At 38.1% G+C, this 55,332-nt stretch carries 53 protein-coding genes, 2 pseudogenes and 2 other annotated features; of the genes and pseudogenes, 41 read left to right on the top strand and 14 right to left on the bottom strand.

Features of this window, described 5'->3' with window-relative positions; all coding sequences use genetic code 11:
* The 10 genes from BUB56_RS11525 to BUB56_RS19410 all read left to right on the top strand — a co-directional run.
* Positions 1–599: Glu/Leu/Phe/Val family dehydrogenase (locus BUB56_RS11525; RefSeq protein ID WP_242946303.1), on the top strand; the 599-nt coding region annotated here is incomplete at its 5' end.
* 208 nt (positions 600–807) lie between these two features.
* The gene (locus BUB56_RS11520) at positions 808–1,422 is read left to right on the top strand and encodes a histidine phosphatase family protein (protein WP_110941469.1); all 615 of its coding nucleotides are present in this window, start codon (positions 808–810) and stop codon (positions 1,420–1,422) included.
* 16 nt (positions 1,423–1,438) lie between these two features.
* Positions 1,439–2,665, top strand: a complete 1,227-nt coding sequence (locus BUB56_RS11515; protein ID WP_110941468.1) for a BaiN/RdsA family NAD(P)/FAD-dependent oxidoreductase — start codon at positions 1,439–1,441, stop codon at positions 2,663–2,665.
* Between the two features lie 39 nt (positions 2,666–2,704).
* Positions 2,705–2,893: a hypothetical protein gene (locus tag BUB56_RS11510; RefSeq protein WP_110941467.1), complete on the top strand. Its 189-nt coding sequence runs from the start codon at positions 2,705–2,707 to the stop codon at positions 2,891–2,893.
* A gap of 92 nt (positions 2,894–2,985) precedes the next feature.
* Positions 2,986–3,633, top strand: a complete 648-nt coding sequence (gene cmk, locus BUB56_RS11505) for a (d)CMP kinase (RefSeq protein WP_190014436.1) — start codon at positions 2,986–2,988, stop codon at positions 3,631–3,633.
* Positions 3,634–3,645: 12 nt separating this feature from the next.
* Positions 3,646–4,239: a lysophospholipid acyltransferase family protein gene (locus BUB56_RS11500; RefSeq protein WP_110941466.1), complete on the top strand. Its 594-nt coding sequence runs from the start codon at positions 3,646–3,648 to the stop codon at positions 4,237–4,239.
* Positions 4,240–4,319: 80 nt separating this feature from the next.
* The gene (locus BUB56_RS11495) at positions 4,320–6,296 is read left to right on the top strand and encodes a bifunctional 4-hydroxy-3-methylbut-2-enyl diphosphate reductase/30S ribosomal protein S1 (RefSeq protein WP_110941465.1); all 1,977 of its coding nucleotides are present in this window, start codon (positions 4,320–4,322) and stop codon (positions 6,294–6,296) included.
* Positions 6,297–6,517: 221 nt separating this feature from the next.
* The gene (locus BUB56_RS11490; protein WP_190014434.1) at positions 6,518–7,291 is read left to right on the top strand and encodes a CheR family methyltransferase; all 774 of its coding nucleotides are present in this window, start codon (positions 6,518–6,520) and stop codon (positions 7,289–7,291) included.
* A 213-nt stretch (positions 7,292–7,504) separates the two neighbouring features.
* On the top strand, positions 7,505–8,131 hold the full coding sequence (locus BUB56_RS11485; RefSeq protein WP_110941463.1) for a MerR family transcriptional regulator: 627 nt from the start codon (positions 7,505–7,507) through the stop codon (positions 8,129–8,131).
* 259 nt (positions 8,132–8,390) lie between these two features.
* Positions 8,391–8,531, top strand: a complete 141-nt coding sequence (locus BUB56_RS19410; RefSeq protein WP_190014432.1) for a hypothetical protein — start codon at positions 8,391–8,393, stop codon at positions 8,529–8,531.
* Between the two features lie 35 nt (positions 8,532–8,566).
* Here BUB56_RS19410 and BUB56_RS11480 read toward each other — a convergent pair whose 3' ends face one another.
* Positions 8,567–9,760 (bottom strand): pyridoxal phosphate-dependent aminotransferase, encoded by a 1,194-nt coding sequence (locus tag BUB56_RS11480; protein WP_110941462.1) that lies wholly within the window; start codon positions 9,758–9,760, stop codon positions 8,567–8,569.
* Positions 9,761–9,996: 236 nt separating this feature from the next.
* On the opposite strand from BUB56_RS11480, the gene BUB56_RS11475 reads away from it, so the two are divergent.
* The 11 genes from BUB56_RS11475 (at position 9,997) to BUB56_RS11430 (ending at position 21,395) form a co-directional block, all read left to right on the top strand.
* A complete protein-coding gene (locus tag BUB56_RS11475; RefSeq protein WP_110941461.1) occupies positions 9,997–10,176 on the top strand; it encodes a hypothetical protein in 180 nt (59 codons plus the stop codon).
* Between the two features lie 183 nt (positions 10,177–10,359).
* On the top strand, positions 10,360–11,802 hold the full coding sequence (gene miaB / locus BUB56_RS11470) for a tRNA (N6-isopentenyl adenosine(37)-C2)-methylthiotransferase MiaB (RefSeq protein WP_242946301.1): 1,443 nt from the start codon (positions 10,360–10,362) through the stop codon (positions 11,800–11,802).
* Between the two features lie 96 nt (positions 11,803–11,898).
* The gene (gene mutS, locus BUB56_RS11465) at positions 11,899–14,532 is read left to right on the top strand and encodes a DNA mismatch repair protein MutS (RefSeq protein ID WP_110941460.1); all 2,634 of its coding nucleotides are present in this window, start codon (positions 11,899–11,901) and stop codon (positions 14,530–14,532) included.
* 4 nt (positions 14,533–14,536) lie between these two features.
* A complete protein-coding gene (mutL, locus tag BUB56_RS11460; protein WP_110941459.1) occupies positions 14,537–16,375 on the top strand; it encodes a DNA mismatch repair endonuclease MutL in 1,839 nt (612 codons plus the stop codon).
* A gap of 11 nt (positions 16,376–16,386) precedes the next feature.
* Positions 16,387–17,328, top strand: coding sequence for a tRNA (adenosine(37)-N6)-dimethylallyltransferase MiaA (gene miaA, locus BUB56_RS11455; protein WP_110941458.1), 942 nt, complete (start codon positions 16,387–16,389; stop codon positions 17,326–17,328).
* 42 nt (positions 17,329–17,370) lie between these two features.
* On the top strand, positions 17,371–17,616 hold the full coding sequence (gene hfq, locus BUB56_RS11450; protein WP_110941457.1) for an RNA chaperone Hfq: 246 nt from the start codon (positions 17,371–17,373) through the stop codon (positions 17,614–17,616).
* 104 nt (positions 17,617–17,720) lie between these two features.
* Positions 17,721–18,686 carry an AAA family ATPase gene (locus BUB56_RS11445; protein ID WP_330392627.1) on the top strand — a complete coding sequence of 322 codons (966 nt, stop codon included), beginning with the start codon at positions 17,721–17,723 and terminating at the stop codon, positions 18,684–18,686.
* On the top strand, positions 18,683–19,291 hold the full coding sequence (locus BUB56_RS11440; protein WP_110941456.1) for a GTPase: 609 nt from the start codon (positions 18,683–18,685) through the stop codon (positions 19,289–19,291). The genes BUB56_RS11445 and BUB56_RS11440 overlap by 4 nt, the downstream gene beginning before the upstream one ends.
* Entirely contained in the window at positions 19,272–19,841 is a 570-nt protein-coding gene (locus BUB56_RS11435; RefSeq protein ID WP_110941455.1) for a hypothetical protein, read from the top strand. Before BUB56_RS11440 ends, BUB56_RS11435 begins: the two co-directional genes overlap by 20 nt.
* A 23-nt stretch (positions 19,842–19,864) precedes the next feature.
* Positions 19,865–20,041 (top strand): hypothetical protein, encoded by a 177-nt coding sequence (locus tag BUB56_RS19405; RefSeq protein ID WP_190014430.1) that lies wholly within the window; start codon positions 19,865–19,867, stop codon positions 20,039–20,041.
* A gap of 61 nt (positions 20,042–20,102) precedes the next feature.
* Positions 20,103–21,395: a methionine gamma-lyase family protein gene (locus tag BUB56_RS11430; protein ID WP_110941454.1), complete on the top strand. Its 1,293-nt coding sequence runs from the start codon at positions 20,103–20,105 to the stop codon at positions 21,393–21,395.
* A 44-nt stretch (positions 21,396–21,439) separates the two neighbouring features.
* Here BUB56_RS11430 and lexA read toward each other — a convergent pair whose 3' ends face one another.
* Complete coding sequence (lexA, locus tag BUB56_RS11425; RefSeq protein WP_110941453.1) at positions 21,440–22,057, bottom strand: transcriptional repressor LexA; 618 nt, start codon at positions 22,055–22,057, stop codon at positions 21,440–21,442.
* Positions 22,058–22,280: 223 nt separating this feature from the next.
* Here lexA and BUB56_RS11420 point away from each other — a divergent pair, with 223 nt between their 5' ends.
* From BUB56_RS11420 to gatB, 3 genes are all read left to right on the top strand, one after another.
* Positions 22,281–22,586 (top strand): LysM peptidoglycan-binding domain-containing protein, encoded by a 306-nt coding sequence (locus BUB56_RS11420; RefSeq protein WP_110941452.1) that lies wholly within the window; start codon positions 22,281–22,283, stop codon positions 22,584–22,586.
* 92 nt (positions 22,587–22,678) lie between these two features.
* Positions 22,679–22,918: a binding site (T-box leader), on the top strand.
* Positions 22,919–22,982: 64 nt separating this feature from the next.
* Positions 22,983–24,272, top strand: a complete 1,290-nt coding sequence (aspS, locus tag BUB56_RS11415) for an aspartate--tRNA(Asn) ligase (protein WP_110941451.1) — start codon at positions 22,983–22,985, stop codon at positions 24,270–24,272.
* A 24-nt stretch (positions 24,273–24,296) separates the two neighbouring features.
* Positions 24,297–25,721 carry an Asp-tRNA(Asn)/Glu-tRNA(Gln) amidotransferase subunit GatB gene (gatB, locus tag BUB56_RS11410; protein ID WP_110941450.1) on the top strand — a complete coding sequence of 475 codons (1,425 nt, stop codon included), beginning with the start codon at positions 24,297–24,299 and terminating at the stop codon, positions 25,719–25,721.
* A 13-nt stretch (positions 25,722–25,734) separates the two neighbouring features.
* Here gatB and BUB56_RS11405 read toward each other — a convergent pair whose 3' ends face one another.
* On the bottom strand, positions 25,735–26,868 hold the full coding sequence (locus tag BUB56_RS11405) for a tyrosine-type recombinase/integrase (protein WP_242946299.1): 1,134 nt from the start codon (positions 26,866–26,868) through the stop codon (positions 25,735–25,737).
* Positions 26,869–27,021: 153 nt separating this feature from the next.
* Here BUB56_RS11405 and BUB56_RS11400 point away from each other — a divergent pair, with 153 nt between their 5' ends.
* The 17 genes and pseudogenes from BUB56_RS11400 to uvsE all read left to right on the top strand — a co-directional run bounded on the left by BUB56_RS11400 (position 27,022) and on the right by uvsE (position 45,844).
* The gene (locus BUB56_RS11400) at positions 27,022–27,450 is read left to right on the top strand and encodes a DUF421 domain-containing protein (RefSeq protein ID WP_110941449.1); all 429 of its coding nucleotides are present in this window, start codon (positions 27,022–27,024) and stop codon (positions 27,448–27,450) included.
* A gap of 148 nt (positions 27,451–27,598) precedes the next feature.
* Positions 27,599–28,900 carry a DUF362 domain-containing protein gene (locus tag BUB56_RS11395; RefSeq protein ID WP_110941448.1) on the top strand — a complete coding sequence of 434 codons (1,302 nt, stop codon included), beginning with the start codon at positions 27,599–27,601 and terminating at the stop codon, positions 28,898–28,900.
* Between the two features lie 127 nt (positions 28,901–29,027).
* The gene (gene lipB / locus BUB56_RS11390; protein WP_110941447.1) at positions 29,028–29,705 is read left to right on the top strand and encodes a lipoyl(octanoyl) transferase LipB; all 678 of its coding nucleotides are present in this window, start codon (positions 29,028–29,030) and stop codon (positions 29,703–29,705) included.
* The gene (locus BUB56_RS11385) at positions 29,706–29,966 is read left to right on the top strand and encodes a lipoyl domain-containing protein (protein ID WP_110941446.1); all 261 of its coding nucleotides are present in this window, start codon (positions 29,706–29,708) and stop codon (positions 29,964–29,966) included.
* Positions 29,963–30,715, top strand: coding sequence for an SDR family NAD(P)-dependent oxidoreductase (locus tag BUB56_RS11380; protein ID WP_110941445.1), 753 nt, complete (start codon positions 29,963–29,965; stop codon positions 30,713–30,715). Before BUB56_RS11385 ends, BUB56_RS11380 begins: the two co-directional genes overlap by 4 nt.
* Position 30,716: 1 nt before the next feature.
* Complete coding sequence (gene fabF, locus BUB56_RS11375) at positions 30,717–31,955, top strand: beta-ketoacyl-ACP synthase II (protein WP_110941444.1); 1,239 nt, start codon at positions 30,717–30,719, stop codon at positions 31,953–31,955.
* An 89-nt stretch (positions 31,956–32,044) separates the two neighbouring features.
* Complete coding sequence (locus BUB56_RS11370) at positions 32,045–32,980, top strand: bifunctional helix-turn-helix transcriptional regulator/GNAT family N-acetyltransferase (protein WP_110941443.1); 936 nt, start codon at positions 32,045–32,047, stop codon at positions 32,978–32,980.
* 123 nt (positions 32,981–33,103) lie between these two features.
* Positions 33,104–33,742 (top strand): annotated as a pseudogene (locus tag BUB56_RS11365) (DMT family transporter); the annotation flags it as partial.
* Between the two features lie 254 nt (positions 33,743–33,996).
* Positions 33,997–36,048, top strand: coding sequence for a sigma-54 interaction domain-containing protein (locus tag BUB56_RS11360; protein ID WP_110941441.1), 2,052 nt, complete (start codon positions 33,997–33,999; stop codon positions 36,046–36,048).
* 401 nt (positions 36,049–36,449) lie between these two features.
* Complete coding sequence (locus BUB56_RS11355; RefSeq protein WP_110941440.1) at positions 36,450–37,364, top strand: bifunctional enoyl-CoA hydratase/phosphate acetyltransferase; 915 nt, start codon at positions 36,450–36,452, stop codon at positions 37,362–37,364.
* A 135-nt stretch (positions 37,365–37,499) separates the two neighbouring features.
* A complete protein-coding gene (gene iorA / locus BUB56_RS11350; protein ID WP_110941439.1) occupies positions 37,500–39,281 on the top strand; it encodes an indolepyruvate ferredoxin oxidoreductase subunit alpha in 1,782 nt (593 codons plus the stop codon).
* 1 nt (position 39,282) lies between these two features.
* On the top strand, positions 39,283–39,852 hold the full coding sequence (locus tag BUB56_RS11345) for an indolepyruvate oxidoreductase subunit beta (RefSeq protein WP_110941438.1): 570 nt from the start codon (positions 39,283–39,285) through the stop codon (positions 39,850–39,852).
* A gap of 182 nt (positions 39,853–40,034) precedes the next feature.
* Complete coding sequence (locus tag BUB56_RS11340) at positions 40,035–40,703, top strand: hypothetical protein (protein WP_110941437.1); 669 nt, start codon at positions 40,035–40,037, stop codon at positions 40,701–40,703.
* 30 nt (positions 40,704–40,733) lie between these two features.
* Entirely contained in the window at positions 40,734–41,804 is a 1,071-nt protein-coding gene (buk, locus tag BUB56_RS11335) for a butyrate kinase (protein WP_110941436.1), read from the top strand.
* Positions 41,805–41,899: 95 nt separating this feature from the next.
* Positions 41,900–43,084 carry a pyridoxal phosphate-dependent aminotransferase gene (locus tag BUB56_RS11330; protein ID WP_110941435.1) on the top strand — a complete coding sequence of 395 codons (1,185 nt, stop codon included), beginning with the start codon at positions 41,900–41,902 and terminating at the stop codon, positions 43,082–43,084.
* Between the two features lie 106 nt (positions 43,085–43,190).
* Entirely contained in the window at positions 43,191–43,892 is a 702-nt protein-coding gene (locus BUB56_RS11325) for a B3/B4 domain-containing protein (protein WP_110941434.1), read from the top strand.
* Positions 43,893–44,878: 986 nt separating this feature from the next.
* Positions 44,879–45,844, top strand: a complete 966-nt coding sequence (gene uvsE, locus BUB56_RS11320) for a UV DNA damage repair endonuclease UvsE (protein WP_110941433.1) — start codon at positions 44,879–44,881, stop codon at positions 45,842–45,844.
* 46 nt (positions 45,845–45,890) lie between these two features.
* Here the strand turns inward: uvsE and proB are convergent, their stop codons facing one another.
* From proB to BUB56_RS11265, 11 genes and pseudogenes are all read right to left on the bottom strand, one after another.
* Positions 45,891–46,724, bottom strand: coding sequence for a glutamate 5-kinase (proB, locus tag BUB56_RS11315; RefSeq protein ID WP_110941432.1), 834 nt, complete (start codon positions 46,722–46,724; stop codon positions 45,891–45,893).
* A 9-nt stretch (positions 46,725–46,733) separates the two neighbouring features.
* Entirely contained in the window at positions 46,734–47,975 is a 1,242-nt protein-coding gene (locus tag BUB56_RS11310) for a glutamate-5-semialdehyde dehydrogenase (RefSeq protein ID WP_110941431.1), read from the bottom strand.
* Positions 47,976–48,053: 78 nt separating this feature from the next.
* Positions 48,054–48,238 (bottom strand) — a binding site (T-box leader).
* Between the two features lie 111 nt (positions 48,239–48,349).
* Positions 48,350–48,538, bottom strand: a complete 189-nt coding sequence (gene thiS, locus BUB56_RS11305) for a sulfur carrier protein ThiS (protein WP_242946304.1) — start codon at positions 48,536–48,538, stop codon at positions 48,350–48,352.
* Between the two features lie 38 nt (positions 48,539–48,576).
* Positions 48,577–50,733: an aldehyde ferredoxin oxidoreductase family protein gene (locus BUB56_RS11300; RefSeq protein ID WP_110941429.1), complete on the bottom strand. Its 2,157-nt coding sequence runs from the start codon at positions 50,731–50,733 to the stop codon at positions 48,577–48,579.
* A 35-nt stretch (positions 50,734–50,768) separates the two neighbouring features.
* The gene (locus BUB56_RS11295; RefSeq protein WP_110941428.1) at positions 50,769–51,203 is read right to left on the bottom strand and encodes a 4Fe-4S binding protein; all 435 of its coding nucleotides are present in this window, start codon (positions 51,201–51,203) and stop codon (positions 50,769–50,771) included.
* A gap of 161 nt (positions 51,204–51,364) precedes the next feature.
* Positions 51,365–52,513 carry an NAD(P)/FAD-dependent oxidoreductase gene (locus BUB56_RS11290; protein ID WP_110941427.1) on the bottom strand — a complete coding sequence of 383 codons (1,149 nt, stop codon included), beginning with the start codon at positions 52,511–52,513 and terminating at the stop codon, positions 51,365–51,367.
* On the bottom strand, positions 52,506–52,793 hold the full coding sequence (locus tag BUB56_RS11285; protein ID WP_110941426.1) for a (2Fe-2S)-binding protein: 288 nt from the start codon (positions 52,791–52,793) through the stop codon (positions 52,506–52,508). Before BUB56_RS11285 ends, BUB56_RS11290 begins: the two co-directional genes overlap by 8 nt.
* A complete protein-coding gene (locus BUB56_RS11280; protein WP_110941425.1) occupies positions 52,783–53,283 on the bottom strand; it encodes a 4Fe-4S binding protein in 501 nt (166 codons plus the stop codon). The genes BUB56_RS11285 and BUB56_RS11280 overlap by 11 nt, the downstream gene beginning before the upstream one ends.
* A 23-nt stretch (positions 53,284–53,306) precedes the next feature.
* Positions 53,307–54,413 (bottom strand): NAD(P)/FAD-dependent oxidoreductase, encoded by a 1,107-nt coding sequence (locus BUB56_RS11275; protein WP_110941424.1) that lies wholly within the window; start codon positions 54,411–54,413, stop codon positions 53,307–53,309.
* The gene (locus BUB56_RS11270) at positions 54,410–54,715 is read right to left on the bottom strand and encodes a (2Fe-2S)-binding protein (protein WP_110941423.1); all 306 of its coding nucleotides are present in this window, start codon (positions 54,713–54,715) and stop codon (positions 54,410–54,412) included. Before BUB56_RS11270 ends, BUB56_RS11275 begins: the two co-directional genes overlap by 4 nt.
* Before the next feature lie 168 nt (positions 54,716–54,883).
* Positions 54,884–55,332: pseudogene (locus tag BUB56_RS11265) on the bottom strand (sodium-dependent transporter); the annotation flags it as partial.

Raw genomic sequence — 55,332 nt, 5'->3', positions numbered from 1 at the left:
GTTTTGGTAATGTAGGAAGCTATGCAGCATTATACATCACAGAGATGGGTGCAAAGGTTATCGCAGTATCTGACTCCAGTGCATGTATCGTAAACGAAAATGGATTAGATGTAAAAGCATTAATGGAATATACAGCGAAAAACAGACATGTGAAGGGCTTCCCGGGAGCAACAAAAGAAATCGACAGAAACGAAGTATTGACAATGGATGTAGATATGTTATTCCCATGTGCCTTAGAAAACCAAATTACATCTAAGAATGTAGGAGACATCAAAGCAAAGATCATCTCAGAGGGTGCTAACGGACCTACTACACCGGAAGCAGATGAAGTATTATTCAACAAGGGTATCGTAGTGATTCCGGATATCCTAGCCAATGCCGGCGGAGTAACCGTATCCTACTTTGAGTGGGTGCAAAATCTGATGAACTACTACTGGAGCTTTGATGAAGTACAGACAAAGCAGGAAGCATTAATGGTAAAAGCCTTCGAAGAAATCTGGGCATTGAAAGAAGAGCATAAAGTAGATATGAGAACAGCAGCTTACATGATGTCTATCAAGAGAGTTGCTACTGCAATGAAGCTAAGAGGCTGGTACTAAAAACCACAGGTCTTAATGGATAAACTGCGAGAAATCGCAGTTTATCCATTTATTTTTGACGAGAGTCCCTTTTGTTCTGAAGTAATGCACGAATTGTTATAGACCCAGTTTTATCTTCTTGCTTAATGGTAAAAATATATTGTAATAGTGATAAAGAATATTTAATGTTATAATAGATTTGAACTTTTAAGGGGGGGCGATTGATAGAATGACCAGACTTTATATAATCAGACACGGCGAAACGGTTTGGAATGCTGAAACAAGAGCTCAAGGAGCTAAGAATATCCATTTAAATGAAAAAGGGTTGCTCCAGGCACAGGCTTTAGCTAAAAGAATGAAAAATTATCCTGTTGATGGAGTCTATAGCAGTGACTTAGATCGAGCACTATCCACAGCGCAGGCAGTGGCCAGAGAATTTAGCCATGAAGTTAATATTATCCCAGAGCTGCGTGAAATGTCCTTTGGCCACTGGGAGGGTTTAACCAATCATGAAATACAGGAAAAGCATTATGAACACTATACGATTTGGAGAAATAAACCACAAGAAGCCCAGATTCCCGGTGCTGAAAAGCTCATTGATGTCCAGAGCAGAGGCTTGAAGGCTCTTCACCGTATTGTAGAAGCAAATCCTGATAAAAATATCGCTGTGGTTTCTCACGGAACAGCTATTAAAGCGATCTTGCTGGGTCTAATGAATATTGATCTATCTTATTTCTATCGAATTCGTCAAGATAATGCATGTATTAATATAGTAGAATTCAGAGAGTATGGGCCTGTTATTGTAAGGATGAATGATACTGCACACTTAGAAAATATGCTATAAAGAGGAAGGATTATTTATGGAGTCTGTTATTGTTGTAGGCGGAGGCGCTTCTGGAATGCTGGCAGCAGGCACAGCTGCAGCCCAAGGTAAATCCGTTATATTATTAGAAAAAAATGAAAAGCTGGGTAAGAAAATCTATATCACGGGAAAAGGCAGATGCAACATCACGAATACTGGAGATGTAGAGGAACTGCTTCAAAATATAACAAGAAATAGAAATTTCTTATATAGTGCCTTTTACAGTTTCACCAATGATGATATTCTCCAGCTGCTGCATCGTTATGGCGTGGCCACGAAGGTAGAACGGGGCAATCGTGTATTTCCTTGTTCAGATAAATCAAGTGACGTAATCAAGGCATTAAGTACCTATATGGATTCTCATCATGTAGACGTTAGACTCCGGTCAGAGGTGAAGGATATCCTCTATGCTGATGGAATCGTAAAAGGTGTTCGTTTAGTAAATAATCAGGTGTTATCCTGCAGCAAGCTTATCATTGCTACCGGCGGTTTGTCCTATCCTGTCACAGGATCTACCGGAGATGGTTATGCTTTCGCAAAAAAGGCAGGACATCATGTAGTTCCGCTTAAGCCTGCTCTGGTGCCATTAGAGACGGAGGAACAATGGATAAGGGATTTACAGGGATTATCCTTAAAAAATGTTACACTGCAGTGCTATTATCAGGATAAAGAAGTACATAAAGAATTTGGTGAAATGATCTTTACCCACTTTGGCATATCAGGCCCCATTGTATTGTCTACGAGCAATTACCTGACAAAATACTTGGATAAAGGTAGGATTAAGGCTTCTATCGATCTCAAGCCTGCCTTAGATGAAGATATACTGGATAAGAGAATACAGCGGGATTTTGATAAGTATAGCAGAAAACAATTGAAAAATGCTTTGGATGATTTGCTTCCCGGAAAGCTTATCCCTGTTGTTATCCGCCTTTCCGGGATACCAGAAGATAAATTTGTGAACCAAATCAGTAAAGAAGAACGAAAAATCTTGCTAAAGCTTATTTCCGGACTGCCTCTTACGATTACCGGAACAAGACCTATTAAAGAAGCGATCATTACCTCTGGTGGGATTGATGTAAAAGAAATCAATCCATCTACTATGGAATCGAAGAAAATATCTGGTCTGTACTTTGTTGGGGAAGTTCTGGATGTAGAAGGTTTAACCGGTGGCTACAATCTTCAAATTGCGTTTTCAACGGGATATCTGGCCGGAATTAGCGTATAATACTACTAAAGAAACTGGTTTACTATCAGGAGGGATTTCATGACTAAGTTGATTATAAAAACAGTTAATATTATTGAAAGAATCTTCTTTTCACTGGCCATCGCTTGCTTAATTACCCTATTTTTATTACAGGCGATGCATTTGAAAGGTGACGTGGATTTCTCTATAAATAGTGTCAGCCAGTTTTTAAAAAGGGACATCATTAACTTGAGATTTATTAAGAAATAGTTTTTTATATTGTAAAGGATGATGTTTAATATTATGATAGTTTTGTAGGTCTTTTATCTTTTGAAAATGCATATGATTTGGAGGAGCTATACATGAGCAACATAAGCATCGCAATAGACGGTCCTGCAGGGGCCGGTAAGAGTACCATCGCAAAGATTATCGCAAAGGTTAAAAAGCTTACATATATTGATACAGGGGCCATGTATCGTGCTGTTACATTAAAGTGTATTCAAGAGCAGGTAGATCTGCAAGACCATAGGCAGGTTGAAGCAGTACTGATGGACACGAAAATTGAGCTGATAGGTGATAGCATCTTTTTAAATGGCACCAATGTTAGTGAAGAAATACGTCGTTCTGAGGTAAACAAATGGGTCTCTGAGGTAGCCAAGCTTTCAGCAGTACGAAAAAAGATGGTTGAGATGCAAAGAGCAATCGCTGATTCCCAAAGTGTAGTCATGGATGGAAGAGATATTGGAACCTTTGTGCTTCCCCATGCCGCCTACAAGTTTTTTCTTACTGCATCTATTGAAGAACGTGCAAAGAGACGCTTTGAGGAACAGCAACAAAAGGGCTTTTCAACATCTCTTGCAGAAGTAAAATCTGAAATAGAAAACCGTGACCGTATCGATACTGAGAGAGACCTTGCCCCATTGACGCAAGCGAGGGACGCCATCCTGATTGATACGACCGGTTTAAGTATAGAAGAAGTGGTGGATAAAATATTATCCTATATTCAATAGGGAGGATGTAAAATGGATTTTTATACTTTTGCCCGAAATATTATGAAAGTTTATGTGGATCTTTTTTATCGCGTTGAAGTTGAAAATTTGCATTATATTCCTAAGGAGGGTGCCTGTATTGTATGCTCCAACCACATTCATAACCTAGACCCTGTGATTATAGGTACTACGATCCCTCGTAAAATGAGTTATATGGCAAAAGAAGAGCTTTTTAGAATTAAAATATTAGGCAGCATCATTAGAAAGCTCGGCATGATACCGGTCAACCGGGATACTGCTGATCTATCTGCTATTAAGAATTCTTTAAGAATTCTAAACAGCGGAAAAGTGTTGGGGATCTTTCCTGAAGGTACTAGAAAGAAAAAGGGTGTACCTTCAAAGGTAAAACCCGGCCTAGCTATGATTGCTATAAAAGGGAAGGTACCTGTTATACCGGTTGCAATTATTTCAGATTATCGATTGTTCGGCAAGATTAAGGTTAAAATTGGTTCACCATTAAGTTTTGAGGAATATTACGGCCAAAAGTTAAGTGTAGATACCTATCAGGAGCTTAGTCAAAAAATTATGGAGCAAATAGAAACTGAAATTGCCTGCTCTATATCTTAAATTAATCTCTTTACATAGGAGGAATTTTGTAATATGATGTAGAAATTAAATTATAAATTGATTTAGGAGGTATAATAATATTGAAGATCATCCTTGCAAGGAATGCCGGTTATTGTTTTGGTGTTAAAGAAGCCATGCAAAAAACCTTCAATGCAGTTGATTTGCATAAAGATAAACAAATATACACCTACGGACCTCTTATTCATAATCCTCAGGTTGTTCAAAAACTGGAGTCCATGGGTGTACAATCTATAGATGATATTCAGGATGGTAAAAACAGTATCGTTATTATACGCTCCCATGGCATACCTTTGGAGGTATACGAAAAAGCAAAAGCAAATCACGTTGAAATCATCGACGCCACTTGTCCCTTTGTCAGGAAGGTACAAAGGATCGTTCATGAGTATCATCAAAAAGGTTATTCCATTGTTATTATCGGTGATCCCAATCATCCGGAGGTTATCGGAATCAATGGTTGGTGTGAAAATAAAGCACATATTTTGAACCATGTCTCCCAGGTAGAGTCCTTACCTTTTATGGATAAATTATGTATTGTTGCACAGACAACAATAACCTCTGAGTTATGGAATGCAATTGTAGAGGAGCTTGAACATAAAGCTGCTGTGGTAGAGCCCTTTAATACCATATGCATTGCAACCAGAGAACGTCAATCCTCCTGTGCAAGCGTTGCACAGCAGGTAGATGCAATGATTGTAATTGGTGGATACCATAGTTCAAATACACAAAAGCTTCTACAGATTAGTGAAAAGTATTGTAAATATACCTATCACGTAGAAACTGCCGAGGATTTACCAATGGACATATTAAAAAAAATGAATAAAATTGGAGTAACAGCCGGAGCATCAACCCCGGACTGGATTATTAAGGAGGTTATTGAAAAAATGAGCAGTATGGATCAAAACAACAATGAGATGATGAATATGATGGAGGAAATCGAAAATTCTTTGAGAGTACCGAGACGGGGACAAACAATCAAGGGGAAAGTTATCCATGTCACAGATAGTGAGATCATGGTAAATATAGGATATAAATCAGATGGAATTATTCCAAAGCAAGAAATCTCTAATGACCTTTCAGTAAATCCTCGTGAATTAGTGAAAGAAGGAGATGAAATCGAAGTTTATGTTTTAAAGACCGATGATGGAGAAGGTAATGTTTTATTATCTAAAAAGCGAATCGATGCGGAAAAAGGCTGGGAAACATTAGGAGAAGCAGTATCAAAGGGTACAACCCTTCAAGCTAAGGTTGTAGAAGTAGTAAAGGGCGGTGTAATCGCTGTTATCAATGAATTAAGAGGCTTTATTCCAGCTTCTCAACTATCAACAAGCTATGTAAATAATTTAAATGACTTCCTTGGAAAACAGCTTGCTGTAAATGTAATTGATTTTAATAGAGATAAGAGAAAAATTGTATTTTCTCACAGATCCGTATTAGAGAAGGAAAATGTAGAAAAAAGAAGAACCTTATGGCAAAATATCCAAAAGGGCAATGTAATAGAAGGGGAAGTAAAAAGACTGACAAACTTCGGTGCCTTTGTAGATATTGGTGGTATCGATGGATTAATCCATATTTCAGATTTGTCCTGGGGAAGAATAAGTCAGCCTAGTGAAGTGGTGAAAGTTGGCGATCATATTAAGGTAGTTGTTCTTGACTTTGATCAAGATAAGAATAAAATCTCACTGGGACTAAAACAAATTACACAAGAACCGTGGGAAAATATCCATAAAAAATATAACGCGGGGGATATCGTTGAAGGAAAAGTGGTCCGATTGGCAGATTTTGGTGCTTTTGTAGAATTAGAGCCTGGTTTGGATGGTCTTGTTCATATTTCACAAATTTCTAATAAGCATATTGCTAAACCATCTCAAGAAGTTCATATTGGACAAAAAGTAAACGTGAAGATTCTAGAGATTAATGAAGAAGCAAAAAGAATCAGTCTTAGCATCAAGGAAGCGAATGAACCGGAAACAGTAGAAATCGTAAATCAAGAAGAACCGACAACGATCGGTGATATAGTAGAATCAAAGGATAAATAGGAGAGTTTGACTCTCCTTTTTTCCTGCTCATTATTGAATAATTTATGGGTTTCAGCACAAAATAATAGTGACCTCACAAAATATATTGAGACCCCCTTTACATTCTAAATTTGTGGTAATCCACGACTTTTTTTTTATATATGGATATGATACAATATACTATAAAATACAATTTTCGACTATTTCTAATTCTACATAATAAGCATTAAAGGGGCGTAATTATGAACAATTATGAGCAGTTTAAAGAGTCCATTTTAAAGAAGACTGGTATCAATTTATCCTGTTATAAAGAAAAGCAAATGAAACGGCGAATTGACTCTCTCATCAAAAGAAATAACTACGATACTTATGAAAGCTATTTTCAGGCGATCTGTAAAAATTTAGATCTCTATAATGAGTTTATTAATTATTTAACCATTAATGTCTCAGAATTCTATCGCAACTATAATCAATGGGAAGTGCTGCAAAAAGAAATCATTCCAAGCTTAATCAAAAAAGGAAGTTCATTGAAAATTTGGAGTGCAGCTTGTTCTACCGGTGAAGAGCCCTATTCTTTGGTAATGATGCTTAGTGAATTAATGCCTTTGCAGTCCATTAAAATACTAGCCACAGATATTGACAAGGGGGCAATAAACAAAGCGCTGATCGGAATTTATTCTCCAAAAAGTATCGAGAATGTTCCTAAACATCTGGTGTCAAAATACTTCACAAAAATAGGAGAATCATACAAAATTAATGAAGAAATCAAAAAGTGCGTAGAATTTAAGCATCATAATCTACTCAGTGATAAATATCCTGAACGCTGCGATCTCATTGTATGTCGAAATGTAATGATCTATTTTACAGAAGAGACTAAGGAAGAAATGTATAAAAAATTTTATTCCTCCCTTACCGAGCAGGGAGTACTATTCGTTGGCAGTACGGAACAAATCATTTTACCAGTACGATATAATCTGGTCCCTCTAAAGACCTTTTTTTATAAAAAGAATAGTTAACATAAAAAAATCCTTTGAAGATTTCAAAGGATTTTTTTTATGGAAAGTTAATGTATGTTACTTTAAGTATTCCTCATCCTATAACTTGTCAAATCCCATAAATAATAAGAAAAACGTTGAAATATAGCTGAATTTGCTATCGAAAGATTTAATATTAAAAAGGAATTAAAAGCTAATGTACAGAATATAACAAGTAGTTAAGGGGGGAAACAAATGATCGATAAGGAAAAGAAATACTCCATTTCTGAGGTTAGCAAAATTACTAACTATGATACACATGTATTGCGATATTATGAGGATGAGTTTAAGTTGGAAATACCCAGAACCAATTCTAACCGCCGCTACTATACCTATAAGGAAATTGAGCAATTTATTTATATAAAGGAACTACAGGAAAAAGGGCTTACCAACAAACAAATAAAGTTAATTCTCGATACTCCTGAAATTTTAGTTCAGGGAAATCATGAAGTTGCTGTTGCAGCAAGCACCTCAGATTTAAGCATTATAAACCAACCACAGAGTATAGAGTTATCCAGCATATTAGATGAATTATGCAATCGCATCAATGTTAATATTAATGAACAACTTCAATATAAAATGGATGAGACAAAAAACGAGATCATTCACCATTTTGATGAAATTGTCCAGGATCGGGAAGAAAACGAAATTTACTTCAAAAAAGAAAAGGATATACTGATCTGTGAAAATGCCCGTTTGAAAATGCGATTGAAACAAAAATCCTATGAACTAGCAGAATTAAAGGAACAAGTAAAGAGAATTAATGCCAAACAGCCCCTTTGGAAAAAGCTATTTGGCGTAAAGAAAGATGTAGTTTTATAGGAGGCCATTGAAAAAGTCCTTGTTTTTGTCATTCTGAGTGAAACGAAGAATCTTTAATAGCGCTTAATTACTCAGATCCTTCGCTGCGCTTAGGATGACAAACTCGAATTTTTGCCGTATTTTTGACTTTTTCAATGGCCTTTTTTATAGCTATATCTTTTTTAAAATAATATAATGTATACAATTGACAGAATTGTATTCTTGTATTATAATATAATTGTATAACAAACTTGAGTAAATATAATGGAGGTGCCAAATTATGTACGAAAAAGAGTATGATGTAAAAGGATACGGAGAACTTAGGGAATGTGGGTTTATAACATGTATTCATTGTGTAGCCGGTTATTGCAATAATGGTACCTGTGAAATGGATGAAAAATTGTTGAGACAGGAAGATTAAAAAAAAAAGCTTTCGCCAGCTGGCGAAAGCTTTTATTATTTTTTGTGTGGATATTTTTCTAAGGCCTGTTTTAAGATATTCATAGATTTTTTTAAATCTCCTTCATTAAGTATATATGCAATTCTTGCCTCATCCTTGCCTAGTCCGGGGGTTGCATAGAAGCCTTCAGCAGGAGCCAGCATCACAGTTTCGTTGTCTATGCTAAAATCTTTCAACATCCAGATTACAAATTCTTCCGCATCAACAACAGGCAGTTTCGCAATAACATAGAATGCACCGGTTGGTTTTTCACAGATAACACCTGGAATACTTTGTAATCCTTCGAATACAATATCTCTTCGCTTTTGATATTCTACTAAAACCCCATTGAAATAGTCGTCGGAAACATTATATAATTCAACTGCACCAATCTGCTCCAACATTGGACAGCATAGTCTGCTTTGACAAAGCTTTAATATTTGCTTCATTAAGTCCTTGTTCTTACTCAAAACTGCACCAATACGGGCACCACAAGCACTAAATCTCTTGGACACACTGTCTACAATGATCACCCGGTCTTGAATTTCAGCGATATTGCCAAAGCTCGTGTAATCTAAATGGTCATAAACAAACTCTCTATATACTTCATCAGCGATCACATAAAGATTATATTCTCTTGCAATATCTGCTAACATTTGTACCTCTTCTTTCGTATAGACAACACCTGTTGGATTACCTGGATTTGATAATAGGATAGCTCTTGACTTGCTGGTTATTGCTTTTACGATCTGATCCTTAGGCGGTAAATGGAAACCTTTTGATGCCTCTGTTGTAATAGGCACAACGCTAACGCCAACAGCACTTCCAAAACCATTATAGTTCGTATAAAAAGGTTCCGGCACGATTACTTGATCCCCATCATCAGCAATGGCAATTAGGGAAAATAACAATGCTTCACTTCCACCATTCATAATCAGGATCTCATCTTTTTCGAAGGTCATGTTGTATTTTTTATAATACTTAATCATTGCCTCGATTAATTCTGGAATCCCTTGTGAAAAAGTATACTTTAATACTTTGTCATCATATTTTCTAATGGCATCCATAAAATTTTCCGGTGTTTCAATATCTGGCTGTCCAATATTTAGATGATATACCTTTTTACCTTCTTTTTTTGCATTTTCTGCGAAAGGAACCAATTTCCTGATCGGTGATTCCTGCATGTTCACTATTCTAGTAGAGAATTTCATTAATTTACCCCCTAAACTTTTTTAGCATGAAAATTTACACATCTATCATTCCACAAAATTCATAAATTATGTAGCGGAATTGTATTTCACGCTATTTTTTCTATTTATTACTTAACATTGAATACACCCTTTTGGTAGATGCTAATATTATAAAGAAAATTATTATCATTCATGATCCATATTTTTATGAAGTAGATTTATCGGTTCTAAAAATATAAAGAAAATGAGTGATGTATATGAAGTATTACTTTCTTTATCATTATGTAAAGGATCAGAGGTATTTATACCTGGTTGCTATAAGTTCACATGTAGATATTGAAAAAGAGTTTAATAAGTATTTAGGAAAACCTCATTCAGGAAGTATACTCATTACCGATGTAAATACCATTAAAGAGTTTCGCGGAAGCCAGTATTAGCATGTACTGGCTTTTTGCTTCTATTTCCAAGGCAATAGTGTTTCTTCAACTTTTTTCGATAAATTTTGTTTGAATTTCTTGATTATGCGTATCTACCTTCTTTTTTTTTCTTACTTCTGATATAATATGGTTTAGATTGCGGAAAAATAGAGATAGGAATATGTCTCATAGGAGGAATAGGATTTGGGTAAACGAGAAATTGTAAAGGTTTCCAGTGAAGTACAGCTGCGGCAGCAAGCTTATATAAATGAAGTACGCCAGCTAAACGATGAATTCTATCACGATAAGGGAAGCAAAAAGAAGGCTATGATTGTTACCTATGGCTGCCAAATGAATGAGCATGATTCAGAAAAACTGGCCGGCATGCTGAATCATATGGGCTATGTAGAAACAAATGAACAGGCTGAAGCTGACCTGATTATTTATAATACCTGCTGTGTACGGGAAAACGCAGAATTAAAGGTATATGGGAATCTGGGCCAGCTAAAGCATCTGAAAAAAGTAAGACCGGATATGATTATCGCAGTTTGCGGTTGCATGATGCAGCAGGCCCATGTAGTTGACCAAATCAAAAAAAAGTACAGCCATGTAGATTTAGTTTTTGGAACCCATAATCTGCACAATTTTCCAGAGTTACTGGCTAATTGTAAGAAATCAGACCATATGCTCGTGGAAGTGTGGGATGAGGAGGGCACTGTAGTAGAAGGAGTTCCAGTTATTCGAAAATACGGTCTAAAAGCATTCGTCAATATCATGTACGGCTGTAATAATTTCTGTACCTATTGTATCGTTCCCTATACAAGAGGAAGAGAAAGAAGTAGAGATCCTAAAGATATTATTAACGAAATCAAAGAACTGGTAAGTCAAGGTACAAAAGAAGTAACCTTATTAGGACAAAATGTAAATTCATATGGAAAAACCTTTGAAAACAAGATGGATTTTGCTGATTTGCTGATTCGTATCAATGAAATTGAAGGACTGGAGCGAATACGCTTTATGACTTCTCATCCTAAGGATCTCTCACCCCGTCTGATTGAAGCGATGAGGGATTGTCAAAAGCTTTGTGAACACATTCATCTTCCGGTACAATCGGGCAGTACAAAAATTCTTAAGGAAATGAATCGTCATTATACAAAGGAGCAATATTTAGAACTGGTAACCCAGCTAAAGGCAAATATCCCAGCTATAGCGATTACAACGGATATTATCGTAGGTTTTCCAGGTGAAACAGAAGAAGATTTCCTAGAAACCCTGGATATCGTTCAAAAAGTAGAATACGATTCCGCATTTACTTTTCTCTATTCTGTTCGGGAAGGAACGCCAGCTGCTAAAATGACAGAGCACCAGGTTCCTGAAAATGTTAAACATGAGCGGTTTAACCGACTGCTAAGCACCCTAAATGAAATTAGTGCACGTAAAAATGCAGACTATGAAGGTAAGACTGTGGAGGTTTTAGTAGAAGGGGAAAGTAAAAACGATGCTTCTAAATTAATGGGACGCACCAGAAGCAGCAAATTAGTAAATTTCCCCGGCAGTAAAGATTTGATTGGTCAATTGGTTCAGATTAAGATCACTGAAGCTAAAACTTTTAGTTTAAATGGTATAGTAGTTGAACATAATCTTTAAGGATAGAACCAGGGATATCCCTGGTTCTATCCTTAAAGATTTTATATCCTTATGTTATAATAGTTATATGAAAACTGTGGTAGTGGGGGAAATAAAATGGAGCATTTAACACCAATGATGAAACAATATATTGAGCAAAAGAATCAGCATCCCGATTGTATTCTTTTTTTTCGATTAGGTGACTTTTATGAGATGTTTTTTGAGGATGCAGTCTTAGCAGCTAGGGAACTAGAGATTGCATTGACAGGCAGGGATTGCGGCTTGGAAGACAGGGCGCCTATGTGCGGCGTTCCCTATCATGCAGCGGATAATTACATCTCAAAGCTCATTGATAAAGGCTATAAGGTTGCTATATGTGAGCAGGTGGAAGATCCTGCTGCAGCAAAGGGAATCGTCAAAAGAGAAGTAATAAAAATTATTACTCCCGGTACGGTGATTGATCCGGCAATGCTTAAAGAAAAGGAGAATAATTATATACTGGCAGCTTTATTTCATGAGGATTGCATCGGAATATCCTATGCTGATATCTCTACAGGTGACTCCCGTACAACAGAGTTTATGGGCGTCAGTGTCTTTTCCAATTTTCTAAATGAAGTCGTTAAGATTAATCCAAGGGAAGTAATCATCAATCAAGATACCTATAGTGATAAAAGTATTGCAGCAGAAATCAGCAATCTCTGTGGGCGGGCATACATTACAAAGTTTGACCCATGGGCTTTTAAAACCGATTATGGTGCTCAAACCTTGAAAAACCATTATCAGCTCCTGAGTCTGGAAGGCTTGGGTCTGCAGGATCACCCCTTTAGCATCGGTGCTTCTGGAGCTTTGCTGACATATCTTGAACAGACTCATAAAAAATCTATTCATCATCTTCATAAAATCCAGTATTATCATACAGAAGATTTCATGGTGTTGGATAAAACAACGAGAAAGAATCTAGAGTTAACGGAAACCATGAGAGATCGGGATCGCAAGGGCTCATTACTATGGGTTTTGGATAAAACCAATACAGCAATGGGAGCCAGATTATTAAAGCAATGGATTGAAGAGCCGCTGACCAAATCTATAGATATACAACACAGACTGGAAGCTGTTGACGGATTAAAAGCTGATTTATTGGTTCGTGAGGAACTCAAGGAGCAGCTTCGGGAAACCTATGACTTGGAGCGGCTTGTAGGAAGAATATCTTACGGCAACGCCAATGGAAGAGATCTCATATGGTTAAAGTCCTCCTTATCCAGGATGCCTTGCATTAAAAATCTGCTGGGTGCTTTTTCCTCTAAGGCTTTGATGGAAATTAACGACCATCTGGATAACCATAGGGAGGTTATCCAGATCATCGAAGATGCTATCGTTGAAGACCCCCCTATTTCTTTAAAAGACGGGGGAATCATAAAAGAAACCTATCATCCCGAAATCTTTAGCTTAAGAGAAGCTATTACAAAAGGGAAGTCTTGGATCGTAAACCTTGAAAACGAAGAGAGGCAAAAGACAGGAATTAAGTCCTTAAAAATAGGTTACAATAAAGTTTTTGGATACTATATTGAAATAACAAAATCAAATCTTAATCTAGTACCCTCCCATTATATCCGAAAGCAAACCCTAGCCAATGCAGAAAGATATATTACTCCGGAATTAAAGGAAATAGAATCTAAGATTTTAGGCGCCGAAGAGCGGATTACTGAGTTGGAATATCAGATATTTACTGAGGTTCGGGAAAAAGTAAGTATGTTTACTGAATCTGTTCAAAAAACAGCAAAGGCTATCGCTGCCCTAGATGTTTATATTTCTTTTGCCGATGTCAGTGACCGGCAAAACTACACGAAACCGGTCGTTAACGAGGGGCATTTAATCCATATTCAGAGCGGCAGACACCCGGTTGTGGAAAAAATGATGTCTGAAAGCTATTTCATCCCTAACGATACCTTATTGGACTGTAAAGATAACCGATTTACGATTCTTACTGGACCCAATATGGCGGGAAAATCCACCTATATGCGTCAAGTAGCATTAATTGTACTTATGGCTCAGATCGGTTGTTTTGTTCCTGCTGAAAGGGCTGTAATCGGTATCACCGATAGAATCTTTACAAGAGTCGGAGCTTCTGACGATTTAGCTCAAGGTCAAAGTACCTTCATGGTAGAAATGAGTGAATTAGCAAATATCATTCATACAGCCACCTCCAAGAGCTTGATTCTGCTGGATGAAATAGGCAGAGGGACCAGTACCTATGACGGCTTAAGCATCGCCTGGGCAGTCGTTGAATATATCAGCAGTGTGAAGCATTTGGGTGCGAGAACTTTATTTGCCACCCATTACCATGAATTAACAGAACTAGAAGGTCTTCTAGAGGGTGTTAAAAACTATTGTATTGCTGTTAAAGAAAAGGGTGACGATATTATTTTCCTTAGAAAGATTATCCGTGGTGGTGCGGATCAAAGCTATGGTATACAAGTAGCAAAATTGGCAGGGGTATCAGAAAAGATCGTCAACCGGGCGAAAGAAATTCTACATCAGCTGGAAGCTAATGATATCAATAAACGGCAGAAAGTTTCCTCAGTAGGGGAGGCTGAAATTGCAATGGCTAAAGACGAACAGCTGGATCTTTTTCATTATCACTCAGACAAAATCATATCAGAGCTTTTGAAGATAGATGTTTTAAATACTACGCCCCTTGAAGCCATGAATCACTTGTACAGGCTTTTCAATATGGCGAAAGATTGTAGGTGATTTTTTGAATAACCGAATTCATTTGCTGGATGCCCTTACAGCCAATAAGATTGCTGCCGGTGAGGTGGTTGACCGGCCAGCCTCTGTCATCAAAGAACTTGTAGAAAATGCTATTGATGCACAGGCCACTATGATCGTAATCGAAATCCGAGAAGCAGGTAAAGAATATATCCGTATATCCGATAATGGCATGGGAATTCATCCTTCTGATGTAGAAATTGCCTTTGAAAGGCATGCTACCAGTAAAATTACCCAAATAGAAGACTTAGATAAAACAGTGTCCTTAGGCTTTCGCGGCGAGGCCTTAGCCAGTATTGCCTCCGTGTCCCAGGTTGAACTCATCACAAAAACTGCCACATCCATATCTGGTATTCATTTAGAGCTTCATGGGGGAAAAGCTGTACTTAAAAAAGAAGTTGGCTGTCCTACCGGCACAACGGTAATTGTAAAAAACCTATTTTATAATACTCCGGCAAGATTTAAATTTTTAAAAAATAATACGTCGGAATCCAGCTATATCATTGACTTAGTAAGCAAAATTGCATTGGCTCATCCGGATAAGAGCTTTAAGCTCATTAACAATAATATTATTGTCTTTTCAACTGCAGGTACAGGCCATATTCTTCATACAATTACCAGCATTTATGGAAAAGAGTTGGCTAAAAATATGCTGACTGCCCGTAGGGAGGAGAACAATTATCATGTTGAGGCTTATTTTTCTAAGATAGACATGTACCGGGGAAATCGCCAACAACAGGCTGCCTTTGTAAATGGCAGGCTTATTAAGAGTAAAGTTATCACGGGAGCTATTGATGAGGCATATCGAACCCTGTTGCCTATCAACAAATTTCCCATATGCTTTCTCTATATGAAAATTCCTCCCTCAGAAATTGATGTCAATATTCATCCGGCTAAAACGGAAATAAAATTCAGCAACGAGAAATTGATAAAATCACTTCTGATTAGTGTACTTAAAGATAGATTATTGCAGGAAAAACTCATACCAGAAATAAAGCTGACACCAAAGAATCAGGAGGAACTAATACAGGAAACCATTATTGATCTGCCCACACATATCCCCCAAAAAAACTTTGAGATTAACATAAAGGAAGATGGGGTAAAAGAGGATAAAAATACCTTTATTACAAATAATAAGGTAGCGATAGTTCAGTCGGCCCCAGCTTATGAAAAAAATAACAGCAGCACTAAAGAATTACAAGAGCCTTTAAAAGAGTCCATCCCAGAAAAGAAGATTCACCATCCTCACTTACTAAATATCCGAATTGTAGGACAAGTTTTTTCAAGCTATCTCGTTGGAGATGACGGACTTCAGATGTATTTGATCGATCAGCATGCAGCCCATGAAAAAATAATATACGAGCAGCTTCTGGAGCAGTATAGGGAGAAGCGGATTTATATACAACAACTCCTTGCGCCAATTATTGTAGAGCTATCTCCCGCAGAATTTGAAAAGCTGCAAGGGGATGTGGATATTTTTGAAAAAATGGGTTTTGAGGTTGAAGTCTTCGGCAGAAATGCTTTTCTTATTCGTTCTGTCCCGCTTCAATTTGGAGAACCGGAAACTAAAAGCTTCTTTATGGAAATTATTGAAAATTATAACGAAGCCCATGGACCTTCCGACCACAACCTAAAAGTAGAAAGAATTATTACTATGGCATGTAAGGCCGCTGTAAAAGCAAAAGATAGACTAGACAGGCTTGAGATGCATGGATTAATGCGACAGTTGTCATACCTAGAGAATCCTTACACTTGTCCCCATGGAAGACCTGTGATCGTTTCCATGTCTAAGCTAGAAATTGAAAAGAAATTTAAACGAAGCTAGGGGGACGTAGTATGAAGAAACCGTTAGTAGTTATTATAGGTCCTACAGCAGTGGGAAAAACAGAGATTTCTATTGAGATTGCAAAAAAAATAGATGGCGAAATTATATCGGCAGATTCTATGCAGATCTATAAGCACATGGATATCGGCAGTGCCAAGCCCAGTATGGAAGAGCAGGATAACATACCGCATTATCTAATGGACGAAATTGATCCTAGGGAAGAATTTTCAGTGGCGCAGTATCAAAAAATGGCGAAGGAGTATATTGATAAAATTCTCTCCAAAGGCAAATTGCCAGTTATTGTGGGAGGAACAGGACTATATATTAATTCGATTATCTATAACATAGATTTTACTGCTACAGTTTCAAATTGGGACCTTAGAAAACGATTGGAAGAGGAAGCTCGAAAATACGGTAACGAATATATCCATGATCAGCTTCGCAGAATAGACCCGGACGCTGCTCAACGCATTCACCCTAATAATGTAAAGCGGGTGATTCGTGCCTTAGAAGTATACTATGAAGGAGGCGAAAAAATTAAAGATTTCCAAGAATCCCTCGTTGAAAATCCTGACTATCAATATGTCATGATCGGTTTAATCCGTGATCGTAAGGAGCTTTATGAGCGAATTAATCTGCGGGTTGATCTCATGATGCAGCAAGGTTTAATCGAAGAAGTGAAAAAGTTGATGACCTTAGGACTTGATATTGATGCTATATCTATGAAGGGATTAGGCTATAAAGAAGTTATTCGGTACTTAAAAGGTGATTATTCTTTGAAAACAGCTGTTGATATCCTTAAAAGGGATACAAGACGATACGCTAAGCGTCAGATTACTTGGTTTAAACGATATGACAAAATCCAATGGTTTGATGTTGGCGCCTATGGGGAAAAAGAAGCATTAGTTAACGACATAACGAATTTTATTGAAGGAAAACTAAACTTATTATAGAATGTTTTATAGAGGTGCTATTTTTAATTGGGAGGGGTATTTATGAAAACAGTGATCAATCTGCAGGATGTTTTTTTAAATCAAGTGCGAAAGGAACATATTCCTATCACAATATATTTAGTTAATGGTTTTCAACTCAAGGGTTCTGTAAAAGGCTTTGATAGTTATACCATAGTATTGGATAGCGACGGAAAGCAGCATCTTATTTATAAGCATGCTGTATCTACTATTACACCAGTGAGAGCCATAAATTTTTCAACACCCAGCAAAAAACAAGAGGAAGAATAAAATCCCTACCGAGTTGACTGTAAGTCAACTCTTTTATTTTTTTTGAAACAATTTTGCCAGCAGCTGCATATGATGTTATAGCAACCATTTTTGAGGTGATGAATTTGAAGAAGAATCTACTTGGCAAATCCTATGGGGATATTTTAAATATGTTTGAGTATGGAAAGCTGACGACAGAGGAAACCATAAAAAAATTATCGGTAATGAGGAGCGGAAAAGTCGCACAAATTCAGCAGACAGAACCTCCTGAAGAATGTTTAGATGAAATATTAGCTGAGCTGGAAAGCTTGATTGGGCTGGATAATGTAAAGGGTCTGGTCAAAGAAATACAAGCCTATATTCAAATTCAAAAGAAACGCAGAGTGGAGCAGTTGGCTGCTGACGCTCTGGTGCTCCATATGATCTTTAGGGGTAATCCGGGCACAGGAAAGACAACTGTAGCCAGACTGTTGGGCAAAATATTTCAAAAAATGGGGGTACTGGAAAAAGGTCATTTGATCGAGGTTGAGAGAGCAGATCTCGTAGGCGAATACATAGGACATACGGCAGTTAAAGTTAGGGATCAAATAAAACGTTCAATTGGTGGTATTATGTTCATTGATGAAGCATATTCTCTAGCAAGGGGAGGAGAGAAGGATTTTGGTAAAGAAGCCATCGATGCACTGGTTAAAGGTATGGAGGATTACAAGGATAATCTGGTCTTAATCTTAGCTGGCTATAAGGATGAAATGGATATCTTTCTTCGTTCTAATCCCGGTCTAAAATCCAGATTTCCCATACATATCGATTTTCCCGACTACAACTTGGAAGAACTGCTTTTGATAGCAGAGAGGATGGTTGAAAAACGGGATTATAAGCTTTCCCTTTCATCAAAAGCCAAGCTGGCCAAGATAATATCTAAGAAAAGAATAGAAGACGGAATTAACAGCGGAAATGCTCGATTGGTCCGGAATATTATTGAAAGAGCAATTCGTAAACAGGCTGTGAGACTGCAAAATGGGGGGAATTTTTCCAGAGAAAACCTATTGCTGTTAAGCAACGATGATATCACCGAGGAGGATTTTCTATGAAAAAGTGTCTGATTGTTGGGAAACCTAACGTAGGAAAGACACTGTTTATGCTTAATTTTGCCCAATATCTACATTTAGAAACAGTGAATATACAATTGATCTATTACAATGGTGTGATAGAGAATAAAAGTTATAAAATCACTCAGGCTAAAGAGTTATTGTCCTCTGTCAGCCCTTTTAAAACCATGTGCCTCCAGGTTCTTGAAGCTGACATCCCTATGGGTAAAGGTAAGCAGCGGATTCAGGTTATTGACAGCAGTGGGTTAACCGATGGCATACATATGAATGTAGAAATGAGAAGAGCAATGGCGCAGACCCTATCAGCCATTCGAGAGAGTGATATTATACTTCATCTATTTGATATATCCAGTCTATTTTATGACAGCCCCGATCATGGAATCAGTAAAGTAGATTATCAACTGGCTGAATTTGGCCAGAGCAAAAACGGCTATGTCATTTTAGCAAATAAGATTGATTTAATCCCCAATAAACGGCCTATCGTAGAGCTTCAAAAGCTATTTCCTGATCATTATGTAATTCCTATTTCAGCAAAAACTGGCTTAGGTTTTAGCGAGGTGAGTACCTTTGTTCGTCGCAGATTATAATATGATATATCAGCTGGTTGCTACATTTTTAACCGGCATTATCATTAAGCTCCTGGATGATTACATGGATGAAGAACTGCCTTCAAAGCTGCTTTCACCTGAAACAAGGAATGGAATTCTGCCTTACAGTCTGATCATTTTCTCTCTGGCAGCAGCCCTAAACCTAACCTATACAGTAACACTTTTTAGCGGTGCTTACGTGTTGGGTATGTTTTTTCATATGCAGCAGAAGCTACCTACAGGACTTACAGGGCTCCAAGAAAGTTTGATTATCCTCTTTATTAACCTTTTGATTTTCCCTTTTGCCGCTGTACTTACTTCACTTCTTGTTATTCTCTTTATACAGTCCATAGATGATTTACTGGACCGTCAGTGGGATAAAAGAATGGGGCATCATAATCTAGCCAATCAATTCGGAATGGGAGAAATGATTATTTTATCTGCAATTTTAGCCGTTTTGCTCATGATGCTGGATTTAAAGAAATTTGTTTTTGTAAACCTTTGTTTCTTTGTAATCAATAAAATGTATAAAAGATTTTTGTTATCATAAGCTTTGGGAATAGGGGGAGATCCATGCAATTTGGATATGTATTGATTGCTATATTGATAAATCTATTAGTCGGCTATGCGATCGGCAGGCAGATCGGTCTTCAGGAAGGCTATCAGAGGGGGTTGTCCTTTGGCCCATTAAAAATGCGGGAACATACCTACTTGTCCGGTAAGTGCCCCATATGCAGCAAAGAAAATTGATCTATATCCCCATTTATGTTACAATACTAAGGAATTTAATATCGGAGGGTGATGTAACCACATGCACTTACATACAAAAGCGTTTTTAAAGGATCATTTAGGTATCAGTGAATCGATCATTGATATAGGCAGAGAAATAGAAACAGAGGTCCAGAACCAATTTCAGGTCATTGATCAGCGTAAAGAATATAATCAATATAAAGTCTTAAAGGTTTTACAAGATTGTAGAATAAGTGATATACATTTTAACTGGAATACAGGCTATGGCTATAATGATATAGGCAGAGAAGCCGTTGAGAAGGTTTACGCCTCTTTGTTTCATACAGAGGATGCCATCGTTCGTTCAACCATCGTATCCGGAACCCATGCTTTAACCCTTTGCCTAACAGGCATATTAAGACCCGGCGACGAATTGATTTCAGCTACGGGTAAACCTTATGATACCCTGGAAGAGGTTATTGGCATTAGGGGTGAGGGAACAGGCTCTCTAAAAGAATTTGGTATTGCCTATAAGCAAATCGAATTGAAATCAAGTGGAGAAATTGATATTGATCGGCTTATAGATAATATGTCTACCCACACAAAAATGATTTTTATTCAGCGTTCTACAGGATATGGATGGCGTAAGGCATTAACCATCGAAGATATTAGACAAACAGTGGAAAAGGTCAAGGCGCTATACCCCCATGTGGTCGTCATGGTAGATAACTGCTACGGGGAGTTTCTGGATATTCTCGAGCCAACGGAAGTGGGTGCAGATGTGATGGCAGGATCTCTCATTAAAAATCCCGGAGGGGGATTGGCCCTCACGGGAGGTTATATTGTAGGCAGTGAAGAGCTAATCAGATTGATTTCTTGCCGACTGACTTCACCAGGCATTGGTAAGGAGTGCGGTCTAACCTTTGGTATGACCAGGAGCATACTGCAAGGCTTGTTCATGGCCCCCCATGTGGTTTCCGAGGCCATTAAGGGTGCTATATATTGTGCAAGGGTTTTTCAAAAACTGGGTTACGAGGTATCTCCCGGCTATAAGGATTCCCGCAGTGATATTATACAATCGATCAAGCTTGGCAGCAAGGAAGCCGTCATTGCATTCTGCGAGGGCATACAAGCTGCCGCTCCCGTAGACTCCTTTGTTAATCCCGTTCCTTGGGATATGCCCGGCTATGACTGTCCTGTAATCATGGCAGCCGGTGCCTTTGTACAGGGTTCTTCCATTGAGCTTAGTGCAGATGCACCTATTAAAGAACCTTACATCGTTTATTATCAAGGAGGGCTTACCTTTGAGCATGCTAAGTATGGTGTATTAAAGGCACTGCAGCAAATGGTAAAAAAAGGCTGTCTGTGTCTGTAAACCGTTAACCTAATTAAAAAAAGCGCTTGTGATTCACAAGCGCTTTACATTTTTCTAAAAACCCCTTTTACCAAACCCAGTATTGTCACATCTGTAACCCGGATCGGCTCCATGAAAGGATTTTCCGGCTGTAATCGGATATGGTCCTTTTCCAGAAAAAATCTTTTGACTGTAGCTTCCTCACCAATCAGTGCCACTACAATATCATTGTTCTTTGCCACTGGCTGCTGCTTAACCAGTACATAATCACCATCCAGAATTCCTGAGTTGATCATGCTGTCACCCTTAACCTTAAGCATAAAATGAACACTATTGTCTAAAAAATCCAAAGGGACAGGAAAGGAGTCTTCAATGTTTTCTACAGCCAAGATCGGCTGGCCGGCAGTAACCTTTCCTACAATAGGGATTTGTACTACTTCACTTTGATGGATCAATGACTGATCTGTTTCTCCTAATATTTCAATTGCCCTGGGCTTTGTAGGGTCTCGACGAATATAGCCCAGTTTTTCCAACTTCGCCAAATGGCCATGAACAGTAGAGGTGGATTTTAATCCAACTGCTTCACAAATCTCACGGACAGAAGGTGGATACCCTTTCTTGTTCACTTCATTTCTTATGTAATCAAATATCTTTTGTTGTTGTTCACTCATATCATAGATCACGGTTCGCACCTCACAATGGTTTTCTTTTATTATAGCATAATTCCTTCTTCGTAGCAAACGCCAGTTCGATACGAGAAAAAACTAATAGGATTAAATTTAGTCTTGCAAACTGGAATTTACTTTTTCTCTTTACAAAAAACTAAAAAATTCCAATAAAACAATTTACATCGAACATTCGTTCTGTTATAATAATTTTAAGAACATATGTTTGGAGGTTGTGAATATGAAAAAATCCAAAGCCCTGGTAGTTAATAAATTTCGATTTATACGATGTCTCATTTTAATTATATTCCTACTTGCGGTCAGTACAGGATTGGTTATGAAAGTAAGCTCTGCTGAAGGAATTCAAAAAGAGAAACCTTATTTTGAAATGTACATAAAATCTGGAGATACCCTTTGGAATCTAGCAAAGAAGTATACCCCTAAGGGCAAGGACTTGAGAAAAACCATATATGAGATCAGCATATTAAATGGCTTAGACAGCGCAGATATCTATCCTGGGCAGATCATTAAGATCCCCACGCAATAATTTTGAATAAAAATTCAAATTAGTACTTGCAGAATTTTGTATGAATATGTATAATGATAAATAACATCTGGAGATAATATTCACATTAAATTCTATCTGCTATGAAGAGGAGAGTAAATATGCTGTGAAGTTTTAGCGAGCCGGTGATGGTGAAAGTCCGGTACGGAGCACATATTGAAGAACACCTCTGAGCTTCTAACCGAAATCCTATGGAAAGTAGGCTTAGACGGATTTCCACCGTTATTGGGATAGTGCATCGGTTATAGCCTGTGCATGAAAGAGTGAACGTTTTACGTTAATTAGGGTGGCACCACGGCAGCCCCGTCCCTTGTATTATAGGGATGGGGCTTTTTTGCGTGGTTAAAATTATAAAATTTGAGTAATGAGGAGGAAATTATGTTGAGAACATATGTTAAAGATTTACGAGGAAAAATAGGAAACCATGTCCTGGTTCGAGGCTGGGTTCACAAAATTAGAGATTTCGGGAAATTGAAATTTATAATGCTGCGAGATAAAACAGGGATTGTCCAAATGGTAGTTTCTGACCAAGCCTATGAAGGGCTAAGAATTGAAACCCCATTGGAAGTACAGGGTATTCTGCAGGAGAATGAAAAAGCATTAAAGGGAGTGGAAATACACGTAGAGATTTTAAACATTCTTGCTGAGCCGGAATACGAAATGCTGCCTATTGAAATCAACCGCGAATACCTAAATAGCGCTCTGGAAACAAACTTAAACTATCGTTCATTAAGTTTGAGGAATTTAAAGAAACGAGCGATTTTTAGAGTACAGGAAGAAATTACTGAGTGCTTCCGTACCTTCTTAAAGGGTGAAATGTTTTCGGAGATCCATACCCCTAAGCTGGTTTCATCCGGTACTGAGGGTGGATCAGAGGTATTTACGGTCAAATACTTTGATCGGAGAGCCTTTCTAGCTCAGAGTCCACAGTTTTACAAACAGATGATGGTAGGAGCAGGCTTTGAGAGAGTTTTTGAAGTAGGTCATGCATACCGTGCTGAGCTGCATAATACCTGGAGACATCTCAACGAATATGTGAGCTTGGATGTTGAAATGGGATTTATAAAAGATGAATTTGATCTAATGAACCTAGAAAACAGATTTATGAAGTACCTATTTGATCAACTCAAAAAGAACTGTTCTGAAGAGCTGGCGATGTATAATATTACACTGGAAGACGTCGGAGAAATTCCTAAAATGACCTTGGAGGAAGTTCATGAGATTCTGCTGGAGCAGTATGATAAGAAGTCTCCTGTTGGAAATATTGATGCAGAAGGAGAGATTCTGATCTCAAAATATGTTAAGAAAAAATATGGTTCTGACTTTGTTTTCTTAACCAAATATCCGGTTAAGAAAAGACCAGTTTATGCCATGCCTGATGATGAGAATCCTGAGTTAACCAAGAGCTTTGACTTGATTTATAAAGGATTGGAGATTACAACCGGCGGCCAGCGAATTCACAGCTACGCCCATCTGAAGAGTAATATGCACAAATTTGGATTAAATCCTGATGATTTTGATTTCTATGTAGATACCTTCAAATATGGCATGCCTCCTCATGGCGGTTTTGCCATCGGGTTAGAACGATTGACCATGAAGATATTAGAACTGGATAATATTCGTGAAGCTACTTTATTCCCAAGAGATATGAAGCGGCTAACACCTTAATATAAATTTAGGATGGTGATATAAATGGCTTATGAAACAATAATCGGATTAGAAGTTCATGTAGAATTAGAAACAAATTCTAAGATTTTTTGCGGCTGTTCTACCAGTTTCGGAGCTGAACCCAATACACAATGCTGTCCAGTCTGCCTGGGACTGCCCGGCTCACTGCCGAAGCTGAATGAGAAAGTTATAGAATTTGCAGCTAAAGCAGGAGCTGCATTAAACTGTGAGATCTCACCCTACAGCAAGATGGATCGAAAGCATTATTTCTATCCAGATATGACGAAGGCTTTTCAAACCTCCCAATATGACCTCCCTCTGTGCAAAGCAGGACATATCTACTTAGAAAAATTCGATAAAAAAATACGAATCAACCGAATTCATATCGAAGAGGATGCAGGGAAGCTGCTTCATATGGAAGAGGAGAACAGCTCGCTCATAGATTACAATAGGGTAGGCGTGCCTTTGATAGAAATTGTTTCAGAACCGGATATGCGAAGTCCCGAGGAGGCGATAGAATATCTAAGACAACTAAAGTCTATTCTCGAGTATCTAGAGATATCCGATTGTAAAATGGAGCAGGGCTCTCTCCGCTGCGATGCCAATATTTCCTTGCGGGAGGTCGGCAAAAAAGAACTCAATGCTAAGGTAGAGCTGAAAAATATCAACTCTTTTAAGGAGCTGCTCAAAGCATTACAAAAAGAAGAAAAAAGACAGCTGGAATTGTATGAATTCAATGAAAGCTATAAGGTAATTCAAGAGACGAGAAGATGGGATAGTGCAAAGGGAAGAACGATCTCTATGAGAAGCAAGGAAAATGCCCACGACTATCGTTATTTCCCTGAACCGGATTTACCGGGTGTCGTCATGGCAAAAGAAAAAATTCAAAGACTTTATGATCATCTGCCTGAACTGCCGCAGCAAAAGAAAATCCGCTTTATCTCTGAATACCAGCTTAGCGAAATTGAGACAGATATTCTAATCAGCAACAGAAAACTATCTTTATTCTTTGAAGAGGCTGCAAAGTACTATCCGCAGCCTAAGATTATCGCTAATTGGCTGCTGGTAGAGCTGATGAAATATCTAAAGGAAGATACTATTTGCATTGACAGCCTGAAGTTGAAGCCAATTCACCTGGCAGACATGTTAAAGATGATTGATGACCATACAATCAGCGGCAAGATTGCTAAGCAGGTTTTCGAAGAAATGATACAGACAGGGAAAACACCACAAGAGATCGTAAAAGAAAGCGGCATGGTTCAGATTACAGATACGGCAGCTTTAGAGAATATCATAGAAGCTATCCTTGCTGAAAACCCTAAGTCAGTGGAGGATTATCGGCAGGGTAAGGAACAAGCTCTAGGATTCTTAATGGGTCAGGTTATGAAGCAGACAAAGGGTAAGGCCAATCCTCAAATCGCAAAAGAAACTCTTCTCAAAAAATTATAGCCCTCATCAAGGGCTATTTTTTTTCGTCATATTCTTCTAACCATTCAAAGTTATTGACAATGTCACGTTTTACGTTCTTTTTGTGGGCTGCATAGAGCTGGGTAGTAGTAACATTGTCATGATCCAACAGGTTCTGTACATCATAGATGGAAAAACCATACTGAATCAAGGAGGTAGCCGCCGTAGCTCTTAGTTTATGAGGGCTGTAGCCATTCTGTTTGCTTGTCCCCAATGCCAACGAGGTATACTTTTTTACCATTTCCCGTATAGCCTTTTCTGTAAGCCTGGTTTTTTGCAAGGATAAAAACAGTGCATCCCTATGTTCTGGAGCAATAGCCTGTTCCGCCGGTCTCTCTAAAGCGATATATTCCTTTATTACCTTTTCTACCGATTGATTCAAAGGCATGCTGACTTCCTTACCTCTTTTCCGATAGATTTTAAAATCTCCCCGACCAAAGTTAAAGGAAGAAATGTTGAGCTGCTGTAATTCCTTTAACCGCAATCCATATGTAACAAAAACTGTTAGTATAGCCTTGTCTCTTCGCTTTGTCTTTTCCCAATACTCCATTTCTTTTTCAGTAAGCCCGGTGCCGTTTTCCACCACGTCAAGCATTTTGGCAACCTCATCAATTTCTAATCTCTTGATCGCATCCGGCTGAGGCTTAGGTAAATGAATAGGATTTAAGCCTTCGGCAATATTATCCTTGATCATTTCATCCCGGTACAAGAACTTAAACAGCACCGCCAAGGAAGACTTTTTACGAGCCAAGGCTCTATTATGATTTTCCATAACCATCACGGACTCAGGTCTTTCAATGGTATACCGGGTGCAATATTCCCCTAAATACCGGTTTATATCTCTGGCTTTAATGTTACTGAATTCCTCCAGCTTTATTTCTTTGGGGTCAGCTGCTGTTGTAAGCTGTGTTTCAGAAACCAGATATCTGCAGAAAAAGAGGATGTCCTGCAGGTATGCATGACGGGTGGATATGGCTACACCGTTTTTAAGATATATAAAGAAATCCCGCATGAAGGGGGGAAGTGCCGATTCCATTTCCAGACATCTCTCAATGATCATATTTTCTTTTTCTACAATATTATCCGGCTTATCGGACTTATTATGAATTCGTATTACTTTTTTTGCCACTGCATTCACTCCTTCACCAGCTTAGCGTAGAGAAAGATACTTCTATCAAGGAAAAGTATACTAGGAATGCTGGCAAGTGTCAATTTATTACGAGTACATAATAGAAAGAGAAAGTTTACGTAATATATTTATGTTAACCTATAAAATGGCCGTATTCTTGTAAAAAACCTAGATCGATTTAGCTACACAATAGATGACTTAACCCATCTCCTAAGAAAAAAAGATATTTTTGATATCACCGTCATTCAGTACGGCATACTGGAGATTACAGGAGAAATCAGTGTACTAAAGCAGTCAAGCAAGGATACAGTGAAAGCTGAAGATTTGAATCTAGCACCCAAGCAGGAAGAAATGGCTACAGAAATTATTATCGCCGGTCATGTATTATATGAGAACTTGAAGAGACGGAATATTACTGCAAAGTGGCTGATTGACAATCTCAAAATGATGAATATAAAGGATATTCGTGAGATAAATTATGCCTCCATTGATGAAAAACTTCAAATCTACATAGATCCTTATGAAGATCATTTTCATAAGGAAGATACTATTACGGAAGAACAGTCGTCAGATAAGAATTAATTGATCCAATCAATAGCTGAATTTCTTTGGAATTTACCTGTGGAACTTTTCCGCAGTTTTTTTATGGCTAATTGTCATATTTTATTTTCGCCCTAATATATTAGATAAAAAGTGGACAATGTTTTTGTGATATTAAGGAGGGTGAATGATGAGTAAGCCAAAAGTAGCAGTGGCAAAATGTCAACAGCTTATTGGAAACGCTTCCTTTATGGGAGGAAAGTTCGTTCGAGAAGAGGAGGATGTTGCAAAAATTAAGGATGCAGTGGCCAAAGCAGTAGAATTGGCTGTCGGATCACTGGATGAGATTATCAAACCTGGCCAGACAGTACTAATTAAACCAAACCTGGCTTTTCAGGCTCCAGCGGAAAGCCATGCTGTAGTAGATCCCCGTGTAATTGAGGCAGTTGTATCCTATGTAAAGGAAAACTCCCAGGCCAGTGAGGTTTGGATCGGTGATAACCCTTCATTAGGAATGCATGTTGGACGTGCAAAGCCTGCTTTTGCTGCGTCAGGAATGGAGGAGGCAGCAAGAAGGGGCGGTGTTGACAAGGTAATATATTTCGACGAAACAGAAGTAGTTGAGGTAGATATTCCTGATGCAAAGGTGTTTAAAAAAGCAGCAGTTTTTAAACCGGTTATGGATGCCGACGTGGTTATCAATCTGCCGAAGCTAAAGGTTCATTTAGCCGGTACTGTTACACTGGGATTAAAGAACTGGAACGGAATCATCCCTAACGTTCATCCAAGTGCACAGCAGCAGGGAGCCCACCGCATAGATCTAGGGCCAAAATTTGCCGATTTGTACCGTGTACGCAAAGCAGATCTTACAATAGTAGATGCTATCATAGGCATGGAGGGACAAGGACCACATGCAGGCACTCCTGTCGAGATGAATCTAATCATTGCAGGTACTGATACGGTAGCTACCGATGCAGTTTCGGCATACATAATGGGATTTGATCCTATCGAAATACCAGCCATCCGCTGTACTGCCAATGAAGGTTTAGGTGAAATGGATCTTGCCAATATAGAGGTTGTAGGCGAACCGGCCAATAGTGTACGAAAGCATTTTGGACGTCCCAATGACAATCCTATCGGTATGTACAAAGGGTTTACCGTTTACGCCCAGCAAACCTGTCCTGGCTGCTATGCCAATGTAAGAGGGGCTTTGGATTCATTTAAGAACACCGGCATCAATATGACTGATTTTATTAGCAAAAAAGGAGAAGTAGTTGTTGCTGCCGGCGGATTGCCTGATTTTGACCCTGAATTTGCTAGGGATAAAAATCTTTTTGTAGTTGGTGACTGCTGGGAGTATTTCCCCACTTCAGATAACATTCGCCAAGCAGTGAAGCTGGCAAAATCCGTAACCTATTATCCTGGATGCGCCCCTGTTTATATCTTCGCACAGTTGAATGTAGACCTTCAAAAGATGGCAATGGCTGAATAGAAATAGGTTTTAGCATATGAGATAAACCTGGGTTATAGATTCAGCTCTATACCCAGGTTTATTATACTTATCTAGATTCTCTCATGAGATAAAAATTGTGCTTCCATAGGATGGAGGAATATCATTCATGACCATCAAAAGGATGAAATGGTTAGATCTTGGCCGCATAGACTATGAAGCATCTTATATTATTCAGGAACAGCTTCATCGAAAACGTAAAAATGGTGAAGTCTCCGATATAATTATCTTTCAGGAATGTAATCCGGTTATAACCATCGGCACATCAGGTACCGAGGATCATTTGCTGCTTTCCAAAAAGGTTCTTTTAGAAAAGGGAATCGACGTGGTTTACTGCAACAGGGGAGGTGACATTACCTATCACGGACCTGGCCAACTGGTTATTTCTCCTGTACTGAATATTAGAAATCATGGGTTGAAAATACTTCAATATATCCGTCTGCTAGAACAATCAGTCATCAACCTTCTGTCCCACTATGAAGTGATTGGTAAAAGAATCGAAGGGGCCAGCGGAGTATGGGTTAATGGAAAAAAAATAGCCTCTGTGGGTATAGCAATAAAAAATGGGATTACGCTCCATGGAATTGCTCTGAATATCCGCCCAGATCTTTCACATTTTGGTTTTATCATTCCTTGCGGCCTGAAAGATGTTGAAATCACTTCCTTAGAGCACTTAAATACTGCTAAATTGGAATTAGATCAGGTAAGAGATGATTTTTTAAAAGAATTTGCACTGTTATTTGATGTATGTATTGAACAGGAAGATATGCAGAGGGGGGGGTATTAAGTGAATTATGAATTGAAGGTACCGAAATTTGCAGAAGGAGCTACAATCATTAAAATAAAACAGTGGTTATGTCAGACCGGAGATCACGTACGTGAGGGTGAGGCCGTTGCTGAAGCTTCAACAGATAAGATTGCAATTTACATTGAAAGTCCTATTGATGGTTTAGTCCATAGCATACTGGCAGCTGAGGGGGAAGAAGTTTACATAGATCAAGTGATTGCGATCATTTCATCTGGTGAAGAGGGGGAAAATGTCCTATGATCCATAGTATATCAGATAAAAGCATTATTGTCACAGGTGCCGGTAAGGGTATTGGGAGTGCAGTGGCCCAACACCTCGCTTCCCTTGGTTCTAAGGTATGTATAGCAGATATTGATCTGACAGCTGCTCAGGAGACTGTTAAAAGAATTATCACAGCAAACGGGAATGGGATAGCTGTATACTGTAACATAACCTCTCCATCCGATGTGGAAAAAATGGTGGAAGAGGTACTGCGAGCATACGGACGTATAGACGTTCTAATCAATAATGCCGGTTTTTTCCCGATCAAAACCTTTGAAGCTATGTCCTTTGATGATTGGAAAAAGGTGATTGATATTAATCTTACGGGTACTTTCTGTGTGACACAACCGGTATATCTACAGATGAAAAAACAGGGTTATGGAAAAATCATTAATATCACTTCGGCTGCAGGCCGTATTGGAGGTGTGGGCTTTGTCCATTATTCTGCAGCTAAGTCAGGGGTTATCGGCCTGACAAGGGCATTAGCCCGTGAAGGAGCTTCATCTGGTATACAGGTAAATGCTGTTGCTCCCGGATTAATCGAAACAGGCACAGCAAAATCCGTATTTCCTGCCTTTGCCCTAAAGGAGTTTGTACGTAATGTTCCTATGGGAAGACTTGGACGGGAAGAGGACCTCACAGGTATGATTTCGTTTTTGTGCTCAGATGGAAGCAACTATATTACTGGACAGGTATTCGCCGTTGACGGCGGATACACAATGATATAATATGGGTAGACCGAGGATTGTCATTACAGGGGTGGGCGTAATCGCTCCTAATGGATTCGGCAAAGAAAATTTCGCAGCTGCATTGTATAAGGGAGAATCCGGAGTAAAACGAATAATTGGTTTTGACCCATCAGAATTTAACAGCCACATAGCTGGACAGGTTCACCCCTTCCATCCAGAAGAATTTATCGAGAAAAAGGAACTCCGCCGGATGGAGCGATTCGTCCAATTTGCCCTCATCGCGTCAAAAATGGCTATTCAGGACTCAGGCCTAGATCTCTCCATGGAAAACACGGAAGATATTGGTGTAATTATGGGTAGTGGTATGGGTAGCATGGATCGAACGGAAAAGGAGTATAGGACACTTTTTACCCAAGGTTCTTCCAGAGTCAGTCCCACATACTTAGCTACATCAATCCCCAATACTGCAGCCTCCCAGATATCTATTACCCTAGGCCTGAGAGGTTATTCAGGTACCACTATAGTTGCTTGTGCTGCGGGAACCCAAGCTATAGGAGAAGCCTATTATTACCTTCAGCGAGGAGATGTACAGGTCATGCTTGCCGGCGGTTCAGAAGCAAACATTACACCCCTATATCTTGGGGCTTTCTGTAATATGAAAGCACTTTCTACGCGAAATGAAGATCCAACTGGTGCTTGTCGCCCCTTTGACAGAAATAGAGATGGATTTGTAATCGCAGAGGGGGCTGGCGTTGTGGTTTTAGAGACATTGGATCACGCCTTGAAAAGAGATGCTAGAATATATGCTGAAATAGCTGGATTTGGTGCAAGCAGTGATGGCTATCATCTTACCGCACCTGATCCAGCTGCAGGTGGAATGCAGCGTTCTATGAGACGGGCCCTGGCAGATGCACAAATAAATGTTGAAGAAATAGGCTATATTAATGCCCATGGCACAAGTACTCGATTAAACGACGCGTTAGAGTCCTATGCAATTAAAAAGGTTTTCGGCACTAGTGCTTATACTATCCCGATAAGCTCGACAAAATCTATGACAGGCCATGCTTTAGCTGCTGCTGGCGCTATAGAACTAATTGCTACACTTATAGCTATGGAAGAAAATTTTATACCACCGACAATTAATTACCTGTGTGCTGATCCAGAATGTGATCTTGACTATGTTCCAAATACAGCGCGTGAGGCTAGGATCAGAATAGCATTGTCAAATTCCTTTGGTTTCGGGGGACAAAATGCTAGTATTATCCTTAGAAAAATATGAATATTTAATCAAAAGAATAAAAAATAGTTGACTATGTCAACTATTTTTTATTATAATAATTTTACACCACATTTATAGGAGGTATCCTTATGCATTCCAAATATGCGTCTTTGATACATATCGTTCGTAGATTTAATCGGTTTTACACTAATGTTTTGGGACTACTAGACCAGCATATGCTCGATAGTGAATTTTCACTTGCAGAAGCTCGTATTTTATACGATATCGGACATACGGAGAACTGTACCGCCAAGGAGCTAATTGAAGAGTTAAGAATTGACTCAGGCTATCTAAGTAGAATTATAAAACGCTTTGTAAAGGATGACCTTATATACAGAAAACAATCTACAGAAGATGGCCGTCTATATTACCTATATCTTACAGATAAAGGGAAGGACACCCTATCAAAGCTCGACGACCTATCCAACGGTCAAATCTATCAAATGATCAGTTGTTTGTCAGAACAAGATAAAATAAACGTTGTCGAAAGCATGAAGAGTATTGAAAATACTCTCAAAGGGGAACCAGCCCTCATAGACGAAAGTGTTAAAATTCGTTGCGATTTAAGACCAGGGGATGTAGGTATTTTAATTCATCTACATGGTTGGATTTATGCTGAAGAATGCGGATATAACCACGCGTTTGAAGGCTATGTCTGCAAGACCTTTTATAATTTATTTGAAAACTACAGTCCAGAAAAGGATAGGTTTTGGTTTGCAGAAATGAATGGAAAAATGATTGGTGCCATTGCAATTATCGGACATTCAGAAATACAGGCTCAGTTGAGATGGTTTATTATACATCCTGCATTCAGAAGGATAGGTCTTGGAAGGAAGTTGATGAATGAAGCTATGAACTACTGTAAGGAGAAAGGATATCAGCATGTATTTCTGGAGACTACAGAAGATCAAAAAACAGCCATACGAATGTACATACAAGCAGGGTTTTGCAAGGTGGCGGAGCGCGAAAGCAGCTTGTGGGGCAAAAACTTGGTTGAGCAAACCTATGAGTTATATTTAGCATGATTACATGTCTCATTTTATAAAGACATAAATATTAAAAGCTAGTAATCTTTATGAGATTCTTAAGTAAATAAGGAGGAAAAATATGAATGGAAAATTTAAAGTCGTAACTGCTTCCAAGCCTATAAATATACAACGATATCTAATGCTACCTTAAGCTATTACTTTGCGCCTATATTTGTGACCATCTTAGCACCTTTTGTTCTTAAAGAAAAACTAACGCCTGTGAAAGTAGGGTGTATTATTACTGCTATGATTGGATTATTTTTAGTAGTTAATATTGGCGGCAGCAACACAAGCAACTCGTATAATCATGCAGTAGGCATACCATATGGCCTTTTAGCGGCAACACTATATGCCAGTGTAGTTTTAATGAATAAGTTTATAAAAAATCTGTCTGGTTTTGAAACTACATTAGTTCAACTAATGATAGCAGTTTTAGTGCTTTTACCATATATTTTAATTAAAGATTCTATGAATTTTTCCGGTCTAAACTCAAGTTCTATTATTTGTATTCTTTTGCTAGGTATCATTCACACTGGGATTGCATACTATTTATATTTTACATCGATCAAGGAACTAAAGGGACAAACTATAGCCGTTTTAAGCTATATTGATCCAATTTCAGCAGTCATTATTGCAGCGATATTTCTAGGAGAGAGCATGAATTTTATTCAAATGATTGGCGGTGTCCTCATACTAGGTTCCACTTTTTTAAGTAAGAGAATGGAAACAAAGGTCCAAGGATTAAAGGAAACTACATAATTTTATATTTTCTGCTGCAAAACAATAGCTAACTTTACCTGTCTTTACACAAGTGTAATTTTTAGTATGGATGGCTATTGGTCTTTTTATATATTTCGCACACGGTAAATCCTACAGCTTTTTAGCTCAAGATTCAACAATCGATTGCTAACATTATTGATTTAACTCCTTTGCCATGAAGTAAAGGAGTTTTATTTCTAAACAATAGGTGATATAATCTATCAATAATTATACTTTAAAGAGAGGTGAAGAAAATGAAAAAGAAGCTGGCTATTATAGGATATAGTACTTCAACCATTGATATATATCATGAACAAATTGATTGCTTGTTTTCAGATCATATAATTGTAGAAAAGTTTTATGTTGATTGTGCAAATATTAAAAAAGGTTTAAAAGCAGACTTAATATTAGTTCAATCCTATAACGTCTTTAAAATGATTAGACCATATATTCTGAAGAAAAGCGAAATTATTTTCGCAAATAGAACCATATCCAAAGCTGGATTAGAGAAAATTATGCGTATACCAGAAGATACAGAGGTATTGCTTTTAGATGAGGATGCAGAAATGGCTACACAGATGGTTTCGGTAATATATCAGTTAGGGGCGAGACACATAGAACTGACACCAATTTATTTAGGAGCCGACGTCAGTGCCGAGGGAAAGGTTTTAATTATACTTGGCCAATCAAAATATACTCCTGGTTTTCCAAAAGAAATTGTTAATATTGGAAGTAGTCTCTTAGATATTAGCACAGTATTGGATATAGCAGCAAAGTTAGGCTTATTTGATATTTTGCAAAGACAAAATATACAAAAAAGCTATAAGGAAATTGTTACAACAGATTTTGGGTTATCAAGCTTAATTGGAAAGACAAATCGATTTGAGAGTGAATTAGATATTTTGCTACAAGTTTTAGATGATAGTATCATAGGCGTCAACGCTGCGGGTGTAATACATACTTATAACGAAGGTGCAGAAAAAATTATAGGCTATAAGAAGGAGTACATGATGTATAGGTATGGATTAGAACTATTGCATGATATTCCTTTTAAATATGTACTCGAAAATCAGAAATCCGTTAAGGAAAATTTGATAAAAATAAATGGTTATGATGTTGTTGTTTCTGTTGATCCAATAATTCACTCGAATAGATTATATGGAGCCGTTGCGATTATAAGAAAATTTAACGATATAGAAAAGAAACAGCATAAATTGAGATCGCAGCTTATTGGTAAAGGGCTTAGAGCTAAATATATTTTACAGGATATCTTAGGAGAAAGCGAAGCAATAAAAAAATGCAAAAAAGATTCTTTAAAAATGGCGAAATCTAATTCTACAGTATTAATAACTGGGGAAAGCGGTACTGGTAAAGAATTGTTTGCTCAAGCTATACATAATAATTCAAGCAGAAAAGAATATCAATTTGTAGCCGTAAACTGTGGAGCTTTACCAGAAAGTCTTTTGGAAAGCGAACTTTTTGGCTATGAGGAAGGAGCATTTACTGGTGCGCGAAAAGGTGGAAAACCTGGGCTTTTCGAACTTGCTCATAAAGGAACTCTTTTTTTAGATGAAATTGGAGAAATATCACAAAATCTTCAAATGAGGCTCTTAAGGGTTCTGCAAGAAAGGGAAGTCATGAGGATAGGAGGCGATCGATTAATAAACGTAGATATCAGATTAATAGCTGCTACAAATAAAGATCTGAACCAAATGGTAACCAAAGGAGAATTTAGAGAGGATTTATTTTATAGGCTCAATGTACTTAGACTAAAAATACCTAATTTAAATTCTAGGAGAGAAGATATATTGCCTCTTGTAAATCATTTTAAAATGGAGTTTAACGGGAGTTTTGAATTAGATGAAAATGTTGAAAAAGCGTTTATAAATCATGATTGGAAGGGAAATGTAAGAGAACTAAGAAATTGTGTTGAACATATCATAAGCCTTGAAGTGAAGAAAGTTCAAATTGAAGATTTACCCTTTGAATGTAAAGAAGACTTAGAAAACAATGTATTTGATGATGAAAGAAGTCTATTCGATAGATTGATAAAAATAGCGGGTAAAAATATTAAAAAATATGTTTTTGTCTTAGAGGAGTTAGAAAAAGGGTTTAATGAAAATAAGAGATTGGGTAGAAGAAGCATTTTCGAAAAATCTCAAGAGAGAAATATGTTCATTAGTGAACAAGAAATAAGAACCATCCTAATTAATTTAGAAAAATATAAAATGGTAGAGATGTTTAAAGGAAGAACGGGTACTGTAATCACAGAATTTGGAAGAGAATTACTTGAATATCTAAAATAGGCTAAGGATATTTCAACTATTGACATAGTGCTTGATTAAAATACTATTGAACAATATTCATTAAATGTATAAAAGCTACGCTCATAAAAAAATAATTCCTTTTCGAATAACAGGTGGTTTATGCTGCCTGTTATTTTTTTTAATAAACTACACTAGTAGATATAGATAACTTTGGAAGCAGGCTTATTTTATAAAATTCAATAAATATATATTACTAATATATCAAAGGGTTAAATGGGCATCACCCATAAACACCTTTTAACCCTTTTAGTGGTTTTTTTAATGATTTTTTTGCTGTTAAGATAGTAATTTATAAGTTCGGGCATTGGCATAATATTTGCTTATTATATTGAATAACAGATTAATAAGAATGTTTTATGCTGAGTTAAAGGAGGAGAAAAATGATATTTAAGAATTTTGCAGAGCTAACTGAAAGCGTTCAGGGTTCTAAAGTAAACAAAAGAGTAGCAGTAGTTGCTGCACAGGACGAACATACATTAGAAGCTGTATTTAAAGCAAAAAAGGATAACATTGTAGAACCTATTTTAATAGGAGACAAAGTAAAAATAAAAGAAGTGTTAACTCAACTAAATGAGAGCCTAGATGACAATGCCATTATTGATGTGGAAACCGATGCCATATCGGCAGTGAAGGCAGTGGAACTTATAAATGAGAAGAAGGCAGATTTTATAATGAAAGGGAAAATTCAGACAGCAGATCTGTTAAAAGCAGTAGTGGATAAGGAAAGAGGGCTTAGAACAGGAAGTGTAATATCTCATATTGCCATTCATGAAATACCGACTTACCATAAGCTGCTGGCTGTTACCGATGGGGGAATGATGATGTATCCCAATGTGAATGAAAAAAAACAAATTATTGAAAATGCTGTAAATATATTTATAGCTATGGGCTATAAGAAACCCAAGGTAGCTGTCCTAGCAGCTGTAGAAAGCGTTAATCCTAAAATGCCGGAAGCTATGGATGCAGACATATTAAAGAAAATGAATCAGCAGGGAGAGATAAAAGGCTGCATTGTAGAAGGACCTATATCTTATGATCTAACTATGAGTAAGGAATCGGCACAGATAAAGGATTTTGATAGTCCAGTTACGGGGAATGCGGATATTCTAATAGTTCCAAACATCACTGCAGGAAATATACTAGGAAAATCTCTAGTTTATTCCGCAGGAGCTAAGATGGCAGGCTTTGTAGTTGGCGCAAAAGTTCCGATTGTTTTGACTTCAAGAGGAGCATCAACTGAAGAAAAGTATCTATCCCTTGTGTTATCTGCAGCTGCAGTTAAGCAAAGAGTCTAATTTTTAGCAGACATCCAAATCTATGATTTTGAGATGATCACTTATACAGAGTACTAGTTTAGAGCGTATCCCCAATTTTTCTGACGTGGGAAGAGGAGATTCATATAAATTTGATTATAAATAAGGAGTGAATTTATGAAAAAGCTATTAACGGGAAATGAAGCTATCGCCCGAGGCGCTTGGGAAGCAGGCGTAAAATATGCTTCTGCGTATCCTGGAACACCGAGTACGGAGATACTGGAAAATACTGCATTATACAAAGAAGATATTTTAGCAGAATGGGCTCCAAATGAAAAAGTTGCAATTGAAGCGGTTATTGGTGCATCACTTGCCGGAGTGAGAACCTTTGCAGCAATGAAGCATGTAGGGGTAAATGTTGCGGCAGACCCGCTATTCACCTTTTCATATATCGGTGTTAATGGAGGAATGGTTTTAATTTCAGCAGATGAGCCCGGTTACCACTCATCCCAAAACGAGCAGGACAATCGTAACTATGCAAAGTTTTCAAAAATACCTATGTTTGAACCATCGGACAGCCAAGAGTCAAAGGATATGATGAAGCAGGCTTTTAGAATTAGCGAAGCGTATAACACACCTGTTTTGCTAAGAATGACAACAAGAGTATGTCACTCTAAAAGCATAGTTGAATGCAGTGAAAGAGAAGAGGCTGGAATAAAGGAATATAAGAAGAACCCGGAAATATATGCTGTTCCATCTAGGGTCGGAGCGATGAGGGTTAAGGTAGAAGAGCGATTAATAAAGCTTAAAGAATTTTCCGAAACTACGGATCTGAATTATATTGAGTGGAATGACACAAGTGTTGGTGTGATTGCATCAGGTGCTTGCTACAGATTTGCTAGAGAAGTTTTTGGAGACAATGTATCCTACTTAAAGCTAGGCTTTACGAATCCTCTACCCAACAACAAAATTTCAGAATTCTGCAGCAAGGTAAGAAAAGTTTATATCATTGAAGAAAATGATCCATACATCGAGGAGCATGTTAGAATACTAGGATTTGATTGTCTTGGGAAAAACTTCTTCCCATATACGGGAGAGATGACTCCGGATGTTATTAGAAAGACTGTTTATGGACAGACAAATGAAACCATTGATTATGACAACAGCAAGGTCGTTCCAAGACCACCAACATTATGTGCCGGATGTCCTCACAGAGGAATCTTCGTTGAGCTTGGGAAGAAAAAGAATGTTGTTATCTCAGGCGATATAGGATGTTACGGATTAGGACACGCAGAACCATACAACATTGGAGATTGGTGTGTTTGTATGGGTGCAAGCTTCAGCGCTGGCCACGGTGCCCAGCAAGCCTTTAACATGAAGAAAGATTCAAACACAAGAGTTGTATCTATGCTTGGTGACTCAACATTCTTTCATACAGGCATAAATTCTTTGCTTCATGTTCTTTACAACGGCAGCAATACAATTAATGTAATATTAGATAATAGAATCACTGGTATGACAGGGCACCAGGAAAACCCGGGAACAGGCTATACGCTCCAAGGGAAAAAGACTAAGGAAGTTGATATTGAGAGGCTTGTAAGAGGCATGGGGGTTGATAATGTCGTTGTAATTAATCCAAACGATCTTACAGCTGTAAAAAATGCATTTGATTGGGCATTTAGCCTGGATGAACCTTCAGTAATTATAACGAGATGGCCATGTGTTCTTAAGAAATTATCTACTGAAGATAACGAAGAGTTTAGGGGTGTGTTCAAAAGCAAATGCAGAATAGACCATGAAAAATGTATAGGATGCAGGGCTTGTATTCGAACAGGTTGTCCAGCGATATCCTTTGATAAGGCTATTAAGAAATCCAGCATTAATCCAGACCCATGCGTAGGCTGTGAAGTATGTCTTCAAGTATGCCCAGTTAAGGCTATTGGAAAGGTGGAAGCATAGTATGATAAAGAGTATTCTTTTAGTAGGCGTTGGGGGACAAGGAACGATACTTGCAAGCAAGCTGCTGACAACAGGGCTGATGGAAGCAGGTTACGATGTGAAAATGAGTGAAATTCATGGCATGTCTCAACGAGGGGGATCTGTATCTTCACAAGTTAGGTATGGAAAGATTGTTGAATCGCCAGTTATTGAACTGGGCGGAGCAGATATACTCATATCCTTTGAGAAAATGGAGGCGCTAAGATGGCTCAAATACTTAAAACCAAGCGGAAGAGCCATTGTGAATGATTTTGAAATTCAGTCCGCTCCTATACTATCTGGAAAGTTTGACTATCCTGAGGGTATCGTAGAGGAATTATCAAACAAGATTCCAACAATTATGGTAAACGCGGCAGAACAGGCTGAAAAAATAGGAAATATGAAGGTTATGAATATTATACTGCTGGGAGCTACCATTAAGGCTATGGGACTGCAGGATATAAACTGGGAAAAAATCATAAGAGATAGTGTTAAGGAAAACTTTGTTCATATCAACTTGAAGGCAATTGAAGTTGGAATGAGTCTAGTTTAGTAAGACAAGATATTAAATGTAACTAGTGATATAGAAATCTATGTGTTTGCTATATTTTAAGGCATAGGTTTTTATATCACTGTTGAAGGATGTTGATCTTTTAGATATTATCCCTTTGATGCTGTAAATATTTTAGCAATATTATCAATTTTTAAGTTATCGATATTGAAGGAGTGTGTGAATTGAGAAAAGGAGATTATTTATGGATAATGGCGCTGCTGGTTTGGGTAATAATTTTAGTTATACCATCATCGCGTGAAATATTTATAGCCGTAACGGATGCTCATCCATATACAGGTGGATTTGTAAAGTTTGCCATACTGGCAACAATGGGTGACATGCTTGGCGCAAGAGTTTTAAGTGGTTATTGGAGCACCCCGAAGGGGGTTTTTTATAAGGCCGTTATCTGGGGAATAATCGGTATGATGGTAACGCTAGTGTTTACTTTATATATGGGTGGAGCTGCAGCTGCACAGTCAGTAGGGAGACTGCCCTATGAAGGATCGAAGTTTGCACAGGCATTTTTCGGCAGTACAATAATGAACTTAACCTTTGGACCAATGATGATGGCCTTCCACAGGTTCACAGATATGTATATCGATGTAAAGCATGATAGAAAAGGAGAAAAGGTTACTTTGAGTGATTTGATAGATAAAAATGACTGGCACTCACTGGTTGAGTTTAGCTGGCTTAAAATGTGCCCTTTCTTCTGGATACCTGCCCATACAGCAGTATTCATGCTGCCAATGCAGTACAGAGTTATTGTTTCAGCATTCCTTTCCATAGCTTTAGGTCTTTTACTGGCATTAGCTAAAAAGGGAATAAAAGCAGAGGTAGAAGTTGCAGCTTAGTTTTATATATAACATAAGGGAGGGTTAAAGATGCGTTATAAGGTATTAGCAATCAATCCGGGTTCTACTTCAACAAAGATCGCTTTATATGAGAATGAACTAGAGATATTCTGTAAAGTAATTGATCATCCAGTTGAGGAAATTGAAAAATATAGTAAAGTTCAAGACCAGTTTCAAATGAGAAAAGATATAATAATTTCATTCTTAAAAGATTACGGACTTAACTTGAAAGAGTTATCTGCTGTTGTAGGAAGAGGGGGGATGCTTCCATCGGTAAAATCTGGAGCTTATAGAGTAAACGATCTTATGACAGACAGGTTGAAAAACAGACCGGTTATAGAACATGCGTCAAATCTGGGAGCATTAATCGCATACGAGATAGCAAATAGCATTGGTGTATCTGCATATATTTATGACTCTGTTCGGGTAGATGAACTGAAAGACATCGCACGTATATCGGGTATGCCAGATATAACAAGAACAAGTACAAGTCATGCTTTAAACTCAAGAGCAATGGCAATGAAGGCAGCTAAAAAATATAACAAGAAGTACGAAGAAATGAACTTTATTGTTGCCCATTTAGGCGGAGGAATATCCCTAAGCGTTCATGAAAAGGGGCGCATGGTTGATATAATAGCAGATGATGAAGGACCATTTTCGCCGGAAAGAGCCGGAAGAGTTCCTTGTAAGGAGCTTATAGACCTCTGCTACTCAGGGATATTTGATAAGAAAACCATGAGCAAGAAGCTGCGAGGAAATGGAGGTTTAAAAGCATATTTAAATACAGTAGATGCTAGAGAAGTAGAAAGAATGATTGAGAATGGAGATGAAAATGCAAAGCTTGTTTACGAGGCTATGGCTTATCAGGTGTCAAAGGGGATAGGTGAGCTTGCAACAGTCGTTGAAGGTGATGTTGATGCAGTTGTTATAACAGGAGGAATCGCCTATTCAAAAATGATGACTGGATGGATTAAGAAACGTGTTGAATTTATTGCACCTGTAGAAATTATGCCTGGTGAAAATGAAATGGAATCTTTAGCTTTAGGCACACTTAGGGTATTAAGGGGTGAAGAAGAAGCTAGAGAATATGATTTAGACTAAAGTCTGTTAAATTTGTTAAAAAGGTTAGTCTATTCAATGCTTGTAGGATATCGCAACCAACTAATTATAAGGCTATAAAAAGGAGTGAAAAGATAATGGTATCAAAAGAAATGTACGAATTAGGAGCAAAACGATCTGTAATTAGAGAATTATTTGAATATGGAAAGCAGCAGGCTGCAATTGTTGGAAAAGAAAATGTATTCGACTTTAGTATTGGAAACCCAACTGTTCCAGCACCAGAATGTGTAAAAGAAGCAATACTAGAATTATTGGAAACATCAAAATCAGAAGAAATTCACGGTTACACTTCAGCACAGGGAGATTTGGAAGTAAGAAGGGGACTGGCTGATTATATGAGTAATATGTTTAATTGTCAGCTAAATGCAGACAATTTTTATATGACATGTGGTGCAGCGGCTTCCTTAAGTATTACACTTAGGGCTCTTGCTGCAAATCCAGAAGATGAAATAATAATTATTGCACCGTATTTTCCAGAATATCAAATTTTTATAAGAAATGCAGGTGCAAAGGTTGTGGCGGTGCCAGCGGACACAGAAAAATTTCAAATTAAGATGGAGTTATTAGAAAAAGCTATTACTTCCAATACAAAGGGAATTATAATAAATTCACCTAATAATCCATCAGGCGTTGTTTACTCAGAAGAAACATTAAAAGCTTTAGCAGGTTTATTGAAAAAGAAATCTGAAGAATATAAGAAACCTTTGTATCTTATATCAGATGAACCATACAGAGAGATTATTTATGACGACCTAAAGATACCATATATTCCAGCTTATTATGAAAATGCAATTATATGTTATTCATATAGTAAATCACTTTCACTTCCGGGAGAAAGAATAGGTTATATCTTGGTACCTGATTGTGTGGAAAATGCTAAGGCTGTTTATACAGCAGTATGTGGAGCTGGACGTTCCCTTGGATATGTATGTGCTCCAAGTATGTTCCAGAAAATAGCTTTAAGGTGTCTTGGAAAAACAGCAGATGTGGCATTATATGATACAAATAGAAGGCTGTTATATGATGGACTAAGTAAAATGGGCTATGAATGTGTTAAACCAGACGGTGCGTTTTACTTATTTGTAAAATCATTAGAAGAAAATTCTATAAATTTTGCTAAAAAAGCAAAGAAACTTAACCTTCTCATTGTGCCCGCAGATGATTTTGGATGTCCAGGGTATGTTAGAATTTCTTATTGTGTGGCCCAGGAGATGATCAAAAGATCTTTTGATGCATTTCAGAAATTAAGAGATTTGTATTGATAAAAGACGATATTTTAATGTTTAAAGGGGACACTTTTATCCTGTAAGGTAAGAATCTTAACCGTATAACAGTCTTATAAGTACATATAGGAAGAGGGGTAGTATTATGAATTACACTATAAACCCAGGGGTGTTTGAGCTTAATCCAAGGCTCCATTTTGGAATTCTGATAGGAAAAGGACTTAATAATAGTGTATCCACATCTTTAGATGTTGATTCGATGAGGAATGCAGAGAATCATGTAAGGCAAATCATTAAGGAAGAAGAGCTTAGGAGTCTCCCTATTATACAAGAGTATCGTAATACTATGGAAAAGGCAGGTATAAATCCTAATAAATATCCAGCATCTACAGAAGCTATGCTAAAGAGGGTGATCAAAGGCAATTCTCTACCTACAATCAATGCACTAGTAGATTTATGCAATGTAGTCTCCCTAGAGAACCAGATTTCCTTGGGCGGTCATGATTTAAGAGATATCCATCAGGACTTAAGTGTTTGTTTTAGTAAAGGGACAGAAAGATTTTTGCCCTTTGGCGCAAAGGAATATGAAACGGTAGAAGAAGGGGAACTCGTTTTTACAAGTGGAGATATTGTGCAGACAAGAAAATGGATTTGGCGTCAGAGTGAATTAGGCAAAATGACACTAGATACAAAAGATGTTTTCTTTCAGTTGGTAGGTTTTGAAGACAACGAGGGAAGTTCCTTGATAAGGGCACTTGATTCACTGGAGAAGCTTATTAAAGGACGATTTGGTGGTACATGCCAACGTTATATAGTAAAACAAGGCAATCAAAATATTGAATTTTAATACTTAACCTTCCAGGAAATTACTATGATAGTATGGTTATTGTTTAGAAGCCTCCATGAAGTAGGAGGCTTTTTAATTCGTAGATAAACAAATAAAGTACTTTGATGCCGTATCATTGTAAATATTTATGCTAGAGATCGTAGCTTTGTGTCACTCCTTTATAAGTAATAATAAGTAATATCATGTCATGGAGAAAGTAGATTAGCGTTATTAGTAAACAAGCAGCTGCCATTGAGAATATTTATCAATTCCCAAACTATTCCCTAAATATACATTTAAAGAATAGTTGAATTTGGTTATAGAGTATCCGTCAACCTATTTAATTATGCTCTATTTCATATTTCTATATATCATATCCAGATTCGCAAACTTTGTCTTAAAACTGCTCAATAAATATTTTTACTAATAATCTATAAATCTGAAATTGTTCATAATCTAATCATTTAATAAATTACTTAATATTTTTTAAAGTTTTGTGTCTTAAATTTTTAACTTTTGTTATACGTTTAAATTAAATCTGATATGTTTAGTTTAATTTATAGTTTTATTGATAATCTTTATCATTTATGTTTTCCTGTTTGTTTTAATTCCTGGCAGCTTGATCATCTGTCTATGTACTAAATCAACGAAGAAACAACCTGCTAACTGAATAGTAAATCGGTAGATACCTTGATTTGATTATGCAGGCTATCCTCCAGGTTTTTATAGTAATTCTGTTTAACATTTTAAAAATTGTTAACAGCATAGATGGAGCCCTTCGTATAAATTTCTGCAGATCGCAAATCATACAAGTATTACTTTAAACGGCATTAAAGCATTCCATTGCCTGTTTCTTCGACATTATTTTCTTTATCAAATGATAACGTGTTTCAATTGATTCAATGCTGTTTTTTGTCGTTTTTAAGAATCTCTTACAGATATCTGGTAGAATATTATTGTCGAACCAGATAATATGCATAAGCGCTCAAAGAAAGGAATGATTTATCATGATCATTCGCCTCGGCTATGTTGCAATTTCTTTATCTTTGCATGAAGCTTCCCCTAATAAAACCATTACTTATAAAAGCTATGAAAAACTGAAAGATGACGAATCAAAGCTTTATAGACTCAAAGAATTGGTAAGAGAGAACCTTACGAATACAAAGAGAATTTTGATTCATAACCAGGTTCACGATATAAAGGTCTACCGTTTTACTTCAAAACTGATTCCCTTGGCTACTCATCCAGATGTAATTCAGTGGGATTATACAAAAGCCTTTGAGCAGGAGCTACTGGACATCGGCAGTTACGTTAAGCAGCATCAGCTAAGAGTTAGTGCCCATCCGGATCACTTCACGCTGCTGAATAGCCCGAAAGAGGACATTCTGGCTGCTTCCCTCAGAGATCTTAAGTATCATGTTAATTTATTTGAGGGAATGAATTTATCTGAAAAAGAAGCTAAGCTCGTACTCCACGTCGGAGGAATTTACGATAGCAAATCAAAAGCCATTGAGCGTTTTAAAGCCAATTTTGTCAAGCTTCCGTCATCCATCCGCAATCGAATTATATTGGAAAATGATGATAAGGTTTATACTGCCAGTGATGTATTATCTATCTGCAAAGACCTGGGCATCCCTATGGTACTGGACATCCATCACTATTGGTGCAATCAAAATGAAGAAGATTTGTCCCAGTTGTTGGGGGATATCTTTAAGACCTGGGATGGACAAATTCATCCTCCCAAAATCCATGTATCCAGCCCTAGACCGGGTAAAAACATTCGTGCCCATGCTGACGATGTAGAGATTGAATTCTTTTATGAGTTTTTACAGAAGGCCAAGAATTACAACCAAAATTTCGATGCCATGTTAGAGGCCAAAAACAAGGATCTAGCCCTGTTTAAACTTATGGATCAGTTAAAGGAATGTTCTGGAGTCAAAATACTCGATCAATCCTCTTTCGAGTATCACTAATTTTTCAGTTTCACAAATTCCATAAATAAAGAGAACTCCAAAACAATTATTTTGGAGTTCTCTTTATTTGATCTTTTATACTATTCTTTTGATTTGGCAGAAATAACGTGGCCTTTTCACTGCCCTCAAGGAGTCTGTCTAATATTCTTTGTTTTTTACCACTAGCCAGGATCATCGGTATTCCATAGCTGTTTACTTTTTTTGCAGCTTCCAGCTTCGTAACAATGCCTCCTGTACCAAAATCACTAGTATTGCCTACTTCTATGGTTTCAAGCAGTCGGTCCAGGTCTTCTACCTTTTCAATTAGTTCGGCATCCTGGTACTCATTTGGATTTTTATTATATAAACCATCAATGTCACTAAATAATATGAGCAGGTCTGCATTCCACAGATTGGTCGTTAAGGCTGCCAGCGTATCATTATCCCCAATTCTTATTTCCTCCACACTAACCGTATCATTTTCATTAATGATCGGTACAACGCCTTCATCCAACAATGTAAACAAAGTATTTCGTATATTTAAGGTTCTGCTGCCGTCAGAGAAATCATCTCTTGTTAAAAGCATCTGCCCTACATGAATTTGATGGGCTGCAAATACTTTTCGATAAGCATCCATAAGCTCTACCTGTCCGATGGCGCATAAGGCCTGTTTATAATGCATATCTTCCTTTCGCATCCATTTACCAATCGTTGCTACCCCTGCAATTCTAGCTCCTGAAGAAACCAATACGATCTGCTTTCCTTTTGTTACAAAACCGGCTACCTGATCACTCAGCTCTTTTAAAAATTGCTTATTGATGCTTCCATCCTCATTGGCTAGGGTATTGCTCCCTATTTTTATTACTATTTTTTTACTGTTTTCAATAAGTGTACTTATCATGTTATCCCTCTATTCTCTGATTTGTCCGTTTCCTACAATTGTATATTTAACAGTAACCAACTCTTCTAATCCGATAGGTCCCCGGGCATGGATTTTTTGCGTGCTAATGCCCATTTCGGCACCAAATCCAAACTGGCCGCCGTCTGTAAATCTGGTTGAGGCATTAACATAAACCGCCGCTGCATCTACCTGACGCAGAAAAAGATTCGCATGCTCCAATTGCTCTGTTACAATGGCTTCCGAATGCTTTGTACCATACTTATCTATGTGCTCTATTGCCTCCTTTATATCTTCTACAACTTTTATTGCCACTGTATAGTCCAAATACTCCTCAAACCAATCTTCTTCCCCTGCCCTATTTACAGGAATGACTTTCCGTGTTTTTTCGCATCCCCTCATTTCCACTTTCCCATCAAAGCTTTGATATAATAGCGGTAAAAAGTCTCTGGCCACCTTTTCATTCACCAAAATAGTTTCACAGGCATTGCAAACCCCTGGCCGCTGCATTTTAGCATTTTCAGCGATCTTAATAGCCTTTTCAAGATTTGCACTTTCATCGATGTAAACATGACAGTTTCCTACACCGGTTTCAATCGTTGGTACCGTTGCATTTTTTATTACAAATTGAATAAGCTCATTACCTCCACGAGGTATAATTAAATCGATATATTCGTTTAAAGTTAACATTTCCATCACCACAGATCGATCCACATCATCAATAAAACCTATAACATCCTCTGGTAGTCTACTAGCTTTCAATCCTTCCTTTACAGCATTTACTAAGGCACGGTTTGAATGGATAGACGTGGAGCTTCCTCTTAATAATATGCAATTCCCGCTCTTGAGCGCCAGGGCAAAGGCATCAATGGTGACGTTCGGTCTGGATTCGTATATTATTCCAATAACACCCATGGGAACTGTCATTTTGCTGATAGTTAGACCATTCTCCAGTGTCCATACCCGGTTGCTGTTCCAAATGGGATCTCTTAAGTCAATGATTGTCTCTATACCTTCTATCATGTCCTCAATCCTATTTTCATCCAATCGCAGTCGGTCGATCAAGCTTTCTTTCATACCTGCCTCCCGGGCATTACGAACATCTTTTTCATTTTCTGCAATGATAATATCTCTAGAAGCTCTTAATTGTTTTGCCACATAATACAAAGCCTTATTCTTTTTTTTCGTATCTGCAATCCCTAGCAATTTAGCAGCATCTTTTAACCTTTTACATTGTAAAATTAAATTAGACATATATTCACTCCCTTTTTTATTAACATAATATTATTATGTCCCCTATAATATTGTCTTCAATAAAAAAACCCTCATCCCATAAGGGACGAGAGTTTACCCGCGGTACCACCCTAATTAGTCAACAGACTCACTTAGAAAGACCTTAACGCGGCCAAATCGCAACGCTCCAGAGCGGGTTCAAAAAGCTAGCATACAAAGCTCTCACCAGCGCTTTGTTCTCTGTGATACATCACTCTTTTACTTTTCTCCTTCACTGCATTTATCCAATATATTATGATTGATTATAGCTGAAGTGTTTAGATCTGTCAATGTTATTTCTTTTCTCAATATAAAAATAACTGGCAAATGCTGATCTGCCAGTCATTCCACACCTCTTATCCACCAGCCAACAAATGAATCACCTTAACATCGTCTCCATCATGAATAGGGGTCGATGTATAGTGCTCACGATCAATCAGTTGTCCATTTATTTTTACGATAATTTTAGGATAAGAATATTTTTTGATTTGTAACAGCTTTTCTACTGTCAAATTTTCTTCCCAATCGGAATCTCTTCCATTCACTTTAATCAAAGCTTTAACCTCCAGATACAAATAATCTATTACAGATGCCTGCGAACGACTTCAACCACCTCTGGCAGGTCCATGCCTAAACTGCTAAGCTTTTCAATTGTAGGAATACCATCCATTGTCCAGCCGCGGCGCATATAGACAGCATCTATCAGCTTTTCGTACTGCTCTTCTCTATATTTTCTGAGTATCTTCATTTTTTGCTCTGTTGTTTTTCCTTCAGGATCATAGCCTATCAATTCCTTCAGCTGTTGATCATAGCGATCCTTTCTGGATTCATATTCTTCTACAGTTACAGGACCGACAGAGCGATAAGGAATTTTATCATGTGTCCTTTTACCATAGCCCATTCTGATATTAAATACTCTTTGGAAATTATAAACTCTCTCTGACTGTCGGATGAGCTCTTCCTTATCAATATTTTTTCCTGTTACGCCATTAAATATATCTACATAATTTTGAACATGCTCCGGTATTTTTGCTGGTTCGTCAGAGGTTGAATTGCTTTCCGGCGCAATATCATTCCATGGAAGCTTACATAATCCATTCAACCCAAACCAGGTTCTAAACATTGGAAAATAATGCAGTGCTTCGGCTTTATCCTCGAAGGTTGGTATCTGATTATTTACCATATCCATAAAAATGAGCCAGGCTTCATCATGCTGAGGTCCCTTATTTGTTAATCCATATCCGCCTTGCTGCGCTAATGATTCCTTAGGGAGATATTCAGAGAACTCCAGTCCTTTTTGTTCCATCCCAATATCCTGTAGGAAATCAGGATCTGCACCGTATTCTTCCGTGAATATTTTCTTCATTCTTCTAATACCTAAACCGGCTATTTTACCAAAGCCTTCTCCTCTACTCATCTGATGGAGCAGTTCAAGGGCAGCTTCTGCATTTCCAAAATTCAACTCCAACCCACCGGTTTTTTCCTTATCTAAAATGCCATTTTCATAGCATTCCATAATAAATGCTGTAATCGTTCCAAAAGAAATAGTATCTACTGCATAAGTATCGCAATAAAAATTTGCTTCTAATATATATTCCGGATCAAAAATACCACAGTTGGATCCTAAGCCAGCAGCATTTTCATATTCCGGACCGTCTATCGTTACACAATGTCCTTTATAGGGTCCTGTTTTTAATTTAAAGTTATCCGCTGCTTTTGCACAGGATAAAGAACAACCATACCAACAGCCGTCGGCCATGCCTTGAGTAATGTATTTTTTAATAAAAACATCGGAGGCAATCTTATAAGTATCCGGATGACTTCCGTACTTATAGTTATGGGTCGGCAATAGATCATACTCATCCATGACTTCAATAATATTAGCCGTCCCGATTTGACGCATACGGTTTTGCACATGATCTAATCGGTGGATCTCTTTGTGAAGCTTGATACCAGCTTTATTAATCTGTGATATATCAGCAGGATGATTCAGATCGCCTTTTACCCCTTTGAATTTTACAACTAGAGCCTTTATATGCTTATCTCTAAATACGGTACCAATACCGCCCCTTCCGGCCTGCTTTAGCCGTGGCACCTTTCTTCGCACATCATAGAACGTAAAATTAAGAAGCCCGATCAAGGTATGCTCTGCAGCTGTGCCGGCGGTTACTACGGAAATATTTCTTTTATCTGCCTCCGACTCTGCATACATTTCTGTCAGCTGTTCTCCTAATAAGTGACCATCAACAGCTTCCAGAGGCGCTTCTTCAATTCGCACAATGCCTTCATTGCCATCTATATAGATTATTACATCCTTGTCAGCTTTTCCTTGTACCTCAAGAGCATCCCAGCCGGAGAACTTTAGCAGTGGTCCAAAATACCCCCCCACATTGCTGTCTATAGGCATTCCGGTCAAGGGCGAAATCGTAACTACTAGAGATTTCCCCGATCCAGGGTATTGAGTTATGCCACCAATTGGACCACTGGATATGACAATTTCATTTTCAGGATCAGACCATTTGGTTTCAGGGGTCACGGCATTCCATAAATACCATAATCCAAATCCCTTTCCGCCAATAAACTTATCCTTCATTAAATCCGTGACTGGTTTAGATTCTATTCGTTGATCTGTAAGATTAACATAGAGAGTTCTGTTAGTGTAGCCCTTATCCAGTTTTCCTAAATCATACTTATATTCTTTTAGAAGTTTGTGGGCTTTCAGCATTTCTTTAACATTCATGTTTATCACATCCCCCTTACTTAGTATACCCTTTGCTACTCCTCTACTACGGCTGTCTCTGCTATGGTTTCTAATACCGCAGCGGTTTCCCTATTTCCAATGAAAATTGCTTCAGTAGGGCACTCTCTGACGCATAAGCCGCAGGCTATGCATTTAAAGGGTTCAATATAGTCATCATGCTGCCTCATAGCTTCCTCAGGGCAAAAGCCTACACACATAAAACAGCCTACACATATGTCTTTCTTAACACGGACCACATCATTCTTATCTCTGTATAAAGCTTCTACCGGACAAATATCAATACAGACACCACACTGATTGCATACATTAATTTTATTTTCTCCCTGTTTCTCACTGATTTGAATGCAGGATTTTTCTCTGTTTTCCTGTTTGAAATACGCATTTGCACATATTTCTTCACATCTGCCGCAAGCTATGCATTTTGCTTCATTCTTTTCTAGTAGTTTCAAAAGTGATTCACCTCCTGGAATATAATTTATGTAGTTTTTTTCAGTATTTTCACATTTTTTTGCGATTTTGTCAATTATTATTTCACAATGCTTTATGAAGAAAAACTTTTGAGATGATATGCTTGCCTTACTGTTGCTATTTCCAGAGAAACCAGAGTCTTTTATACTACTGATGGTTCAAATATCAATTCTCCCTTTTTAAATCGGTTTATATGAAGCATATCGATGGGGAGAGTAGTTTCTTCTCCTAGGATGGTTTCTGCCATTAATAGTCCTGTCGCTGGCCCAAACATAAATCCGTGCCCGCTGTATCCGATTGCCAAATAAAATCCTTCCACTTCATCGACAGAACCATAAATCGGTTGACGATCCGGCGACATGTTATAGAGACCTGCCCACTGTCTTAAAAGTCTTACATTTTCTAGTGGCGGAAGAAGTTTTGTTATGGTTTTCGCCATTTCTTCCAGGAAGTGCCATCCTGAGGTGATTCTTAAATCTCTAGGTTCTCCTTCATCCCCTCGCCCCATAATAATGCTGCCATGGGGTACCTGTTGACAATATAAATTTAATGAAAAGGACATGACCATCGGATCTAACATAGGTTCTACCGGCTCTGTGACCAAAATCTGATGTCTCTCAGAATAAACAGGCAAATCCAATCCAACCATATTTCCGATTAATTGTGAGTATCCACCTGCAGCATTGACGACAATATTCGTTGAAATATCTCCCTTACTGGTCTGCACCCCCTTGATCTTTCCATTCTCCACAAGGATTCCGGTTACTTCCGTAAAAGTATATATTTCAGCCCCTAATCTTTTTGCCGCATTGGCAAAGGCCTGGGTAGCATGGAATGGATTTAGATGGCCGTCCTTCTGATGGAAGGCTGCACTGATTAGTCCATCTGTATTTAAATAGGGTACAATTTCCTTTGCTTCCTCTAAGTTCAAAAGCTTCGATTGAATACCTAGTCTATTTTGCAGTTCAACATTCTTTTTGAATTGCTCATGTTCTTTCATCGTACTGGATACAATCAGATAGCCTCCTTGCTTAAATTCTATGTCCCCCTCATACTGTAATTCTTCTTGGGCAGATTCAAAAAATTCACAGGAAAGCTTTGAAATCTTGCAATTCATCTCCGTACCCCATTGTTGACGAATCCCTGCACCGCATCGGCCGGTAGCACCGCTGGAAATATACCCTTTTTCAATGACTGCGACTCTTTTTACCCCTTTTTTGCATAGATTATATGCAATCGCACAACCAGAAATGCCGCCGCCGATAATTACCACATCAGCTGTTCTAATCATGTGCTTCACCTCCTTGGGCACATTCGCAAATCGCCTTTAATTTAATTGCTTTTACAGGCGGTCTATAGGTACCTGGCATCAATTCGGCCAGCGGCCTTCCCGTGGCAATAGAGAGTTCACGCAAGACCAGCTGCGTACAAGTCCTTCCTTGGCAAGGCCCCATCCCAACCCTGCTTATTCTTTTTATTTCATCAAAAGTCGTATACCCTTGTGCTATGAGATCACGAATATCCTTGACGCTCAAATCGGAACATCGGCACACAATTGATTTATCGTCCATCTTCATCCCCCATTCCAATATTTCGTACAATCTTGGCAAATTCCTTTTTTACAGCTATTGAGAGAATCGGTGTTTTATCAAATGATTTTGGATTCATCACTTTGATTACTTTAGCTTCACAAACAGGTTTACCTTCCCGGTCCAATCCTTTCACTAAATCATTTTCCTTTGGCAGTGGCAAAAATTCATAAGGTATTTTTATCAGTGCTTCTTGCTCTGAATAAGTCATATCCATGATCATAATAGCCAATCCTGGGCACTTGCTTACGCACAAACTGCATCCGTTACAGGCTTCGTGGTCAATATTGGGCAAATCGTTTATATCTTCGAATTCCTTAATAGCATTTCTACTGCATGCTGTATAACAGGGATTACAGGGAATGTTCTGAAAACACTCGATCACTGCAACCGGTCCTCTATTCAGCCTTTCCTCTGATGGCATAACATTTTCCAGGTCACTTGCTGCGGGCACACCCGTTTTTTCTAGCATTCTATACACCTCCTGAACCTATACTATATTTCTTTTGAAACCGCTGCCTCACTACTGAAGATCAACTCTGAAATTCCCTTTCTTATCTTTTCTCCTACTGGACCTGATCTCAGCGCATTTAATTGTTGGTGCAAATCGTTTTTCTTTTCATTAATATTGTATATTGTATAACCCAGATAATTTGCAGCGGACAATCCTGCCAGAAACCCTTCCACCATGGCACTGCTAGCCTCTTCTACCCCTGATACATCTCCTGCCACAAAGATGCCTTTTACTGAGGTTTCTAAGTCTTCGTTCCGAACAGGTACAAATCCGCCTAGCTCGTTTACATATTTCATCTCACAGCCCGCCTGCCATAATAATTCTGATAATGGTGTTAAGCCTACGGAAATACACATTACATCTACATCAAAGCGTTTTTCAGTTCCCTCAATAGGATTCCATTTATCGTCTAGCTGCCAGATGGTTACACCCTTTAAGGTTTCTGTTCCATGGGCTTCCTTAACGGTGTGTCCTGTATAAATAGGTACTCCCATTCTTCGAATTTTCGATGCATGAACCAGATATCCGCCAATCTTAGGAGACGCATCAACAATGGCCGCTACTTCTACCCCTGCTTGCATTAATTGATAGCTGACAATTAGACCAATATTGCCCGCTCCAAGCATTACTACCCTATTTCCAGGCTTCACACCATACTCATTCATCAAGGTCTGTACTGCACCGGCACCATATACTCCAGGTAAATCATTATAAGGAAAGGCTAGTGTTTTTTCGCTGGCTCCCGTAGCTACAATGATAGCATCTGGTCTTATTTTAAAATAATTACCTGACTGATCAGCCGTAACAACACCGTCTTCATAAATCCCTAAAATTGTTGTATCACTTAATATTTCAACGTTTTCATTATTTTCTACTTTACTAAGCAATATACCGGCAATATCAATGCCTCTTACGGATGCATATTGCTTCTCTGAACCGAAAAACATGTGGGTCTGTTTTACAAGTTGTCCACCTAATTTTTTATTTCTATCTGCAAGCAGTACCTTGCAGCCTAATTCCGCTGCACTGATTGCAGCGCACAAACCGGCAGGGCCGCCTCCAATAATCAAAACTTCTGCAGGCTTCATAATATATCCCCTTTCCCTTCTTGTGTTCTAACAGCCATACCATCCTTTACCATTTCAACACAAATTCTTACATTTGGCTCTCCATCCACTTCCATCAGACAAGATGAACAATTTCCAATGGCACAAAAAAATCCTCTTGGTCTGTGCTTTTCGTGACTATGACTCAAAACCCTTACCCCAGCTGCATGAAGTGCAGCTGCAATCGTTTCTCCCTCATAGCCTTCCAGCAGCATATCATTATAGGTAAAGGTTATTTTACTCCCTCTTTCAAATATTAATATCGGATGTTCCTGAATCCTCACGTCTACACCTCCTATTTTATTTGGGATTCTTCCCCTAAAGGAGAAGAATCCCTTACAGTCTATTGATTGCTATTTTTAGATAGGAATGCTTTATTCAGAAGGTATAAAAATCCGCCTCCATAAAAGCTTAAGGTAATCACCATCATAACAATAGATGTGGTTGACATATTACTTCGACCCCCTTATTTCCTCTAAGGCTGATTCCATAATATCATGACCCTGACCAATCTTATTGGCCAGCCAGTTGTTGGTCAATAGTGAAATACCGATCAGTATGGCAAACTGTACGATGATCGTTCCCACACTAAATATTTCTGTTGGATCCCACCAGTTGCCGGGATACCATGTTATAGCCTGCCAGATCCACCAGCCGATAATCACCACGGTAAACACCGGGAATAGGGCCACACATACACTCCACCATTTTCCGATTTTGTAGTCGGACCATGGAGTATTGATATCGTTGTTTCTTACCTTTTCCAATCCGTGCTTCATCAGGGCAATGGCTACAAACAGTCCACTGAGCAGTAGGCCTACTCCCCATACCCAATCCTGGTTGTCATTGATGTTTAAGCTGTAGGCCGATGGTACTCCTGCGAAAAATCCCCCGATGACTA

This window comes from Geosporobacter subterraneus DSM 17957 (assembly GCF_900142145.1).
GTDB classification, from domain to species: Bacteria; Bacillota; Clostridia; order Peptostreptococcales; family Thermotaleaceae; genus Geosporobacter; species Geosporobacter subterraneus.
The sequence above is the reverse complement of the archived record's forward strand: the minus strand, read 5'-3'. Positions and strand labels throughout refer to the sequence as shown.

What these genes read in the sequence shown, in the direction of transcription:
- BUB56_RS11520 (WP_110941469.1), top strand. Translation starts at nt 808, where the DNA reads ATGACCAGACTTTATATAATCAGACACGGCGAAACGGTTTGGAATGCT.
- BUB56_RS11515 (WP_110941468.1), top strand. Translation starts at nt 1,439, where the DNA reads ATGGAGTCTGTTATTGTTGTAGGCGGAGGCGCTTCTGGAATGCTGGCA.
- BUB56_RS11510 (WP_110941467.1), top strand. Translation starts at nt 2,705, where the DNA reads ATGACTAAGTTGATTATAAAAACAGTTAATATTATTGAAAGAATCTTC.
- cmk (WP_190014436.1), top strand. Translation starts at nt 2,986, where the DNA reads ATGAGCAACATAAGCATCGCAATAGACGGTCCTGCAGGGGCCGGTAAG.
- BUB56_RS11500 (WP_110941466.1), top strand. Translation starts at nt 3,646, where the DNA reads ATGGATTTTTATACTTTTGCCCGAAATATTATGAAAGTTTATGTGGAT.
- BUB56_RS11490 (WP_190014434.1), top strand. Translation starts at nt 6,518, where the DNA reads ATGAACAATTATGAGCAGTTTAAAGAGTCCATTTTAAAGAAGACTGGT.
- BUB56_RS11485 (WP_110941463.1), top strand. Translation starts at nt 7,505, where the DNA reads ATGATCGATAAGGAAAAGAAATACTCCATTTCTGAGGTTAGCAAAATT.
- BUB56_RS19410 (WP_190014432.1), top strand. Translation starts at nt 8,391, where the DNA reads ATGTACGAAAAAGAGTATGATGTAAAAGGATACGGAGAACTTAGGGAA.
- BUB56_RS11480 (WP_110941462.1), bottom strand. Translation starts at nt 9,760, where the DNA reads ATGAAATTCTCTACTAGAATAGTGAACATGCAGGAATCACCGATCAGG.
- BUB56_RS11475 (WP_110941461.1), top strand. Translation starts at nt 9,997, where the DNA reads ATGAAGTATTACTTTCTTTATCATTATGTAAAGGATCAGAGGTATTTA.
- mutS (WP_110941460.1), top strand. Translation starts at nt 11,899, where the DNA reads ATGGAGCATTTAACACCAATGATGAAACAATATATTGAGCAAAAGAAT.
- miaA (WP_110941458.1), top strand. Translation starts at nt 16,387, where the DNA reads ATGAAGAAACCGTTAGTAGTTATTATAGGTCCTACAGCAGTGGGAAAA.
- hfq (WP_110941457.1), top strand. Translation starts at nt 17,371, where the DNA reads ATGAAAACAGTGATCAATCTGCAGGATGTTTTTTTAAATCAAGTGCGA.
- BUB56_RS11440 (WP_110941456.1), top strand. Translation starts at nt 18,683, where the DNA reads ATGAAAAAGTGTCTGATTGTTGGGAAACCTAACGTAGGAAAGACACTG.
- BUB56_RS19405 (WP_190014430.1), top strand. Translation starts at nt 19,865, where the DNA reads ATGCAATTTGGATATGTATTGATTGCTATATTGATAAATCTATTAGTC.
- BUB56_RS11430 (WP_110941454.1), top strand. Translation starts at nt 20,103, where the DNA reads ATGCACTTACATACAAAAGCGTTTTTAAAGGATCATTTAGGTATCAGT.
- BUB56_RS11420 (WP_110941452.1), top strand. Translation starts at nt 22,281, where the DNA reads ATGAAAAAATCCAAAGCCCTGGTAGTTAATAAATTTCGATTTATACGA.
- aspS (WP_110941451.1), top strand. Translation starts at nt 22,983, where the DNA reads ATGTTGAGAACATATGTTAAAGATTTACGAGGAAAAATAGGAAACCAT.
- gatB (WP_110941450.1), top strand. Translation starts at nt 24,297, where the DNA reads ATGGCTTATGAAACAATAATCGGATTAGAAGTTCATGTAGAATTAGAA.
- BUB56_RS11395 (WP_110941448.1), top strand. Translation starts at nt 27,599, where the DNA reads ATGAGTAAGCCAAAAGTAGCAGTGGCAAAATGTCAACAGCTTATTGGA.
- lipB (WP_110941447.1), top strand. Translation starts at nt 29,028, where the DNA reads ATGACCATCAAAAGGATGAAATGGTTAGATCTTGGCCGCATAGACTAT.
- BUB56_RS11380 (WP_110941445.1), top strand. Translation starts at nt 29,963, where the DNA reads ATGATCCATAGTATATCAGATAAAAGCATTATTGTCACAGGTGCCGGT.
- fabF (WP_110941444.1), top strand. Translation starts at nt 30,717, where the DNA reads ATGGGTAGACCGAGGATTGTCATTACAGGGGTGGGCGTAATCGCTCCT.
- BUB56_RS11370 (WP_110941443.1), top strand. Translation starts at nt 32,045, where the DNA reads ATGCATTCCAAATATGCGTCTTTGATACATATCGTTCGTAGATTTAAT.
- BUB56_RS11360 (WP_110941441.1), top strand. Translation starts at nt 33,997, where the DNA reads ATGAAAAAGAAGCTGGCTATTATAGGATATAGTACTTCAACCATTGAT.
- BUB56_RS11355 (WP_110941440.1), top strand. Translation starts at nt 36,450, where the DNA reads ATGATATTTAAGAATTTTGCAGAGCTAACTGAAAGCGTTCAGGGTTCT.
- iorA (WP_110941439.1), top strand. Translation starts at nt 37,500, where the DNA reads ATGAAAAAGCTATTAACGGGAAATGAAGCTATCGCCCGAGGCGCTTGG.
- BUB56_RS11345 (WP_110941438.1), top strand. Translation starts at nt 39,283, where the DNA reads ATGATAAAGAGTATTCTTTTAGTAGGCGTTGGGGGACAAGGAACGATA.
- buk (WP_110941436.1), top strand. Translation starts at nt 40,734, where the DNA reads ATGCGTTATAAGGTATTAGCAATCAATCCGGGTTCTACTTCAACAAAG.
- BUB56_RS11330 (WP_110941435.1), top strand. Translation starts at nt 41,900, where the DNA reads ATGGTATCAAAAGAAATGTACGAATTAGGAGCAAAACGATCTGTAATT.
- BUB56_RS11325 (WP_110941434.1), top strand. Translation starts at nt 43,191, where the DNA reads ATGAATTACACTATAAACCCAGGGGTGTTTGAGCTTAATCCAAGGCTC.
- uvsE (WP_110941433.1), top strand. Translation starts at nt 44,879, where the DNA reads ATGATCATTCGCCTCGGCTATGTTGCAATTTCTTTATCTTTGCATGAA.
- proB (WP_110941432.1), bottom strand. Translation starts at nt 46,724, where the DNA reads ATGATAAGTACACTTATTGAAAACAGTAAAAAAATAGTAATAAAAATA.
- BUB56_RS11310 (WP_110941431.1), bottom strand. Translation starts at nt 47,975, where the DNA reads ATGTCTAATTTAATTTTACAATGTAAAAGGTTAAAAGATGCTGCTAAA.
- BUB56_RS11300 (WP_110941429.1), bottom strand. Translation starts at nt 50,733, where the DNA reads ATGAATGTTAAAGAAATGCTGAAAGCCCACAAACTTCTAAAAGAATAT.
- BUB56_RS11290 (WP_110941427.1), bottom strand. Translation starts at nt 52,513, where the DNA reads ATGATTAGAACAGCTGATGTGGTAATTATCGGCGGCGGCATTTCTGGT.
- BUB56_RS11285 (WP_110941426.1), bottom strand. Translation starts at nt 52,793, where the DNA reads ATGGACGATAAATCAATTGTGTGCCGATGTTCCGATTTGAGCGTCAAG.
- BUB56_RS11280 (WP_110941425.1), bottom strand. Translation starts at nt 53,283, where the DNA reads ATGCTAGAAAAAACGGGTGTGCCCGCAGCAAGTGACCTGGAAAATGTT.
- BUB56_RS11275 (WP_110941424.1), bottom strand. Translation starts at nt 54,413, where the DNA reads ATGAAGCCTGCAGAAGTTTTGATTATTGGAGGCGGCCCTGCCGGTTTG.